This window comes from Streptomyces sp. NPDC001668 (assembly GCF_042893155.1).
Lineage (GTDB): Bacteria > Actinomycetota > Actinomycetes > Streptomycetales > Streptomycetaceae > Streptomyces.
In genome coordinates this window covers 56,355-112,813 of sequence record NZ_JBIAUQ010000009.1, presented here as the reverse complement: position 1 = coordinate 112,813, position 56,459 = coordinate 56,355, and the positions used below count along the sequence as shown (strand labels likewise).

Sequence of the window (56,459 nt, the reverse complement as noted above, 5' to 3'; positions counted from 1 at the left end):
ATGACCACCGCGGAGATCCGGGCAGCCCTGGAGGACTTCGTCACCGCGGCCCGCCGGGCCATCGAGGCGGGTGCGGACGGCGTGGAAATCCACGGCGCCAACGGCTACCTGCTCCAGGAGTTCCTCTCCCCGGCGGCCAACCAGCGCACCGATGGATACGGCGGCTCGCCGCAGAACCGCGCCCGCTTCGTCGTCGAGGTCGTCACGGCGGTCGCCGAGGCCGTCGGTGCCGACCGGGTCGGGCTGCGGATCTCGCCCGAGGTCGACCTCGGGGACGTTTTCGAGACCGACCGGGACGACGTCCTGGCCACCTACGGCACCCTGCTCGACCAACTGCGCCCGCTGGGCCTGGCCTACCTCTCCGTCCTGCACGCCGAGCCTGGCGGGGACCTTGTACAGGAACTGCGGCGGCGCTTCGACGGCAAGCTGATCGTCAACAACGGCCCCTTCGGGGGGCAGACCACCCGCGAGCAGGCGCTCCAGCTGATCGAGGCCGACCACGCCGACGCCGTGGCCGTGGGCCGGGCCCTCATCGCCAACCCCGACCTGGTCGCGCGCTGGCAGGGTGGCCACCCGGAGAACGAGCCACGGCCCGAACTGTTCTACGGCCCGGGCGCCGAGGGCTACACCGACTACCCCTTCCTCGAAGCGGCTTGAGGCCCCCGGTCACGCCACGCCTGTCCATGCGCCAGCCCCACTCGGAGGCGATTCCCGAGTTACCTGGCACCTGATTGACCGCTCGTCAACGGCTCCCCAACCAACACCACCACTGGTCCAGGGTCCTTCACACCGGAGGACCCTGAGCCATGCCCGCAGGGGACAACGGACAAAACGAAACCCCATTCACAACTCGCGAGGGCGACGTCCACGGGGCCATTCCACCTCACCAGCCTGCGCCTTTGGGACACTGGCCGCCTGCTGGCGTACTCCCGTGCTGTGGTGCTCCGCACCCAGACCGCCAACCACCATTCGACCCGCCTCGCGGCGAAGCTGGGCTTCACCGAGGTGGAACGGTTCGAGGGGTGGGGTGCCGAGCAGTGGTTCGGCGTCTGGTCCCCGGTCATGGTTCCCTCCGGCTGAGCTTGGACTGGCGGCTTCGTCGCACCGCCACCGGGCCTGGGGCCTGCGCAGTGCGCAGGACCGCGCGGAAGGAACGCCCGGTGAGTGACGGGGCCAGAGCCGCGAGCCGGTGCGCGAGGTCGCGCAACGCAGCGAGATGACGGTGTGTGGGGCGTCCTCCTGGCTGACGGAAACTGTTCGACGGACCGGGCCGAGACAGGCGATGATGCGCACTCGTGACGACGATGAAGCAGTTCGCGATCCGGGCCGCGGCCCGCAACAACGCCGAGTGGTGCGCGTCGATGAGCCGATCGCACGGTTTGGCGGGCGAGTTCGGGTTGCAGGCGTGGGCCGTCCCGTCCCGGCCGCCGCTGTACTACCCCGATGCGGTGACGCTCGTGCCGGGGGCCGATGCCGCCGCGCTGGTGGACCGGATCGATACCGCCGCTCCCGGCGCCTGCGTCAAGGACAGTTTCGCCGACCTCGATCTGGAGGGGGCCGGCTTCAAGGTGCTGTTCGACGCGCAGTGGATCCACCGTCCGGCGAGCGCGCCGACCACCTCTCCGGATCTCACCTGGGATGTGGTCAGCAGCCCGGACATGCTGCGGGCCTGGGCCCTTGCCTGGGATGACGGGGACGGCAACGCGGACCTCTTCCGGCACCAATTGCTCGATGACCCGGCCACGTCCGTGCTCGTCGGACACTCCGCTGACGGCTTGGTGGCCGCTGGGGCGGTGGCGAGCCGCAACGACCATGTGGTCGGAATCTCCAATGTCTTCGCGGTGGAGGGCGGCGCTGACCGGGCCTGGCCGGTGGTGCTGGACGCAGTGCACCGGCTGTTCCCGACCCTGCCCCTGGTGGGCTATGAGCACGGCGCGGACCTGGATGCCGCCGTCCGCCATGGCTTCGAGGCGGTGGGCCCGCTGCGGGTCTGGCTGCGTGGCTAGGTGATCCGTGGATCAAGTCCCGTCGGCGATAGGGTTCTTCGGTCGCTTGTGGGGGCGGTAGCTGGGGGCCGTTCGTGATGGTCTGGTGGCCGGCGTTGATCAGTCGGTCCAGCAGCGACTCGGCGACGACCGGGTTGGGGAAGAGGGGTTACCAGTCGCTGGGTGCCCGGTTGCTGTGATGATCAGGGACCGGCCATGCGGTTCGGAGACCAGTTCGTAGAGGTCGTCGGCCTGTGGTGCGGTCATCTGGCGCATGGCGAAGTCGTCGAGGATGAGCAGGTCGGGGCGGATGAGTTCGGGCATGCGGTTGTCCCAGGTGCGGTCCGCGTGGCCGCCGGCGAGCTCGGCGAGGATGCTGCTGGTCTGGGTGAAGGGGGCGTTCGCGCCTTGGCGGACGGCTTGGTGGCCGAGGGCCTGGGCGACGTGTGTCTCTTTCCGACGCCGACCGGGCCCAACAAAATGACGGACTCGACGCGCCGGAGTGGAGCCGGCGCAGGGCCGCGACGTCTCGGATCTGGGCGGCGGGCAGTTTCGAAGAGGCGTTGAAGGCGAGGTCCGCCAGGGTGGCTTGCCGCTCGAACTCCGCCTTGCGCAGGCGTCGTTCGAGAGCGACGGTCTCGCGGCGGCTGACTCGGCCGCGAGGGGCAGCTTCATCCGGCCGGGCCGCGTAGGGCTGACCGGAGGCCGCCTTGTCCGCTGTCACCACTGGGCGGAAAGATCGGAACAGATCATGGAGGTCACCACCGAGGGGGAAGAACGCGGTGAGCAACACCCTGCTGCATCCGGACGGCTGGCTCGTGCTGGGGCTGCCCTGGCCGGAGCAGACCCAAGACGGCTGGGGAGAGTGCGCCCTGGCCATCGCCCCGCAGACCATCCCCCGAAGCCTCGTCAGCAAGGGAGCCGGCACCGCGCTCGACCTCGCGACCGGCCTGGCCCGCGACCCCGCCGACGGGCCGGGCAAGGCCGTCTTCTTCTCCGACCTCACCCTCTGGCTCGACAAGCAGGGCAAGGCCTGGGGCGATCTCGGCATCGACTACGAGACGGTCATCGACGAACTCGTGAAAGCGAGGTGGTACTGCAGGTTTCCCTCCTCCTGCCGGGTGGGTTCCACGAAAGAGGTGAGGATCTGCCTGACCTCCTCGGCACGCTCCGGCCTGGGCCGCAGGAAACCGTAGAGGGAGATCAGCGTCATGTAGAGCTGTGGGACCGGCTGTGCTGGACTACCTCGAAGAAGCCCCGGAGGGCTACTTCAACACCATGCTGAGCACCTATCCGACAATCGACCCTGATTAGGTCGCGTTCGCTGCGGACCTTGCCGCGTTCACGTCGTTGGGCGGCCAGGACTCCGGGATGGCGGGCGTTGGCGTTGCGCCACCGCAGGTAGTCCTGGAGTCTGCGGGCGAGCACGGTGTGGTTGGGGTGGTTAGAACTGCCCATGTCGGGGCGGGCTGCCCGGATCGACTCCAGCGCCGCCAGGCTGTGGTCGCCGCCCTTGCGATGGTGGGCTCGGCCGCGGCGAGTTCGTCGAACGCCTCGGCCATCGTGACGTGGACGTCTGCCCACCGCCGCCGGGCGGCCCGTATGGCCATCCGTGCCGATGGCTTCGAACGATGCTGAGTATGCCGTGGTGCTCTTTTGCCGTAGCTCGTCCAGACGCCGGTAGAGGCTCTGGGCGGTGGATCGCGACTTGTCCGCGGCTCGCCGTTCGACAACGTTGCATGGGTCGGTCGCTGCGAGGCCGGCGGTGATCACGTAGTCGGCGGTCGGATACCTCTCGTTCGCCGTGGTCAGATCCGCATACCACTCATCCCTGGCGTGGGCGTCGGCGAGCGGTCCGAGCATGCGGCGCCGTCGGCGGCCGTGCAGAGTCCACAAGTGGCCGGCGTCGGCCCACCGTTCGTGTGCACTCTGCTTGGTGCTGTCCGCGGCCTGGCCGATCGATCTCCAGCTGGCGCCCCTCTCCCGTTCCACGATGACGGCGCTCTCCGCCACAGCGTCGGCGAGAAGCCTAGGATCCAGTGCATCGCGCGGAGTCGCCCCGACGTCGTGCGGGGCTTGAGCGGAAAGTCGGCGATCACCTGGCAGACCACAGAGTAAAAAGCATCGGCAGGCGCGATATACGCCTCGTCCAGTGGAGTCAGCGGTGTTGCCGGTCGCCGCCTCGTCCAGTTCCGCTTCGAGGAACTTATGTCCTGTCCCAGACAACTGTGGGCAGGGCGCGGTTCTGACCTGCGATGCCCACGGTTGAGTGGGACAGGTCGGCGGTCGATGTCCCGCTCAACCGTAGGCAGCCGCCTAAAGCGTGCGCATCGCGGAATCCACTGGTCGGCGCGGAGATGCCGGGCCGCCGAGGCCCGGCGCAAGAAGGCGGGGAACCTTCCCCGGCTGCAAGTCGTGGTCAGGGCGTGTTGGAGCGGGTCGAGGTGATCACGACGGATGTGCAGGGCACGGTGGCGTGGCCGCCGAGCCTGTCGATCGCGGTCCCGGCGCTGTCCAGGACCTTCGCCAACTTGTCCGCGGGGAGTTGGGTGAGGCCGCCGAAGGTGGGGAGCTGGTCGAGCCACTCCTCTCGGGAGTAGGTGCGCTCCCAGGCGAAGCGCCACTGTTCCGGCTCGCTGAAGCTGCCGGTCTGGCGGATTCCGTCGGCGATTTTCGCGAACAGTGGCTGGTATGCGTCCACGGCCGAGCCTCTCAGCAGGCCGGGGTTGAACGGGGAATCGGGGGCGACGCGTTGGAGTGTTTCGGCGAGGGCGTCGACCACCTCGGCCGGGAGTTGGGGGACGTGGTGGAAGGGGGCGAGTCGGCCGCCGGGCCGGAGCACCTGTGCCGCCTTGGCCGCGCCGGCGACGGGGTCGACCCAGTGCCAGGCGGTGCCGGCGATGACCGCGTCGAACTGCCGCCCGGCCGGCTGCCAGTCCTCGAACCTGGCGACCTCGACCTCGACACAGCTGCGTCGCGCGAAGGCGGCCATCCGCTCGTCGGGCTCCACACCGAGCACCGTGCAGCCGGCGGCCTGGAACTGCCGGGCCTCGATACCGGTCCCGGCTCCGACGTCGAGGACGTGCCGACCGGGGCTTGCCGCGATGATTCTGTCCACCAGGGCCTGGGGATACGGCGGTCGGGCGCGGTCGTAGCGTTCGGCATCCACACCGAACGACTCGGCCGTCTGCCGGTGGCGGTGGGGCTCGGGGCCGGACTTGTCCGGCTGGCCCTGCGATAAAGTGGGCATGCGCCCACAGTAATGGGCGGTTGCCCACTTGTTAAGGCGGGGCGGCGCGGAAAGGGGAGACAATGCCGTCAGGGGTGCACATCCACAACGTGCGCGGCCAGTTGTTCGAAGCCGCCGAGCGTGTCCTGCTTCGGGACGGGCCGGACGCGTTGACCAGCCGGGCGGTCACGGAGGAGGCGAATTGCGCCAAGGGTGTGCTGCACCGGCACTTCACCGACTTCGACGCTTTTTTGGCAGAACTGGTCCTCGACCGCGTCCGCGACATCGAGGTCCGGACCACGACTCTGCGCGCGGCCGCCGGTACCGGGAGTGTGGTGGACAACATCGCCGACGCGCTGCAGGACTTGTTCGGGCCGGTCACGGTGGCGATCGTCGCGCTCATCACCTTCCGCGACGGCCTTCGCGCCCGGTTGCGTGAGGCCGGTCTGACCGGCATCCCTCTGGCCATGCAGGGCACCGCCATGATCACCGCATACCTCACTGCCGAGCGGGAGTTGGGGCGTCTGGCCGGCGACGCCGACATCGACACACTCGCCCCCACCCTCGTCGGGGCGGGGCACCTGCTGTTCGCCGACCGGACGAGCGCCCCACCGCAGACCACCGCCATCCGTAAGATGGTGACCACCGTCCTCGTCGGCGCCTTGCAACCGCCCCAGTCGTGACCTGAGCGCCCAGGTCGTAAGTATCCGGCCGTTGGAGCAGGGTGCGGGCAAGCAGTGCTGCGGGTCTCGACTGTCTGAAGTCTTGCCGCGAGAGATCATTTCCTGTTGTCCAAGGCCCACCTGCACACCCACCTGGAAAGCACCATCCGTCGCGCTACGATCCGCGCGATGGGAGGCGAATCGCCCGTCCAGCACCGGCCGTTCACCAGCTTCAGGGAGTTCGCCGACCAGCGGGCCAGGGTACGTGCGCTGCTCCGAGACCGTCGGCACTTCCGCCGTATCGCAGAGGAATTTTGCCAGGACGAGGCGGCCCAGGGTGTCCGCTACGCGGAGGTCACCTTCACCGCGGCGGCTCACGGCGAGCGCCTCGGTGATCCAGACATGCCGCTGGAAGCGGTGCTGGAGGGACTGGCTGTCGGTGCGGAGCGGTACGGTGTCCAAACGCCGGTGACCCTGGACCACTCGCGGCGTCACTCCGTCGACCAGCTGTGGCGCAGCCTCGAACTGGCTATCCGGCACCGGCGGCGCCGTTCGCCGAGGTGCTCCAGGCCGCCCGCGAGGCAGGGCTGCATCTGGTGCACCAGGCGGGGGAGACGGCCGGGCCAGCCAGCATCTGGGAAGCCCTGATGGTGGGGAACGTGGAGCAGATAGGCCACGGCATTCGGGCGCTGGAGGACCCGGCTCTGGTGGCCGAGTTGCGGACACGTCGTGTGCCGCTGGAGTGAGCACCCGCTGCCGCGCCTGGTTGAGGCCGGTCTGACGGTCACCGTGAACACTAACGTGGCCCGTGCCTCGGTCGAGGGCAGCTTCGCTCCAGCAGAGTTGAAACCGCAGGTCAGCGCAGAAATCGATCAATGGCTGAGCAGCTGAGAGGTAAGACGCTGTACTGGTTTGCCGGTTGGACTCGGGTGATCAACTGTCGCGCATTGGTCCGCCAGCAGCTTTGAACAATGACTTGGGGCGACCCGGCGCGGGAGCGTTGAGTCCGGGCGAGCGGTGGTGGCTGAGGGGTGATGGCAGGCCTGTGCGGCAATGTGCGCAGCGGCTCGCTGTGTGGCGCTCTATTGGCTGATCTTCCGATTCGACGAGGGGGCTCGGGGTGGATCAGCCGTTGAGCATCGCGGCGGCACAGCCGAGCTGCACGGCTTTCCCCATGTGCCACCGCGTTCGCCTTCACGTCGGGGTCCGGTGGTATGGAGGAGAGCAGATTCAACTGCCCGCCGGGCCCCAGCTGTGAGGGCCAAGTTCCCGGAAGGTAGCCGTTACACCGTTTTACGGGAGAGATGTCCCGATCCGGGACATGCCTGTGGCTCCGGATACGTCCGGAGCCACAGGCATGCTGCTGCTTGGCGGGTTACCAGCGATACCAGCGGCCCTTGCGCCCGCCCGCGTCTGCGGAGCGCATGACGAAGCCCAGCAGCCAGACGACCAGCACGATGACGGCGAGCCACCACAGTGCCTTCAGCGCGAAACCCGCGCCGAAGAGAAGCAGAGCCAGCAGAAGAACCACAAGCAGGGGAACCATAGTTATCAACCTCCGCCGCTCCTTGTGCCCGGCGAATGTAAGAACACACGGTCGATTTCCCTGGTTTTTTCACTGCTCCTGCGGGAACTGGACTCAGTTCCTCCACGGCGTTTATCTCACCGCGGGCTGGTGGCCGGCAGCCGGTCTGCCTGCACGGTCGTATCCCGGCGGTGTTCCGTCGCCAGGACGATTCCGGTGGTCGGCGTCGCGTGCCGGCCTTCAGTTGGAGGCCTCTGCAGGAAACGCAGTCGCGGAACCCTCCACCCGCTGCGGCAATGGCATGTGTGTGGAGCTGGGCTGCTTCCGCCTGGGCCGGCGCGGCGGGCAGATCGACGCAATGGTGAGTTCCCGTGGCAGTCGGGCCTTGCCCCCTTCGTCGCGGTCGTTGTGACCGTGGCGTTCTGTCTGGACCGTGTCAGATGTTGCTGGGTGCGGGTGGGGTCCAGCGGTGGGTGCGGGGCACGGCGCCGGTGATGCCGTAGTCGTTCTTCAGTTGTTGGGGGATGGCGTAGTGCATGACGCGTCCGCGGGTGAGGGAGGACAGTTCGAGGATGGTAGTGAGGTGACCGAGGCGGTCCAGGGCCCAGGCCCCGAGCGGTGAGCGGTCCTCGATGGTCTCGAGGATCCCGAGCAGGTGGGGGACTGCTTTCACGGCGGTGTCCCAGGGGGTGCGGGCCACTTGAAGCCAGTCGGCGCAGGTGTCGCCGATCAGGTGGCGGATCAGCGCGGAGACGATCGGGTCGAAGAACGTGCCGGGAACGACGTCCTCGTACAGGTCGATCAGCTGCCGGGTCAGATGCGCGCCCTCCTCGGACGGCCCCATGTGCCGGATCATGTACAGGTCCAGGAACGCGCGGGCCTCCTCCAGGGTCGTGGGCACGGTGTCCTGGTCGACGCCGAGCATCGCGCCGACGACTCGCCAGGCGTAGAAGTAGGCCTCGGCGCCCTCGGTGGACATGTGGATGCCGAGGCGGTGCAGCGAGTCAAGGACGAGCAGGGAGAAGAACATCTGCCCGCCGATCATGTCCTCCTGGCAGATCGGCATGCCCTGTGTGGTGGTGTCCCAGCGGTTCTCACGCTTGAGGTGTTGGCGGATGGAGGCGTGCAGGAGGCGGACCTTCTGGGCGGCCGGAATGAAGCGGCTGCCGCCCTCGAACGCGCCGGGCTGCATGAGGTAGACGGTGAACTGCCCCGTCTCCGCCATCCTCCTGGAGGGGTATTTCAGTCCGTGGGTGGCCGACAGCAGGCGTGCCACGTGCGGGACGACGTAGCAGGCCGGCATGGAGGCGAACGACAGCGCGGTGGAGATGTGCACGTTGTTGTCGATGAAGAACAGGCGGGCCCGCTCCATCTCACCCCAGTCCACCCAGGCCGGCGGGGCGCTGGTGACCTGGAGGTACTCCCGGGCCACGTCGGGCAGCCCGTCGGGCAGGGGAGCACCGGCGGTGGACACGTACCGCATGAGGGTGTTGAACGTTCCGACCTCGCCGCGTTCGAACAGGGCGGCGACGGTGGCATCGGCGAGTTCGTCGCCGGCCTGGCGCAGGGCATCCATCGACGCCTCGGTGTAGCTCATCGCAGGGCTCCTTGATCTGTGGGGCGAGCGGGTGCCTTCGCGGGCACGAGGTGGCGCGGGGCCGCTGCCGTTGTGCGAGCGCGTCAGTGGTGACGTACCGCCGCCGACTGAGCCAGCGCGGTCAGGGCAATGGCGGCATGCCCGGGAAGGTTCAGGTCGTGCAGGCAGCGCGTGGCCTCTTCGACCCGCGCGGTGATCATTTCTTCGATACGGTCCGGCGCCTTCAACCGCAGCATCAGCGCGCGTACGGCCTCCAGACCGTCTCCGTCCAGGTCGCGTCGGCCCAGCAGGGCACCCAACTGCTCACGCTCCTCGCCACCGGCGATACGCCAGGTCTCCGCCAGCAAGGCGGTGGGCCGGTGGCCGCGCACATCGTCCAGGTTGGCCTTGCCGGTGCGTTCCGGATCCCCGAACAGGCCCAGCAGATCGTCCCTGAGCTGAAATGCCTCGCCCAGCGGCAACCCGTACGCGGAATACCCCTCGCGCAGCCGCTCACCGGCGCCGGCCAGCGCGCCGCCGATCAACAGGGGCTGCTCGACGGTGTACTTGGCGGTCTTGTACCGGATCACCTTCAGCGACGCGGAGGTGTCCGGCATTGCTCCGGTGTGCAGGATCTCCAGGCACTCACCGGCGATCAGCTCGCGGGCCAGCGCCGCCCACAGCGGGCGGGCCCGGCCGAGATAGGCGGCGGGCAGGCCGCTGGAGACAAACAGCTGACCGGCCAGCGACATCAGCAGATCCCCGACCAGCATCGCCAGCGAGCGGGCCGCGTTCGCCGCTCGCGGGCGGCACCGTGACGCGCTCCGCAGGGCCATGTGTGCGGTGGGCCGGCCGTGGCGCAGCGCACTGTCGTCGATGAGGTCGTCATGCACGATCGCCGCGGCGTGCACCAGCTCCATGGAAGCCGCGGCCCGCACCAGCGCGGCACTGTCCGGCTGCCCGGCCGCACGCCAGCCCCAGTAGCAGAACGCCGCCCGCAGCCGCTTGCCGTCCGCGACCGCCTGCTCCAGCTGCCGGGCGACGGGATGCAGAGCCGGATCGACCGCCGCGAACTCGTCGGCCTCCCGCCCGACGAAGTCGTACAGCACCTCATCCACGCGAGCCTTGAACGCGGCCGCTTCCCAGCGCTCAGACACCATCGCCGGCCCGCCGGGCCATGGCCTGCCGGGCGAGCACCTCCAGATGGGCCGGGGGCGCGGCTGCGTACCGGTCGAGCACCAGACGCCCGCGCGCGATCAACTCCTGCTCGGCCTCAGCCGCCAACTCCGCCGTGTCCGACCGATGAAACAGCCCTCGCACCGTGCCGAGCGCCGAACCCAAGGTGCTCACCGCCAGATCGGCCAGCCCCGCCACCAACAGCACCACGTGCTGTTCCGGATTTACAGAGCGTTCCGCTCCCCGAGTCATGCCTACCCCCACCCACGGAAGAATGTGAAGGCGCCAGTTGCCCGCCGCGCTCTTCCAGCGTCCTGCCACACCAGGCGGAGAGAAGGGGGAACTCACCAATGAGCGATCACACCGAATGGATGTACGGCCAGCACATCCCCAACCGCCGCCCTTCAAACGCGCGGACGAATCACCGGCGCGAGGCGGATCCGTGTCTTTGACGCCGGCCACGGGCGGTTTTCTCTCCGGTGGTTCTTGAGTACGAGGGGGCCGCCGGTGCCTACCAGACCTGGAAGGTGCGACGCCGGGGGAGGCGGGCAAATCCATTGTTGATGCCCGCCGTGTACCAACGGGTGTCCGGGGACGGTCGGGTGACAGGGTGTTGACGGGGGATGGGCTACGTCCTGCCTGGCCGGAGCCGGCCGACCAGTTCGGCGCTCGCCAGAGTGGCACTCGAAGCCCTGGAGAGCGCGACATCACCTCCCGCACGGGGACAAGCCTCCGCAAGGATGTCGCGCCCCACTGGTCGGCCCATCCACGCCGTGGATGGGCCGGATACGGGATCCGGATCGCGCGGAGGGTGGTGGTGCGGCCCCCGGCGGCCCATAGTCGTCGCTACCCGCGCGCCGCTGTCCGGACCAGCCGCCGACGTGCGGTCGTCCCCAGCATGCCGTGCGCCGTCGGCGCCCGAGAAGGCATGCCCGCCCTCGTACGCCGTCCCTTGGAGTCGCCATGCCCGGTTCCGTGCCCCCGCCCCCGCCCGCCGCCGCGGTCGACGGCGGTGCTCCGTCACCCGTCGCCGTGTCGGGCCCCGCTCATGTGGTGCGCCTGACCTTGCTGATGGCGGGCAGCTGTCTGCCGATCCTGGGTGCGGTGCTGATCGCCCCGGTGCTGCCGAGGATGCAGGATCACTTCACCTCGACGCCGGGGGCCAAGGCGTTGGTGCCCCTCGCGCTGACGGTTCCGGCGCTGTCGCTGGCACTGCTGGCACCCTTCGCCGGGGTGATCGTGGACCGGCTCGGCCGCAAGCGCCTGCTGATCGTGGCGACCGTCCTGTACGCCGTGTTCGGAACGGCTCCGCTCTGGCTGGACTCGCTGGGCGCGATCATCGCCAGCCGCGCCCTGGTCGGTGTCGCCGAGGCCGCCATCATGACCTGCTGCACCACCCTGATCGGCGACTACTACAGCGGCCGGCAGCGGGCGAAGTACCTGGCGCTGCAGGCCGTGTGTACCTCCGCGTCGGCGACCGCCTTCTTCGTGGTCGGCGGAGCCGTCGGCGCGGCGGGCTGGCGCGTGCCCTTCTGGATCTACGCCGTGAGCCTGGTGATCGCGCCGTTGATGGCCGCCGCTCTGCCCAGCCCGGCCGCCCGCGCGTCCACCCACGTGGCCCGTGCGTCCACCCACGTGGCCCGCGCGGCCACCCACAAGGCCCCGGCCGTGGCCATGACCAGTCGTCCGTTCCCCTGGCGGCCGCTGGCGGGGATCTGCGCCCTCACCTTCTTCGGAGCGATGGTCTTCTACACGGTCCCGGTGGAGATGGCGTACCTGCTCGACGACCTCGGTGTGGAGGACCCCGGCACCATCGGTCCGGCCACAGCGATCGCGAGCGCCGCCACCGTGGCCGGAGCGGTGATCTTCGTCCGGCTGAAGCGGGCCCCGGAGCCGATGCTGCCGGTCGTCTTCGCGGTCTGCGCGGCCGGTTTCGGGGTGATGTTCCTCGCGGGCAGCGCCCCGCTGCTGGTCGTCGGGGCGGTGGTCAACTGTCTGGGTACGGGCATGCTGCTGCCCGCCCTCCTCACCAGTGCCATGTCCCGGCTGGCGTTCGAGGACCGCGGCCGGGGCACGGGGCTGTGGACGTCGGCCTTCTTCGGCGGTGCGTTCGTCTGTCCGCTGGTGCTGCTGGGCCTGGAGTCGGCGGTCGGCTCTCTCGCCGGTGCGGTGGGCACGCTGGGGCTGGCCGCAGCGCTTGTCGCGGCGGGACTGTCGGCGGCTCGCCGCCATGCGGACGCCGTCGTGTCCGAACCGCTGCCGGAGCAGGCGGCCTGAGCACAGCAGACGCTGCAGACGCAGCGAACTCCGCCGCGGACCGGCCGCACGCCGCAGAACCCGTCCCCACGGCGGCCCATGGGGACGGGCCGTGCAGGTCCCGGGTCGTGGTCAGAGCCGGCCAGGCGCCGGCCCGGCGCCCTGTCCGGCGGACGGTGCCTCCGCCGTGCCGTGGCCCGTCAGTGTCGCGCCCACCTCCGCGGCCTTCTGCCGCAGCCAGATATGGGCCGCGTCCTGGGTGTGCACCGGATGCCACCACATCGCCTCCTGCACCGGTACGGCGTCGAAGGGACACGGCAGGACGCGCACCGCGGCGGAGCGGACCGCCTTGACTGCCAGGCGCTCCTGGATCATCGCGACCCGCCGGGTGCCCTCCACCATGTGGGGCAGCAGCTGGAAGGTCTGCACGGACACCTCGACCCGGGGACTGATGCCGAGCATGCTGAGCTGGCGGGCGGCCGGAGCGTCGTAGGGGCGCTGGTAGACGGCCCAGGGCAGGCGGGCCAGATGGTCCAGGGTGAGTTCGTCGCCGACCTCGGGGTTGTCGTCGGCGACCAGGCACAGCCATCGGTCCTGATGGAGGTCGACGGAAGGGAAGCCGTCGATGACGCCGTGCGGCATCAGCAGTCCGTCGACGGTGCTCAGCACGGTGGCGGTGTTGTCCACGACGGACGGTGCCGGGTTCTGGAAGGTGAGCCGGATCCCTGACGCCTCCCGGTGCAGGACGCGGGCGAGAGCGGCGCCGAACACGGCCGCGCCGTAGTCGGCGGCGAGCAGGGTGAACTCGCGGACCTCGGCGGCCGGGTCGAACTCGGCCTGGCTGGAGAAGACCCGTTCCAGCAGGTCGCACGCGGTGGCACTGCGGTCGCGCAGGGCGACACCGAGCGGTGTCAGCTCATAGACGTTGCCGGTCCGGGCGAGCAGTTCGTCGTCGAAGTGCCGGCGCAGCCGGGACAGCGCCGCGCTCATCGCGGGCTGGCTCAGCCCGACGCGCTCGCCGGCCCGGGTCACATTGCGCTCCTCCAGCAGCGCGCGCAGCGCGAGGACCAGATTGAGGTCGAGTCGGGACAGGTTCACCGGGCACCACCTACGCCAGCAAGAGGCATCCATGCCATGGATGAAACGCATCCACAGGATTGATTTCCGTGATTCAACGATCAGGTTCAGAGTAGACCGCAACCCAGCGGGAGGAAATCTGATGGCAACGCTCGCGCAACCTGCCGGCCCGTTCGTGCTCGGCACGCTCGCCGCCCAGGGCGGGGAACCGTTCCCCGGACTCGCGGCCCGGGACCGTGTACTCGACCTGAGGCGGACCCTGGACTGGGCACCGTCCGGGACGCGCGCCGTGCTGGAACGCTGGGAGGAGGCCCTTCCCCTCCTGCACACCCTCGTGGACGACGACACCCTGGACTGGCTGCCGATCGACGACCTCCATGTGCACGCTCCCGTCGAGCCGCGCCAGATCTTCCAGTCCGGCGCCAACTACCGCCAGCATGTGATCGACCTGGAGGTCGCCCACCGCTCGCCCGACGACCCGCGCACCGTGGAGGAGGCCCGCGCGGAGATCGCCGCGCTCATGGACCGCCGGGCCGCCGAGGACCTGCCGTACGTGTTCATCGGGCTGCCCAGCACCATCGCGGGCCCGTACGACGACGTCGCACTCCCCTCCTGGGCGAAGAAGCCGGACTGGGAGCTGGAGTTGGCGGCGGTCATCGGCAAGTCCGCCTACCGGGTCTCCGTCGAGGAGGCCCTGGAGTACGTCGCCGGGTACACGATCGCCAACGACCTCACCGACCGCGCGACCGTCTTCCGGCCGGACATGCCCGCGATCGGTACCGACTGGCTGCGCTGCAAGAACGCCCCCGGCTTCACTCCGCTCGGGCCCTGGATCGTGCCGACCGAGTCCGTCACCGACCCCGGTGACCTGCGGGTGACGCTGAAGCTGAACGGCGAGACGATGCAGGACGAGTCCACCAAGGACATGCTCTTCGGCGTCGCGCGGCTGGTGTCGTACATCTCGCAGACCTCCCGGCTCCTGCCCGGCGACCTGGTGCTGACCGGAAGCCCGGCCGGCAACGGCATCCACTGGGGACGGCTGCTGCGCGACGGTGACGTCATGGAGGGGTCCATCACCGGTCTGGGCGTGCAGCGCACCCGCTGCGTGGAGGAGAAGTCATGAGCCTGGACCGCCACGACCCGGAGGGGGCGATCGCCGAGGCCGCCAAGGTGTACTCCAACTGGGGGCGTTGGGGTGAGGACGACGTGCTCGGCACGCTGAACTTCCTCGACGAGGCCAAGCGGCGCGAAGGCGCGGCACTGGTGCGCCGGGGCGTGAGCTTCTCCCTCGCGCAGCGGTTCGACATGGACGGCCCGCAGAAGGGCTGGCGCCGGCGGACCAACCCGGTGCACACCATGCTCGACACCGGCACCGACGCGGCGCTGGGCAACCAGGGCTTCCCGCACGGTATCGGCGGCGCGGACGACGTGATCGCGATGCCGCTGCAGTGCTCCACCCAGTGGGACGGCCTCGGGCACATCTTCGACCACGGCAAGGCATGGAACGGACGTGACGCCGAGAAGGTCGTCACCTCCGCCGGCGACCTGGTCACCGGGATCGAGCACATGGCCCCCCACGTCGCCGGTCGCGGAGTACTGCTGGACGTGGCCCGGGTCGTCGGTGACGACGACGGCACGCCGGAACTGCCCGACGGTTTCGCGATCACCACGGAGCACCTGACCGCGACCGCCGAGGCCCACGGCGTGAGCGTCGGCCGCGGCGACATCGTCCTCGTCCGCACCGGGCGCCTCGCCCGCGCCCGGCGTGACGGCTGGGGCGACTACGCGGGCGGCCCGGCGCCCGGTCTGTCGTTCACCACGGCCGGATGGCTGCACGGCAGCGAGATCGCCGGGATCGCCACCGACACCTGGGGCTTCGAGGTACGGCCCAACGAGTTCGAGGGCGCCTTCCAGCCGCTGCACCAGGTCGTCATCCCCAACATGGGCCTGCTGATCGGCGAGATGTGGGACCTGGACGACCTCGCCGAGGACTGCGCGGCCGACGGCGTGTACGAGTTCTGGCTGACCGCCGCACCGCTGCCCATCACCGGAGCCGTCGGCTCCCCGGTCAACCCCATCGCCGTCAAGTAACCCGCCCGGCCGCCGACGGGCCCGGCCGTCGCCCCGCTCGGACTCCCAGCGCCCAGCCGCCAACCCGGTGCCGGCCGACCACCTCGGCCCCAGCCTCCGACCGCCCCGGCCCCAGCCGCTGACCAGCGGCGCCGATCCGCTCACCCGCCGCGTGCGGCGCCACCTTCCTCCGACCGCCTCGGCCCCAGCCGCAGACCAGCGGCGCCGATCCGCTCACCCGCCGCGTGCGGCGCCACCCTCCTCCGACCGCCTCGGCCCCAGCCTCCGACCGCCTCGGCCCCAGCCGCAGACCAGCGGCGCCGACCCGCTCACCCGCCGCGTGCGGCGCCACCCTCCTCCGACAGCAGCGGCGCACCCGGCCCCGCGCACCGTCCCACCTCGCACCCCGTCCCCTCGCACCCCGTCCCCAGCTCGCACCCCGTCCCCACCCCCGGCCCGCGCTGCCAGCGGGCGAGCCGCACACCGCCGCCCGAAGCCGCGCGGCCCAACCTCGGGAGGTTTCCCCGACATGGCTGACACCCTCACCCACTCTCGACCTCGCTCGAGCGGGGGGAGCCCCACCGTCCTCGTCATCGGCGGGGGCGCCTCCGGCAACGCCGTCACCATCCTGCTGCGCCGTGCCGGTGTCAGCGTGGACCTGATCGAGGCCCAGCCCGACTGGAACGCCACCACCGGCTCCGGTATCACCCTCCAGGGCAACGCCCTGCGCGTCCTGCGCGAACTGGGCGTGTGGGAGCAGGTGAGCGCCTCGGGATTCGCCTTCGGCTCGCTGGGCGTGGCCGCCCCCGACGGCACCGTCCTCTTCGTGGTCGAGGACCTCCAGACCGGCGGCGACGACCTGCCCGCCACCCTCGGCATGCAGCGCCCGCAGCTCCAGCAGATCCTCATCGACGCGGTCCGCGCCTCCGGCGCCACCGTCCGCCTGGGCACCATCGTCGACACCCTGGAGCAGGACGCCGACGGCGTCTCGGTCCGCTTCAGCGACGGCACCGAGGGCCGCTACGACCTGGTGATCGCCGCGGACGGCCTGAACTCCGCCACGCGCACCGCGGTCGGCATCACCGACGCACCCGAGCCCACCGGCATGGCGATCTGGCGCATCGCGGCCCCCCGTCCCGAGGGCCTGGACCGCACCGACCTGGCGTACGGCGGCCCGGCCTACATCGCGGGCTACTGCCCCACCAGCGAGAAGACCATCTACGCGTACGTCGTCGAGGCCGGCCGCGACCGGGCCTCCATCGACCCGGCCACCTACGCGGACGAGATGCGCCGGCTCGCCCAGGCCTACGGCGGTTACTGGCCCGAGATCACGAAACACATCGACGACCCGGCCAAGGTCAACTACACCTGGTTCCACCGCCACCTCGTGGAGGGCCCGTGGCACCGCGGCCGGGTCGTGCTGGTCGGGGACTCCGCCCACTGCTGCCCGCCCACCTTCGCCCAGGGCGCGGCGATGTCCCTGGAGGACGCCTCCGTCCTCGCCGAGCTGCTCACCACCCGAAGCGACTGGGACGACCAGCTCTTCACCGACTACCACGCACGACGCCTGCCCCGCGTACGCATGGTCGTCGACGCCTCCGTCCAGCTCGGCCAGTGGCTGCTCGACGGGGTGCGCGACGCGGACGTGCCCGGACTGGTGGGCCGCACCATGAACGCGCTGAAGGAACGCCCGTGACCGAGCCCCTGCCGACACCGACGATCGACGTCCACGCCCACCTCCTGCTCCCGGAGGTCGAGGAGGCCGTCGCCGGTCACCCCGGCCTCGCCGAGGCACGCGACCTCGACGCCCGTCGCAACGGGTCGGCGGCCCTGGCCGTGAACGGTCCCATGGTCGGCGCACGCGTGCCGAAGCTGACGGACGTCACCGTGCGCCTCGCGGCCATGGACGCGGCCGGCGTGGACGTGCAGTTGGTCAGCCCCTCGCCGTCGCACTACCACTACTGGGCCGAGCCCCGGCTGGCCGAGCGGGTCTGCCGGCTGGCCAACGAGGGGACCGCGGCACACCGCGCCAAGGCCCCCGACCGGCTGCACGGCCTCGGGCTGGTTCCCCTGCAACACCCCGACCTCGCCGTCGCCCTGCTCGACCACGCACTGGACCAGGGACTGAGGGGCGTGGAGCTGTCCTCGCACGCGCCGGGGCCGGGCGGGACACGAGCGGTGGAACTGTCCGACCCGCGGCTCACCCCCTTCTGGGCACGCGCGGAGGAGGCCGGCGCCCTGGTCTTCCTGCACCCGTTCGGCTGCACGCTCGACGAGCGCCTGGACCAGTGGTACCTGTCCAACACGGTCGGCCAGCCCACCGAGAACGCCGTCGCCCTCTCCCACCTGATCTTCTCCGGTGTCCTGGACCGCCATCCGGGTCTGAAGCTGATCGCGGCGCACGGCGGCGGCTACCTTCCCGCCCACATCGGCCGCTCCGACCACGCCTGGCGGGTTCGCCCCGACGCCCGGGACTGTGCCCGTGAGCCGAGCAGCTACCTGAAGCAGCTGTACTTCGACTCCCTCGTCCACGACCCGCACGTGCTGCGGGAGCTGGTCCGGGCCGCCGGTCCGGACCGGGTCCTGCTCGGCTCCGACTTCCCCTTCGACATGGGCACCGACGACCCGCTGGGCGCGCTGCGCGCCGCGGACCTGCCCGACCCCGACCTTCACGCCATCCGCGGCAAAAACGCCGCCACCCTGCTCAACCTCGCCTGAGGAGGCCCCATGAGCAACCGCCTGCTCACCCACCTGCGGCACGTCGACCTCGCCGTGCCCGACTACGACAAGCAGCTCGACTTCTACGCCGGCGTCTGGGGCCTGACCAAGGTCTCCGAGGACTCCGGGATCTCCTTCCTCGCCGCCGAGGGCAGCCCCGAGCAGTACGTCGTACGGCTGCGCCAGGCCGACGAGAAGCGCCTCGACCTGGTCTCCTACGGGGCGGGCAGCCCGGCCGACGTCGACACCCTCGCCGAGCGACTCCTCACCCAGGGCGTGCAGTTGATCTCCCAGCCGGGAAAGGTGGACACCCCCGGCGGTGGCTACGGCTTCCGCTTCTTCGACGTCGACGGTCGCACCATCGAGGTCTCCGCCGACGTCGAGTCCAGGCAGCACCGCAGGGTGGAGGAGAAGGAGGCGATCCCGGTCCGTCTGTCCCACGTGGTGCTCAACTCCCCGGACCTGAACAGGACCCGCGAGTGGTACGAGCGCCACCTCGGCTTCCGTCTCTCCGACACGCTGGGCCATCCGCACATGGGCGAGGTCATGCACTTCATGCGGATCAGCAACCAGCACCACTCGATGGCCATCGCCAAGGGCCCGCACACCTCGCTGCACCACGTCTCCTTCGAGATGCGCGGCCTGGACGAGTACATGCGCGGCTCGGGTCGTGTGATCCGCTCCGGCGCCCGCAAGCTCTGGGGCCCGGGCCGGCACCTGGCGGGCGACAACACCTTCACGTACTTCCTCGACCCGCACGGCAACACCGTCGAGTACACCACCGAGCTGGAGGAACTGGACGAGGACACCTGGCACCCCCACGTCTACGACTTCTCCCAGCCCGAGGTCACCGACCAGTGGGGCACGGCGAACCCGATGAACGAACTCATCGTCAAGGAGTCGTTCAACGACGTCGACCGCGGCGTGTTCGTCGCCCCGCCGGTCTGACCGCCCGGCCGGCAAGATCCTCCGGCCACCGGGGGCGCGGTGATCCGCTGTCCTGTCATGACTGAACTCCGTGTCATGACTGACCTCCGCGCCCCCGGCTCCTTCGTGCCTGCCCGCCCGCCCCACGCCGACTGGACCCTGCCATGCGCTTCGCCACTTACGAACACCGCGATCAACACCATGTGGCCGTCATCGACAAGGACGGCACCCTCCGCCCCCTGTCCGGTGTCCACTGCCTCACCGGACTGCTCACCGAGGCGGGCAGCACGCCGGAACTGCTCGACGCGGGCACCAGGCTGCTCGACGCCCAGGCCGGCCCCCACGTCTCCGAAGTGCGGCTGCTGCCGCCGCTCCAGCCGCCCACCGTGCGGGACTTCGTCACCTTCGAGGAACACGTCGAGGGCGTACGGCGCTCCGTGGACGGGGCCGCCGGGGTGCCGGAGCGGTGGTACGCGGCGCCGACCTTCTACTTCACCAACCCCTACGCCGTGTACGGCCCGCACGACGACATCCCCGTGCCCCCGGGGTCGAGCCTGCTCGACTTCGAGCTGGAGGTCGCCGCCGTGATCGGCAAGGAGGGCCGCGACCTCACCCCCGAGCAGGCCCGCGACCACATCGTCGGCTACACCGTCTTCAACGACTGGACGGCCCGTGACCTGCAGTCCGCCGAGATGAAGGTCGGCCTCGGCCCCTGCAAGGGCAAGGACACCGCCACCACCCTGGGCCCCTACCTGGTCACCGCCGACGAACTGGAGCGGTACCGGGACGCGGACGGCTTCCTGCGCCTGGCACTGACCGCCACGGTGAACGGCGAGGTCGTGGGCAGGGACCTGCTGTCCAACATGAGCTGGACCTTCGAGGAACTGGTCGCCTACGCCTCGCGCGGCACCGTCGTCCGCCCCGGCGACGTCCTCGGCTCCGGCACCTGCGGCAACGGCGGCTGCCTCGCCGAACTGTGGGGTGTCCGGGGCGAGCAGTCCCCGCCCCCGCTGAAGCCGGGAGACACCGTCACCCTCACCGTCGAGGGCATCGGCACCGTCTCCAACACCGTGATCGCGGGCAGGGAGCCCGAGCCGTTGCCGACCGCCCGCCGCCGCACCCGGGAGCGGCCGTGAACGACCTGCACCCCAAGAGACTCCTCGGCAAGGTCGTCGTCGTCACCGGCGCCGCACGCGGTCAGGGCGCCGCCGAGGCCAAGGCCCTGACCCGCGAGGGCGCCCACGTCATCGCCACCGACGTGGCTCGGGCGCCGGGCTGCCGCCGCCTCGACGTCACCGACGAGGAGCACTGGGCACAGCTGGCCGCCGAACTGAGGGAGTCGTACGGCCAGGTGCACGGCCTGGTCAACAACGCGGGCATCACCTGGCGCGCCCGCCTCGACGAAGTGACCCCCGACGACTTCGCCCGTGTCCACGCCGTCAACGTCACCGGCCCGCTGCTGGGCATCCAGCACCTGACGCCGCTGATGCCGTCCGGCTCGTCCATTGTCAACGTCGGTTCTGCCGCCGCGCTCAGCGGCCATTACCCGGTCGCCTACACGACCAGCAAATGGGCGCTGCGCGGCCTGTCGAAGACCGCGGCCACGGAGCTCGGCCCGCGCGGCATCCGTGTCAACACGATCCACCCCGGCTTCATCGAGACCGAGATGACCGCCTCCGCCACCCCCGCCTTCCGCGAGGCGAACATCCGGGAGACCCCTCTCGGCCGCACCGGCACGGAGGACGAGGTCGCCCCGCTCGTGGTCTTCCTCCTGTCCGACGATTCCTCCTTCATCACCGGCGCCGAGATCCCGGTCGACGGCGGACTCACCGCGCACGGCGGCGTCAAGTCCATCTCGGACGCTCTGCGTCCGACTGCTGCCGGACCGACTGCTGCGAGTTCAAAGGCGAATTGAATACGGCTGTCAGGGATGCGCGGCGGCGCCGCGGTTCGCGGCCGAGAGCGCGATCGCCGTCGGCGGCGACCTGCGGCACGAGTCCGCGCTCAAAACCCAGCGTCTCGTCACGAAGGTCGTGCTGCGCGTCGGCGGGGGAGAGGCCGGGTCCGGCACGGTGCAGGCGTGCGGGGTGGCGCCACCGGCCGCGGGCGTCGCGGGCGACGCCTACGCCGACTTTTGGAGTCGGCGGGTCACAGAGTGGATCAGCGCGAAGGCCGTGGTCGTGAGTTTGGTGCATCAGGGCGTCCTGCGGGATGGCCACGTCACCGACCCGCGACTACTTCCAGCAGAGGGCCACCGCACGGTGATCTCCCAGCGCGCCCTCCTGGCTCCGGGGGAGATCGCGGCGGTCGTCGCCGACCTCGGCCGGGCCACGGGCACATGCACGCGGCGGCCCTGCCGCCAATCCGCTGAACGGGAGACACCGCCGCCGCCCCGCAGCAGGCGGTGGTCTGGGTGTGGTCGGTGGTGGCGAGCGGTGCTCCTGCGAGTACCGCTGTCAGGGCCTGAACAGGCCGATGACGGCTTTGCGCACTGTCTCCTCCTGCGTTTACCGGAATCCGGTGCCGTGTGAAGCGGTCACGTGCCCGCCGACCGGTCGCCCCGTCTGATCCACCGGTTGACCACCGTCCGAGAAACCCCAGCTCACACGGGGTTTCCCTGCCGACCTCCAAACGGGCAACAGGAAACCCGTCGACCCCGACCGTCCCCCCGGAACAGGCTGCTCCCGTCAAGTCGAAGCTCGGCCTGCGACGACGCAGGCCACCCGCTAGGGGGAACCATGCGCAAGGTGATGAGCGCCACCGCCGCGTTGGCGACCGCCGCCACGGCAGTGCTGTCGATGAGCGGCGCCGCCCAGGCCGCGCCCGCCGGTGACTCCACGGTGTACGGATGCAGGTCCGGCAACGTGTGCATCTGGGCCCAGGGTGTCGAACCCTTCGACGACCCGCACCCGACGGTCCAGTACTCCAGCTACGGCTACCACAACCTGAGCAACCAGTACGGGGAGCATGCGGTCCTCAACAACCAGTACGGCGGCGCCACCGCCCACCTGTGCAAGAACTACGGCGGCACCAACTGCGTCGAGATCCTCTTCCAGGACGATTGGGCGTACGAGAACCTCACGCCGATCAATTCCATCACTCTCGACCGGCCGTAGCGCCCCCTTCGCCACGGAGGAGCGACCGCCGGGCCGGACCACACCGGTCCCGGCGTCCCGTTCTCGCCACCCCGGTCGTGCGGCCGGTATGGATGCTCAGCACACCGTCCGCCCGGGCCTCGCCCGGATCGGAACCGGCTGGAGCACGCTCGACCTAACGGCCCAACACCTTGAAGCGGCGGGCCGGTTCCTGCTCGTGCGCCACGGCCCGCCACCTGGTTGTCCAGACGAGGCCCTTATAGCCCTGCCAGCCGGTGGCGATCCCCACCCGCGCGCCGAAGGATCCCTTGCCGTCGCCGTGTCGGGCCGGTAGAAGGCCGGCCCCTTCCAGTTCCTGATCCTGAGCATCAAGTCGAAGCCCAGCAGGTGCGCCAAGGTGAAGACAGACAGCGACTGGCCCTGGGGCGCACGGGCCCCGTTCGCACAGAACGCGACTGACCGGGCGGCTGAGCGGAGCGCGTTCCTGATCGCCCGGGGCCGGGACGGCCCACGTCTCAGGCCCGCCTGCGGGCCGACCCCCGCGCCGGGGCGTGCAGCAGTGGGTCGTCGGGGCGCCGGGCATCGGATTCTCCATACTTCCGGCAGAAAAACGTGCAACCTTGCGGCCAATCCAGCTGTCTCCCCTAACAGGACATTCACCCTCTTGGGGGACGAGATGGTAAGAAATAGGACAGTCTGGGCTACGGCGGCTCTCATGGCCACTACGCTGGGAGCGGCCACGGTGCCGGCCATGGCCGACACCGCCTCCGCCACGCAGGCGGCGACCGTCTGCCCGGCCGGCTGGGGCAGCGTCGGAAAGACGAACTCGGCCAGCACGGCCGGTCACTACGTCACGAACGCCAGGACCGGCCGCCACGACTGCTATGACCGGTTCGTCATCGACGTCCCCGGTGCGCCCGCCGACCAGCTCGGCTACAGCGTGCGGTACGTCGACCAGCTGATCCAGGACCCGACCGGCCACAGCATCCCCGTCAGCGGCGGCGCCATCCTCGAAGTGATCGTGCGCGCACCCGCCTACGACATCGACTCCGGCACCCCCACCTACCCCGGCCGGGCGGGCAAGCTGCTGCCCGGCGTGAACCTCACCGGCTACCGCACCTTCCGCGACGCCAAGTTCGCCGGCACCTTCGAAGGCCAGTCCCAATTCGGACTCGGACTACGAGCCCGACTGCCCTTCCGCGTACTCCCGCAGGCCGGACACCTCGTCGTGGACGTCGCCCACACCTGGTGAAGCACCCACCACCCCGTACCCGAACCGAGCCGCGCTGCTACGGTCGCTGGCTTCCCGATGACTTCGTCCACCCTGTCCGGGTGCCGCTCCGCCTCGTACGCGACATCCGCCTCCGCTACGGCGTCTTAGCTCGACATCAACCGACGGTGCTGCGCGCGCGGATGGCGTCCAGCCGGTCCCGCCGCGGCGTCGCGTGACGGCTGTGGGAGCGTCAATGCCTGCAGTTGGCCTGGGAGTTGCTGCATTATGTGCTGTCTGGCCGCATTCGCGGCCGGGCTGCCGGGATACATGTAACGGGAGGCTGAGCCGACGTGGGTGTTCCTGCCCAGCAGGGGCGGGGCGAGGATCTGGTCCCTTTGTGGGGGCGCAAGCCGACGGTAACGTGTCCGCGCTGCACCCTGGCGACGCAGCGTCACCGCACCGTGGACTTCGACGGTGTGAACATCTACCGGTCCCAGTCCGGCCCTGATCCGGCTGGTGTGGTGTAGGGCGAGGATCCGTCGCTGGAGCGGGTGTGGATCGCGCTGATGCCGGGGGACTATCCGGCGAGGCTCTTCGCGGACACCGAGCTCTACCACCTGGTCGGCGGGATTGCCTGGCCAGGCCCGCATCACGGTGACTACGGCAGTGCCAAGGTCGACCACAACGCGTGCTGTCTGGGGCGGCATGCGAGTCGGCCCACGACCAGTCGGGGGGCGGGGGAGCTGCGGCAGGCCATGCGAGTGCGGCTCACCCGCAGCACCGCCGGATGACGGGCAAGGGCGACCAGCCGTACGAGACGCCCAGGATCAAGTCCGATCTCGCGAGGATCACATTGCGTGCGGAGAAGGAGGCGGCCCGTCGCCGTGCCGCGCGGGAAGGCCGGCCGCCGGTCCACCGCAGGGAGACGGTCGCGCCGCGCTCGAGCATCAGTTCCTCGACCTCGCGGAACGACAGCGGAAAGCGGTGGTGAAGCCACACGCAGTGGGAGATGACCTCGACCGGGTACCGGTGGCCCTTGTATGACAGCTCCTATGAGACGGTGCGGCGGTGGTGTGGCAAGCTCGGGCAGCAGTACGCCAACGCCCTGCGGCGCCGGCAGCCCCGGCCTGGGGACAAGTGGCACCTGGACGCAGTCTTCATCAAGATCAACGGCGAGCAGCGGTACCTGTGGCGGGCCGTCGACCAGGACGGCAACGTGCTGGACATCCTGGTGCAGAACCGTCGGGGCAAGGCCGCGGCCAGACGTTTCTTCCGCGGACTCCTGAAGAAGACCGGCGCGGTGCCGCGGGTGATCGTCACCGACAAGCTCCGCTCCTACGGCGCGGCCCACCGCGAGGTCATGCCCTGCGTCGAGCACCGCCAGTCGAAGTACCTCAACAACCGGGCGGAGAACAGCCACCAGCCCACCAGGCAGCGCGAACGGGCGATGAAAGGCTTCCGCTCAGTGGGCGGGGGCACAGCGGTTCCTCTCCGCGTTCAGCGGCGTCTCACCCCACTTCCGACCCCGCCGACACCTGATGCCTGCACACGACTACCGCGCCGAGATGACCGTCCGCTTCGCAATCTGGGAGCAGATCACCGGCGTCGCCGACGTCGCTGCCACGGCCTGAGCACAGCCCGGACCCGGGTTCCACCAGGCCCGACGCACCATCAGACACCTACTCACCCAATAACGTCACAGCGCCGCCACGAGACATGCTCGACCAGCTCGTGCGGGACGTCGAGCGTGGAGGATACGGAACCAACGAGCCCCCCGGCCGTCGGCGTGTTGAGTGAGATCACCACACCAACGACGAGGGGCTTCGCCACGTCACCCCATCTGACCAGCCTGTTTCACTCCTCAGACCCCAGGATGTTCACTGAACCGGGCCTCCCACGAACCGGTCGGCGGGTCCGTATTGTGTGCCGGTCCGATCTTCTGTGTCACCCTCCGGCCTCGACGTACCGGAATTCCGGACCGAAGGTCATCTCGCTGCCATCCGACAGTGGGATCTGCATCAGCTGCCGCGCCGGAGTCTCCATTTTGCGCATCTCCTTGACGGCTTGGTTCAGGAATTGTGCCGATGTTGGCGTACTTGACGGATCAGCGCCCCAGGCGTTTTCGAGGGACCGAAGCATCGCACTGTAGTGCTGATTGAAGGTGTCAAGGAGTCCACGCACCTCACTGGAGATCGGAATCCCTCCCTGCTCCCAGCCGCCGGTGGGGACTGTCCCCATGCGGGAGGTGCGTGGCATGGGAATCTCGTCGCCTTGGAAGTCGAACCGCTGCGGGTCGCTTGACACCAAGACCAGTTTTCGGCCGTGGAAAATCTCCCGGAAGGAGTAGAAGTGGGCCAGTTCCCCCGGCTGCCCCGGGAAGGGGTTGTCCGGCGACGAGGTAGTTCCTTCCCCCTGTTCCTTGATGATCGTGATGGCAGCATCTACGTCATCCAGCGATGTGAGGGCGACGACATCGTTCCCCATGCCGTGGAACGACATGTCCCTGGTGACCTGCTTGGTTCCCTTGATGAGCTGCGGCTGGTTCCGGAACGCTTCAAGGATTTGCGTGTAGAAGGCCCCGATGGACGTGTGGACTTCCGCGTCCTCGACGACAGGGTCGTCGGGCCTCTCGATCTGGGAGTACATGTTGACCGCCTCCCTCGTCAGGCCGGTGAGGGAAACGGACAGCTCGGGCCGTACGCCGCCGGGCAGTGGGCCGGGATATTTCGGCACCAGTGCCGCGTCGGCGATCCGGGGGGTGCCGCCGATGGTGGTGAGCATGTTGCAGACCAGGCCCATGTGGGACATCTCGTCGAAGATGATTTCCTTGATCGTTTCGGAGACGTCGCCGTCACGGTCCGGATCTTCGATCGACCAGAGACCGCACAAGTAAGGGGGAAGCGTCGCCAGCTCCAGCAGGACTGCCTGCTGCAGTGCGTTTTTCAGCCACAGCTCGTCGTGTTCCTCGGCGGGCATCCGCATCAGTTCGACGATCATATTGCTTCGATAGTTGAGAACCGTGGACACAGTGGTCTCCTTCTCGCTCACGGGGGATTTTGATTCATTGTGAAATACGGCGGGTGTGCGTCACTGGAGGTGCGAGACCGCGCTGGCAGAGTTCATCCGTACGGTGGTCGTGGGTTGCGATACGTCGAAGCGGTGCTCGGGGAGGAATTCCTATCGCCCGGTAGGGATTCCCGTGTCGACTGCTGTCACATTCACCTGTTTGGCCGCGGCTCGTCGGAGTGCAATCCGGCACGACAGGCCTCCCCGGAGGTGACCGTAGAAGAGGAACGGTGCTCCTGGAGCCCGCCTTCACTCGCGAAGCTGTCGAGCAACCTCGTGCTCAGGTGAACGCAAGTCGGCAGTCGGGAGCAACTGAGGACGTGATGGCCAAGTCGCGTATCACTGAATGATCCACCAGGCTGGACATCAGGTCCTGCACCGCCCACGACAGCCTTCTGCTGCCTCCGACTGATCCAGGTCAGACGGACCCATCCACGGGGCGGGCTTCTGTTCCGGCACCGGCCACCCTGTAGGCCAGCCCGGAAGACCTCACGTTCCAGGCTCGATGAAAGGGGCCCGCATGCCCGTCGATCTCAACAACCCCCTGTCGTGGAAGAACGCCACCGGTGAAGCCGACACGATGCTGCAGAATCTGCAGGCCAATATTCTGAAGGGCCACGTACGCGAACACCTTCAAATCCGGCTGCTGCAGTTCGGCCAGGGCGCGGAAGCCATTGCGGAGGCGCGGGCGTTCCTGACCGGGCTGGCCCCGCTGGTGAAGTCGGCCAAGACGCAACTTCAGGAAGTGAAGGCCTTCAAGGAGAACGGGCCGAAGGACGTGTCGGACGTGCCATACGTCGGTGTGGGACTGACATTCGCGGGCTACGAACAGCTGGAACTGGCGGACCGGGCTCCCTCCGATGAGGCGTTCAGGAGGGGGATGCGGGACGAGGGGACCCGGGAAAAACTGGGAGACCCGGAGGTCGCGCAGTGGGAAGCCGGCTTTCAGGAGACGATCCACGCCGTCGTTCTGGTCGGCGGCGCCGAAGCCGGCCCGGTAAACAGCAAGTGCCAGGAGATTGAGGGCCTGCTGACGGGCTCGATCCGTGTGCTCGGCAAGGAGACGGGACGCGGCATGCACAATGCGAACGGTGATGGGATCGAGCACTTCGGCTATGTCGACGGCCGCAGCCAGCCCCTGTTCCTTACCGAGGACCTGGAGGAAGAGCTCCGCCGGACCGACGGAGTCTCCGTATGGGACCCGGCCCAGCCACTGGAACGCGTACTGGTCGCGGATCCGGCCGCACCCGACCCAGCGACGGACTTCGGCAGCTACTTCGTGCTGCGCAAGCTGGAGCAGAACGTCCTGGCGTTCAGGCAGGCGGAGGAAGCCCTCGCCGATGCGTTGAAGCTTGAGAACAACGACCGCGAGCGAGCCGGTGCCATGCTCGTCGGCCGCTTCAAGGACGGCACTCCGCTCACGCTGCAGGCCACGCCCGGAGCACACAGCCCGGTGATGAACAACTTCAACTACGCGAGCGACGGCGCCGCCGACAAGTGTCCGTACCAGGCACACATCCGCAAGACCAATCCGCGCGGCTCCGGCGGCTTCGGGCAGCCACCGGAAGCCGAACGCCGCCACCTGATGGCGCGGCGCGGGCAGACCTATGGCGAGCGGTCCGAGGGCGACCTTCCCGAGACCGGCGTCGGCCTGCTGTTCATGGCATTCAACTCCGATCTGAACAAACAGTTCGAGTTCACGCAGCACACCTGGGCCAACAATCCCGGCTTCCCAGAGCCCGGTGAAGGTGAGTCGGCCCCCGGTCTCGACCAGGTCATCGGGCAAGGCGATCGCCCCCCGGCGACCTGGCCGCGGGTGTGGGGCGAGGCGGAGGGCCAGGAAGTCCCTGCAACTGCAATGGTGCAGGCCGTGACCATGAAGGGCGGCGAGTACTTCTTCATGCCCTCGCTCTCCTTCCTGCGCGGTCTGTGACCGGCACGCACCGACCACCACGAGTCCTCAGCCCCGCCCTCGACAGCACCGTCACCGCCGACACCCACCTCACCGACGACGACGCCGCGCCGGTGATGGCGCACCCGCCTGGAGCAGAGCCCGCCTCGTCGCGCTCAGCTGCGATCCCCCGGGGTGCACTCCGCACAAGCACTGACCCCGAAGGCCGCCTCGTGAACTGCACGAGGCGGCCTTCGCCGTGCGCGGCGCTACTGGTCTCCGACCGGCGTACGTGCCCTGCGGAACTCGGCGCGGGCCAGCAGGGAGAAGACGGCCGTGGCGCACAGGGCGACGACGGCGATGGCCCATTCGAGGGCGCCGCTGTGCTGGTCGGGATCGACCCCGAAGACCTCCTCGATCCAGTCGGGCCAGAACAGGGTGAGGAGGCACAGCAGGCCGCTCACGACGGCCAGGACAGCCTCGATCCGGCCGCGCAGGCGCACGTTCCGCATCATCGTCGTCACCTTCGCCTTCGGTCGGCCGCGTCACACCGCGGACAGGTCGATCTCGAACATTCCGCGGCCGTGGGTGACACAGACCAGGGTCTCGTCCATCCAGAACAGGTCGTCGACCGAGCAGTTGGTCGGGCCCTCGTTGGTCGGCGACCAGGTCGCCCCCTTGTCCTCGCTGGCGAAGAGACCGACCTCGGTGCCGCAGTAGAGGAGAACGTCGCGCCGTGGATGCACGGTCACCGCGCGGATGGGGGCGTCGGGCAGCGTGCCGGAGAGGTCGGCCCACCGCGCGCCGCCGTCGTGGGTCACCCACAGGTTGTCCGGTTCGAAGCCGCCGAAGGAGACGTAGGCGGTGTCCACGTCGGTCGGGTGGGCGGTGATGCAGGCGCAATAGCGCTTCGGACGCAGCGGGTTCGGGCCACCCACCCCGACGCGCCGCCAGGCCGGAGCGGCCGTGGTTGCGTCGGTGGAGTGGAAGACCTGGCCGTCGTCGTGGCCCACCCAGACCACATCGGAGTCGGCAGGCGAGATCGCCAGGGCGCTGATCGGGGCGCTGCTCTTGGCGTCGGGGCCGGTCCTGGGTTTGATCGAGTGCCAGGCGGGCCCCGAGGTGGGGGTGTTGGGCGCCTTGGCGTTGTCGGTCCGCCACAGGTCCAGGCCGCCGGCGAGCAGCCGCTCGGGCTCGCCCGGGTCCAGCACGAAGGGCGCGATGAAGAGCGCCGTGCCGTCCTTGGCGTCGGGGATCCGGAACGGCTCCGGCTTCCAGTCCCATTTGCGCTTCTGCTCGTTGAAGAACATTCCGCTGATGTAGCGGTGCGGGTCGTCCTCGGTGGCGCCGCCGTCGGTGTTGCGGTGGATGTTCAGGTTGACGTACTCGCCGTAGAAGACGCCTGGGTCGGCGGGTTCGCAGGCGCACCAGCCGCCGTCCCCGCCGGAGAACTCCTGCCACCCCTCGGTGCCGGCCTCCGGGTCGAGGACGAGGGAGCCGTTGTCCTGGGCGCCGCCGATGATCCTTCCGGTGACGGGGTTCCCGGCGCCGCCGAAGAACTGGGTGACACCGTAGTTGTTGACCAGTTCGGTCCAGCCCCGCACGAACGGCGCCTTCGGCTCGGTCCCCACCTTGGCCAGGTCCGCCATGAACACCCCGCCGTCGGTGCCGAAGAACACGGTTCTGTCGTGCACCCCGTCGTAGGCGGGATGCGACACGATGACGTGCTGGTCCGCGTGCGCCGACTCCGGCGCGACCTGCCAGGTGCTGATCTCGGCCAGGTGGTCGCCGCCGTCCGTGCTGCGCCACAGGTTGATGCCGCCCACCACGAGCAGGTCCTCGTCCGTGGGGTCCCCGGCCCAGACGGCGTTGCCGTACCAGCCCTGGCCGCCCAGGTAGTCGGCCCGCTTGCCGTCCGGGCCGCGGCCGGGCCGGGGCTGGTAGGTTCGCCCGCCGTCGTCGGAGCGCCAGATGCCGCCGAGGCCGTCCAGTTCCACCGAGGCGTACACGACCGCCGGGTCCTTCGCCGCGTACGCCACCGACACCCTGCCCCGCCAGGTGCTGTGGGCCGCCTCCTGCCAGGTTTTGCCGCCGTCTTCGCTGAACCAGGCCTTGGCGCCGCGCAGCGCTCCGGCGACCGCCCGGCCGCTGTCCGAAGGGTCGAAGACGACCGTGCCGACGGGGACGCCGAGGACCCGTGTCCAGTCGCTGTGCGCCGGGTCCGAGCTGCGGAAGAGGCCGGTGGAGGTGGCCGCGAGGACGACCTCGCCGGACGCGGACACCGCGATCCCGGACACGGCGCGGAAGTCGTTCGTCTGCGTGGCCGGCAGGGGTTTCCAGGTGGCGCCGTCGCTGGTGCGGAAGACTCCGTTGCCGCGCAGCGCGTCGATGTTGAGGAGCTCCCCGGTGCCGGCGTACAGGGTGTCCGGGTCGGAGGGGTCCATCGCGAGGGCCCCGCAGGCCAGGTTGGCGAGGAAGTCGTCCACGGGCCTCCAGGCCTTGCCTGCGTCCCCGGTGTGCCAGACCCCGCCGCCCGCGCTCGCGGCCCACATCCGCTCCGGGTGGTCCGGGTGGATCACGATGCCGAGGGTGCGGCCTCCGATGTTCCCGGGGCCGAGCCACTTCCAGCGGGCGAGCGCCAGCCCCGCCGTGGGCGTCACGCCGTGCTCGCCGGGCGCGGGATGGGGGCCGGTCGGCACACCGGCCGTCTCCGGCTGCGTGGCGGCGTGGAGACGGGTCCGGGCCTGCTCGCGGGCCGTGCCCCTGGGGTGAGCGGGGACCCGCCCGTCGTCACCCCGTTCCTGTTGAAGTCTGAACAGCCCGCGCGCGTTGGGCAAGTCGGGGAAGTCCAGCCGGCGCAGCGCTTTGCGTATCGCCCCGGTGGACAGGCTCTCGAGGGTCTCGTTGGTGGTTCCCCGCGTCTCGCGGAGCAACTTCACCTGCTCGACGCTGATGTTCTTGGCCCGGGCGACTTCTTCGTCGGAGATGCCCATGATGCGCCTCTGCGTGTGCGATGAGACAGTGTGGCGGGAACCCACTGACCATCGTCTCTCGGTGCCGGGTGAGCGGCAACACCAGGACGCCGTCATCGACACGCCACAGCTCTACGTCGCGAAGCCCTGCTGCCCCGGCCGCGCTGCCGAGAGTCGTGCGGCCTGCGGAGACAGAGTCGGAATCACAGAACCTCCCAGCCACTAGGGTCTGGGCATGATCAAGCATGTGCCGTTCACCGGCGAGAAGGAAAGCCTGCACACCGCCCTGGACCGACACCGCGACGCGGTCCTATGGAAACTCGAGGGCCTCGACGACGACCAACTACGCCGCCCGGTAACTCCATCGGGCATGAGCCTGATCGGGCTGCTCAAGCACCTGGCCGGCGCCGAACTCGGCTGGTTCTGCCTGACGTTCGGCCGCGAGTGCCATCCTCTTCCCTTCGAAGTCGAAGGCGACGAGGCGTCCGACTGGCACGTGGCTGCTGACGAGCCGACCAAAGACATCATGGACTTCTATGCCCGCGCCCGGGCTGCCGCCGACGAGGCGATCGGGAGCCTCGACATCGACGCCACCGGCACCGCCTTCGCGTTCTTCGACGGCGCCACCGTTTCACTGCGCTGGGCACTGATCCACATGCTCGAAGAAGTCGCCCGGCACGCCGGTCATGCCGACATCCTGCGCGAGTCCATCGACGGCTTCACCGGAGATCACAACTGGGGCTGACGCAAACTGCCAACCGGGGCTTCCCCCCCGATCGGCTTCCGACTCAAGACGTCCGGAGGGCCCGCTCCCTCAATGACACATCCGCTGCCACGGTCGCTCGGCCGTTCCAGCGTTGTCAGTTCGCATCGACATTTCTGAGCCACTTGATCACTAACACTGCAACGGTCTTTGCCGTGAGGTTGTGGGCAGGTGAACTGGGTGCTCTGCATGAGCGGTTCGTGCACCGGTTCAACCGGGAGGAGCCGCGTCAGTCGGCGCTGGCTCATATGCGTGGGCTGGTTGCGCCGCTGCAGCGCAAGAACGGCTGGACGCTGGCGGAGGAGGCCGGGCACGCGGGGCCCGATCGCATCCACCGGCTGCTGAACCGGATCGAGTGGGACGCCGACGAGGTCCTGGACGACGTGGCGACTACGTGGTGGAACAACTCGGAGACAGCGATGCCGTCCTGATCGTCGATGACACCGGGTTTCTGAAGAAGGGCATCCGTTCGGCTGGGGTGCATAGGCAGTACTCCGGGACCGCCGGCCGCACGGAGAACTGCCAGATCGGCGTGTTCCTCGCCTACGCCACCGGCCGCGGAGGCACGCTGATCGACCGCCGTCTGTATCTGCTCGATGTCGTCGGAGTACTGGCGCAGTTGGGGGCCGGTGGTGGCGGGGATGGGGGTGCCGGCGTCGGGGTCGACGGAGAGCACGACCAGGGGCGCGGTCCAGGGCGTGAAGCTCCGCCTCGCCGGAGATGGTCTCCAGTTGCTTGGCGGCGGCGTCAGAGAAGGCGATGCGGGCCCGGCGGGGGCCATACTGGCCGGGCATCAGGCGACGGCCGACCGCTGCGCCCGCTGCAGGAGTGGGGCTTACCCGCCTCTCTGAGCCAGCCGATCTGGATGCACGAGAGCGCGGGGGAGCGATGCCCCGTAGCGGGCCGAATAGGCACCAGCGCTTTTGCGGTCTCTGGAGGCCGGCGTGATGAGGGCACGTGACAGATGCTACGAGGAGAGGGAAGGTGATGCGCCCAGGTGCCGAGGACCTCCATGAACGGTAGAACGTAAGGGTGAGGGATGAGACCAGCCCTGCTGAGGATGCCCGGCCACCCCGTATGGCGAGGCCGGGGATCGACTACCAGGCGCTGTTCACGGTCACCCCCAGCCCCTGCATGGTGCTGGGCCCGGATCTGGTGCTCCTCGACGTCAATGAGGCGGCCTGCCGGGTGACCGGCCGCACTCGGGAGGACCTGCTCGGGCGGTACCTCTTCGATGCCTTCCCTGACAATCCGGCGGACCCGGATGCTGACGGGGTGCGGAATCTGCACGCTTCCCTGCACGGGGTCCTGCGCTCGAAGGTGCCGGACATGATGGCGCCGATGAAGTACGACATTCCCGTGGCCGACCGGCCCGGGGTGTTCGAGGAACGGTGGTGGTCCGCGATCAACACACCGGTGCTCGGGCCGGACGGGCAGGTGGAGTGGATCCTCCACCGGGGGGAGGACGTGACCTCGTTCATCCTCTCCCACCCTCGTCGACGAGGAGGCGGGGCGCTCAGCGACGTGGAGGCGATGGAGGTCGAGCTGTACGCGCGGGCGCGTCAGCTCCATCGACTGAACGAGGAGCTGCGCCAGGCCCACGCCCGGGAACGCCAGGTCGCGGTCACTCTGCAGGAGGCCATGCTCCACTCACCCCACCTGGCCCGGCACCGGGACACCGCGGTGCGCTACCTGCCCGCCGCCGGATCACTGAACGTGTGCGGCGACTGGTACGAAGTGGTCGACCTGCCCGAGAACAGATTCGCCGTCGCGGTCGGTGACGTCGTCGGCCACGGTTTGGAGGCCGCCGCCGTCATGGGCATGCTGCGCAGCGCGTTGTCCGCCGTCGTCCGGGCAGTCGACGGGCCCGCGAGAGCCCTGGACGTCCTGGGCCGGTATGCACGCTATGTGGAGGGTGCGCTGGCCACCACCGTCGTCCAAGCCGTCATCGACACCCGCGCTCGCCGCATTGTGTACAGCAGCGCCGGCCACCCGCCTCCCGTCCTGCTCCACCCGGACGGCACCTGCGAGCTTCTGGACCAGGCCACCGACCCTCCGCTGGGGGCCCGCCCCGAACCCGTCCCCCGCCTCCAGGCCGACCTGCCCTACACCCCTGGCGACACCTTCGTGCTCTACACCGACGGTCTCATCGAACGCCGCGGCGAGGACATCGATGCCGGCCTGCAACGCCTCACCGACGCGCTCGCCCGCCATGCCCGCCACAGCCCCGAACGACTCGCCGACGCTCTGCTCGCGCACCTCGGCGTCAGCAGCGGCGCCCGCGACGACATCGCCCTGATCGTCCTCCGCCTGTGACCCGCGCCCCGCCACCAGCACGACACAGGTGACGAACGTCGTCCACTGAAACACTCATTCACACCTGCGCTGTTGAACAGCGTGGTCGACCCCTCCCACTATGCCGCCGTGGCCGAAGGGCTGTGGCGACCATGTCCTTGCACAGCTTCTGATAGGAGTCGTACTCCTCGCCGTTGAGGGCGATGCCGACAGCCGGCGCCTGCGACCCGGCGGGCGTGGCCCGCTTCAGGGACTCGGCCAGGCTGTAGGGGGCCTTGAGTTCGACGTCATCCAGCCCGACCGTGGCAACGTTCAGTCCGCTGATCGCGGGGTATGCGCGGGTCTCTCTTGGAAGACAACTCCCCATCCCCGCGGCACGGATTCGGGCACCTTCACGGGTCCGCTACGGTACGAGCCTGACTCCGCAGGCCGGCCCAGACGGGATCTCTTTCGTGAACAGTGCTCACGCCGCCGCGCCTGATGTCTTGCGATTGGTTGTGACCGGCGGCGGGACCGGCGGACACACCTACCCGGCCTTGACGGCTGTCCGCACGCTTCAGCACCGGCTGGTGGCGTCCGGCCGAGCGCTGGAGACCCTGTGGATCGAGAACGGCGTCCCGGTCGAGCGGCAGGAGCAGGCCGCATGAACCACCACGACCACCACGACACAGCGCGAGAGGAGCCGGCAGAGCACCTCCGCTTCGCGGCCTACCTGAGCGCGCTGGAGCAGGTCACCAACGCCGACGAGGCCGACATGGTCAGCGAAGGGTGTTGTCACGTTGTTGGCTGTGTGACTGCCTGACGGCGCGTCGGGGCAGGGCGGACTTGGGCACCGGGCCTGTGCTCAGGCAGCGGTGGCAAGACCGCCGACGCCGGTGATCTGCTCCCAGATTGCGAAGGGGATGCTCATCTCGGCGCGGTAGTGGTGTGCGGGCATCAGGTGTCGGCGGGGCCGGAAGCGGGGCGAGATGCCGCTGAACGCGGACAGGAACCGCTGGGCCGCACCAACGCCGCGGAGGCCCCTTCATCGCGCGTTCGCGCTGCCTGGTGGGCTGGTGGCTGTTCTCCGCTCTGTTGTTCATACCCTTGTGTGAGCGGTGCTCGATGCAGGGCATGACCTCGCGGTGGGCAGCGCCGTAGGAGCGGAGCTTGTCGGTGACGACCACCCGCGGCACCATTCGGCTCTTCTTCATCAGCCTGTGGAAGAAACGCCTGGCCGCGGCCTTGTCCCGCCGGTTCTGCACCATGATGTCCAGGACGTTGCCGCCTTGGTCGACGTCCCGTCACAGGTACTTCTGTTCCCCGTTGATCTTGATAAAGACCTCGTCAGGTGCCATTTGTCCCCAGGCCGAGGCTGCCGGCGGCGCAGCGCGCTCGCGTACCGCTGTCCGAACTTGGCGCACCAGCGACGCACCGTCTCGTAGGAGACGGTCACGCCGCGCTCGAGCATCAGCTCCTCGACCTCGCGAAAGCTGAGCGGGAAGCGGTGATACAGCCACACGCAGTGGGAGATGACCTCGACCGGGTACCGGTGCCCCTTGTGCGACAGCGACACGGCGCCACCGACAGCCACCTCCAGCGCGATCAACCGGAAGATCATCCCACTTGTCAGCCAACGTGACAGCGCCCGTCGTAGCGCTGCCGGTCACACTGCCGACCATCCCGGTCATCCGGACACCACCCCCACGAGCCCCGGGTGCGACACCCGTATGTGCCGCCAACTCGCCCTGGAATCACGTCGCTTCGCACCATCCGACCGCCTCGCCGCGCAGAGAAGGAGGCCGCGCGCATCGAGGGACAGCGGCTGCGCGGCGTGGCCCGGCAGACGATCAACGGTCTGCTGATCACCGTAGGCGACGCCGAGTTGGTCGCCGAAGCCCGCCAGATCCTCGAAGAAGCCAACACCGTGCACCGCGCCGCCGACCGGACGGAGATGAGTGCCCGCGCGGCCGCCGTACGAACGGCCCTCGACACCTTCATCCACCACGCCTCAGCACGAGTTCGCTGACCCACCCACATTCAAAGGGCCCGCCAGCGGCTTCAACCTCGACGTCACCCAGCTTCTGCGAAGGACACGTTCACCGCCCGGACCGGTCAGTTCCCAGCTACAGAGGCTGGTTCGGTGTGCTCACGTCACCGCGGTCAGCGTTGCATAGACCACGACATTGCCCCGGTAACCAGTTTCTTCCACATATTCACCCCCACAGGTGATCACGCGTAGTTCGGGCCGGTGGGAACTGCCGTAGACCTTCTCGTCCGGAAACGCCTCCTTGTCGTAGAGCTCTACGGCGTCGACAGCGAAGACTGCTGTTCGCCGGTCTGCCCGGGCGATCTCGATGGTGTCGCCCTTGGCCAGTGCCCCGAGCCGGTAGAAAACCCCGGGACCTTCGTGCGTGTCGACATGTCCCGTCGTGACGGCTGTCCCCACTGAGCCGGGGGGCGTGCCGTCGCCGTACCACCCGGCAAAGGCCGGCATATCTGCCGATGGTGGGCGCAGTGCCCCTGTCTCGTCGAGGGTCAATTCCGTCATCGGGGCATTCACGCCGATGGCGGGGATCCGCAGCCGGACTGGCTCGGACGGGGGCAGCGCCGACACGGATGAGTGGTGGGCGGATGCGGTGTTGCTGGGACCGGGCCGTAGGGAGGGGGAGTAGGACTGGGCGGGCGAAGGCTGCGGAGGCTGTCCGAGCGCAGTGATCACCAGCATCAAGCCCGCCAGCATGGTGCAGGCGAGAAATTTGGTGGAGGGGGTGAACGGGGGAGAAGGATCGACGGGTTCGTCGCCGGGTGCCATCGCTCTGGCGCCTCCGCTTCGCGGCCGAAATGAGTGGAAACGGGGTGCGACTCGAGCCCCCGGACCCGACACGGGCCCGGGGGCTGGGCCGACAGAGAGGAGCGTCAGGTGCGGGCACCGGCCGGGCGGCGGCGCATCTTGATCACGCCTCCGGCGGCGGCTCCGGCGATCAGCACCGCCCCTAGGGCAAGCTGTGTGTTTTTGTCGTTGCCCGCCCCGAAACCAGCATTGACCGCTCCGCTGGGGCTGCCGATGCCGACGAGGTACGTGCCTGTGACTTTGACTCGGGGCGGGCACTTCAGAGTGACGGTGTAAGCACCGCGCTCGGTACCACTCGGCACCTGGAATTCGCCGGTCAGTACGCCTTTGCGGTCACCTGGGAAGAGGTGGAACTTGCCTCCTGCCTCAGCCTCGCCCTTCCCATAGGTCTCCGAGCCACAGGCTGTGGTGCTGACGCTGACGGTAGAGCCTGGGGCGGCGTGTCTCGTGCTGATGTGGATACCCGAATCTCCACTGGGGCCGCTCCCGGCTGCTGCGGCTGGGCTCGAGAGACCGACGGCACCGAGAACCAGACCGATTCCGGCGATTGCACACCTGATATTCATGAAGTTCCTCCGGGGAAGCAGTGGCCAGCCGGAATGCGTGGCACCGTGGTTGTGTTCCGCTCATGAGAAAACCGACAGATCGTCAGGGCTGCAACACGACATACGGACGGATGGGTTACTGGCCACACCCAGCGACCGCACTCCTTTGCTCATTTACGCAGGTGAGCGTCCCCGAGGACGAGATGGGAAAATGCACCGCACAGGTGACCGGAATGTGCGGATCTGGGATCCCACGACCGGCAAGGCAGTGACCATGATGCGGACGGGCAGCAGCGTGTCGTCCTGCGTCTACAGCCCCGATGGACGCCTTGTAATTGCAGGAACGACTGCGGGACTGTGTGCCTACGTGCTGCACCCGCAGAGTCCCTGACAGGTCGCAGCCAAAGCAACCAGTACCCTGGGGCACTCTTTCTGACCTCGGCTCCTGCGCCGCAATGGAGGGCGTGGTCAGTACCTTCGTCATGGCCCGCTACCCGGAAACCTCAGGCGAGAGCAACCTGCTGCAGACCCGGTCAAGCCAGCCGAACGACGGCCAGGAACCTAGGCAAGTCCCATCGCCCCGTGTCAGAGGACTCCTCAGCTTGTTGATCACGCTTCGGACAGGCTTGTTCGTGAAAGCGCGAGGTTAGGTAGCCAGGCGGCCCGGCCGCTCGGTGGCTGTCACCCGTTCGGGTGTCCTGGTGCGCGCCGCCGCCAGGCGTCGTACAGGTTCAGGGTAGCTCTTGTCTGACGGCGGTTTCGGAACGAAAGGACTCTTTATGGCGGTCCATGACAAAGTGCGCACTATTGGGCGCAGCGGGCTGGAAGTGCTTGACGTTGCCGTGTCCAAGCAGTGCACAGTCGAGATCAAGGAACCCCGCGATATCCTCGCTCTCACTCGGCGCCTGAATGGGGTGAAGCTGGATGTGGTGGACGACCCCAACTTCGCAGGGCTCAAGTTCGGGCAGACCATTCCTTGGGGCAGCATTCGGGCTTCCGGGCCTGAAGGGTTGCGGATCTCCTACCGGGTGCGGACTGGGCGGGATGTGACGGGAGCCCCGGAGTTCTAAGACGTCATTTCAGTTGGTGTGATCTTGCGGCAGTCTGGGGTGATGACTGCTGCGCTTGTCGAACGGTTGGCGCCGGAAGACCTGTGGGAGTTGTTCCAGCGGGTAGTCCCGCCGGCCCCGGAACGCCCACAGGGCGGAGGGCATCGGCGACGAGGGGACCGTGAAGTGCTGGCCGCGATCATCTTCGTGGCCACCTCGGGCTGCACCTGGAACCAACTGCCGCCGGGTTTCGGCCTGTCGGGTGTGACCGCCTTTCGCCGGTTCACCGAGTGGACCGAGGCCAGGGTGTGGGCCAAGCTCCACCGGCTGGTCCTGGACGAACTTGGTTCCCGCGGCGGACTGGACTGGTCGCGGTGCGCGATCGACTCCGTCAGCGTCCGGGCCCTCAAAGGGGGCAGCTGACGGGACCGAATCCGACCGACCGCGGCAAGAAGGGTTCGAAAATCCACCTGATCGTGGACCGTCGTGGTCTGCCTCTGTCGATCGGGATCTCCGCGGCGAACCTCCACGACAGCCAGGCACTGATACCGCTGGTCCGCGGCATCCCGCCGATCCGTTCACGTCGCGGTCCCCGCCGCCGACGGCCCGGCAAGCTGCACGGGGACAAGGGCTACGACTACCGCCACCTGCGACGATGGCTGGCTTCCCGTGGCATCCGGCACCGCCTGGCCCGTAAAGGCATCGAGTCATCCCAACGCCTGGGCCGGCACCGCTGGGTCGTGGAGCGGACCGTGTCCTGGCTGTCCGGCTGCCGACGCCTGCACCGCCGCTACGAGCGCAAGCCTGAACACTTCCTCGCCTTCACCGCCATCGCCGCGACACTCATATGTCACCGCCGACTCACCAGGCGGCGTATCGGCTGGCGAGGCCCGCCCCCGGATGTCTGCAGTCGGGAGTGTGAGCAGCATCCCGACGCGCAGCCGGCCCGCCCTTGGCGGCGGGAAGATGGGCCACGGCCCGAGGTGTGGACCTGGCCCGCCACCGACCGCCGGCGCTGCGGCTGATGTCGGCGGGGGAGTGGCGGTACACGCCGGTCCGGACGCGGCAGAACTCACGTGCGCCACCTGCGAGACGGCCCTGCTTGACGGCGCCCCCGGCCACCGGGACTCCCTGCTGAACGAGGACGAACGCGCTTCCGGCGGTGCCTTGCTGATCTGCGTCTGCCGTGTCCGCGGCCCAGGCTGGTGCTCGACCTCTGACTCGGCCTGTTCCCATCTGAGTGACGCTTAACTCAGGCCGTCAACTGGGGATGTCCGGTCAGGTACGACGACTACGGGTAAGCCCCTTTGCGGGAAGCGGGGGTCGTTTGGCCAGGTGTCGTGCCGCGGCGCAGCGAGCGGTCGGCGGTGCACAGGACCAGGAACACGGCGGCCACGCCGAGGAGCGACCAGGCCATGGCATGCAGTCCGGGACTGGTGGCGCCGTCGCGGAAGAACACGGCGCTCGCCGCTGCCGCGAACAGCGCGCCGATGTACATGAATGTGCGCAGCAGTCCCGCGGACGAGCCCATGCGGGCCGGGTCGGCCTGTGCGTACAGGGCATTCTGGTTGGCCAGTCCGATCAGCCCGTGCGGGATGCCGACGACCGCGCTGAGCACGACAAGCAGCCACATCGGGCTGTCGGCGTGCAGGAGCAACAACGCGGCGCAGCCGAGGCATTGGAAGAGCGCGCCGAAGACGAGTTTGCCCCGTACCCGGCCGCGGCGTCCCGTGAGTGCGGTGACAACCGATGGCGGTGGCGGACAGCGGCGCCAGAAGTAGACCTGCCTGTGACGCGTTGAGCCCTCGGCCCTCTTGGAGCCACTGGCTGTAGCCGTAGAAGAAGGCGTACGACGTGGTGTAGGCGAGGCACTGACGGGTGAACGTGGCAAGCAGCGGTGCGTTGCCGCCGAGGACCCGAAGATCTATGAACGGCTGGGCCACCCCGTCTTCAGCCGGCCTATGATCATGTAGGCGCATCTCAGGAGCCGGCGCCGCTGACCCCAGGGGCGACGAAGCGCCGGTGCAGGGGGTGAAACTGGGGTTCGGGGTCGCTCTGCACGCCCAGTTCACCCTTGAGCACGGGGGCGATCCTGGCCTCGATGAACCGGTTGAAGTGGTCCTCCGACTCCCAGATGTCCATTACGTTGAGGCCACCGTGGACGAACCAGGCGGCGTGCAGCACGCACCCGTCCGGTGCGTCTTCTTCCCAGCGCACCTTCTTGCGCACCGCGTCGTAGACGTCGGGTGTGATCTCGGGCCAGGAAAAGGTCATCACGACTGCCATGGAGTTCCTTTCGCCGCCGGTAAGCGCCGCGTCCGGACGGCCCGCGGCATAGCACTGCGAAACTAAGCCGCTGGCATCGCCAGTGCACTCCGGGGCGTCCATCCGAGGAGGGGTCGTGTCCGCGGGTGGAACGGGCCACCACTCTGGCGAAACCGACAAGTCGTTTGGCCTGGTCACTTATCTGAACTATTCATCTCCCACAGGCGTCTTCGACGCGGCCGCATCCCCGCTGCTGGGGCGGGGAGAGCGAACGGACTTTGTGATCACGTCTCCCGTAGTACCCGGACATCCCAGGGGCCGAGTGGCACCGGGGTACCCGGTTCGTAACTGGCTCCGTCCAGAACGTCGCTGACCGGGACGGGGACGGTCACCGCCGTCTCCTGCCAGGACCAGTTGTGCAGGAAACGGACCCGACGGCCGTCCTGCGCGGTCGCGCCGGTGGCGGTGACACTGGCGGGGAGCGACCTCCACGGTCCGGTGTCCGGCAGCAGCCACCGGAACAGGCTCTCGCCGAGAGCAGCGTTGGGGACGGTGCCCACGTAGGTGATCCGGCCCTTGCCGTGCGCCTTCGTGGTGATGGCGGCGAACTGCCCGAAGTGCGGGTGGTCGTAGCCGGCGAGCACGGTGGCGGTGTCCGCGTGGAGTCCGTCCGCCCAATGGGTGCCGGCCGCGCCCTCGGGCAGCGGGAAGGGCGAATCGCCCCCCGCCCGGACCGCCAAGTCGGCGTCGAGCGTGGAGAATTCGTCGTACCAGGCTCCGGCCGCATCCGCGAGACGGGCGGGTTGGATGTCGCGCCTGGCACGAGCCTCGTGGTCGGCGTAGCACGAGCGCGGACCGAGGACCAGATGGCCGCCCGCATCGGCGTACGAGTGCAGCCAGTCCAGCGTGGCGTCGTCGGCGATATAGAGCCCGGCGGCCACAAGCACCGGATGCTTCCCGGCCAGCTCAGCCGGATTCTCGGCGGTGGCCTGCCCGGCGTGCAGCACCCGGGTTTGCAGGCCCGCGTCGAACGCGCTCCGGTAGAAGGCGCCGAAGATGGTCTCGTACGAGCGTGGATCCGGATCGCCGTCCGGCGCGGTCACCGCCGGTTGGGCGGCCATGGCCCACTTGCTGGGGTGGGAGTACAGCATCGCGACATCGGCGTCCGGGACGAGATCGGCCACCAGACTCCCTGCGCGCTCCAACTCGGCGCCGATGCGGGCGACCTCTCGATAGGTGCGGCCGGGACGGCCGCTGTGCGGCAGCACACCCGCCCAGTACGTCTCGACGCCGAAGGTCAGCGTCCGCCAGTGCCAGTATTCGATCATCGATGCCCCGCGGGCCACGAGCGCCCAGGCGGCCTGGCGCCACTGGCCGTCGTAGGCGGGCTGGTTGAACCAGGACGGGCCGACGGCCTGGGCGTTGGTCTCGGTGACGAGGAACGGCTCCTGGCGGGAGGAGTACATCCGGTCCGCGGTTCGGTAGAACTCCCAGACATCCTGCGCCGTCCAGGTCTGCCCCTCGCCGCGCCGGGGCCGCGCCGGCAGGGACAGACCGTCCTGCATCACGTAGTACGCGTTGCCGGCGGTGACGTCGAGACGCCGGGTCAGGTCGTCGTCGGCCACAGCAGGCCGGCCGTAGTCGATGCAGGTGGTGACGAACTGGTCGGGGCGGGTGTACTCGCGGACGATGTCGGCCTGCCAGCCGATGAACTCGCCGACCTGGTCGGCCTGGAACCGCCGCCAGGCCTGCTCGTACTGCGGCTGGGCATTGTTGTCCGGGGTCCACAGATCGGCCCACTCCGTGAGCCGGTGCGACCAGTAGACCAGGCCCCACTCCTCGTTGAGCTTCTCGATGTCGCCGTACTGTGCGCGCAGCCGGTTCACGAAGCGCTGGAAGACACCGTGGTTGTGCAGCAGGTGCAGGCCCGGCTCGTTGTCGACCTGGAATCCGATCACGGCCGGGTGGTCGGCGTAGCGTGCGACGACCTTGCGGATGACGCGCTCGGCGTGGAAGCGGAACGCCGCGTGGGTGAAGTCCATCTCCTGGCGGGCGCCCCAGCCCATGCGCCGGCCGCTCTCCAACTCCCCGGCGATCTCCGGATAGAGGCGGACGAGCCACGGCGGTGCCGCGTAGGTGGGGGTGCCGAGGATGACGCCGATTCCGCGCTCGTGGGCACCGTCGAGCGTCGGCTGCAGCCAGTCCAGATCGAAGTGGCCGTCGTCGGGCTCCCAGGTGGACCAGACGGATTCGCCGACCCGGATGACGGAGAAGCGTGCCTCGGCCATCAGGTCGAGATCCGTCTTCCTCAGCTCGGCGGGATGGTATTCGGGGTAGTAGGCCGCGCCGAACAGCACGCGTGCCGAGGCGATTCCCTGCCCGGGTGTCATCGGCCCTCCACTACACGCAGGCGGATAGCGAGGTACGGCCGACCGGGCAGGGACACGGTGCATGTGCCCTCGTAGAGGTCGGGAAGTTCGGTGACGGTCATGTTCCAGGTGTCGATGATGTCGGCCCGGAAGCGGCTTCCCCGGGGAAGATGGAAGGTGCGCAGGCGGGGCTGCATGATGCCGCAGTAGGCCAGGTAGTAGCGCCCCTCCACACCGCCCACCGGGACGTCGAAGTCGGACGGCAGCGGATCGATGCCCGCCGCGTCCGACGGGATGTCCTCCATGATGGTCCGCAGGAACTCAAGCCGGGCCGTGCTCTCGCCCTTGAGGACTCCGCCCTTCGCCCACCACAGCACGTCGTCGTCCGCCAGGAAGCACTCGCCGTGGGTGACGTATCCGCCGCGGACGACGCCCTCCCAGCAGCGGCGCACCATCTCCTGAGGGGCGAGGTTGCCCCAGCCCCACTCGATGTCCCCCTCGTAGCCCAGCTCGTCGACGGCGACGGGCTTGCCCCAGCGCTCGCGCCATTCGCGGGTGCCCTCGGGCGTGCGCTGGATGCTGGCGTGCGTGACCCAGTCGGCGTCGTTGTCCCACAGCTCCACCCAGTTGTGCACGCTGATCAGGTGGCCGTGCGGGTCGTGGTCGCCGATCACCGCGGCGATCCGGTGCCAGTCGTCGGTGGACTTGGACCACAGCAGGTCGTATTCGTTGGCCAGGGACCACCACACGTTGGGGTAGGCGGCGAGCCGGGCGACCACATAGCGCAGGTAGCGGTCGTCCTCGGCCGGGGACATGGTGGAGAAGCCCCAGCGGTCGTACGGGTGCAAGAGAATGAGGTCGGCCTGGATGCCGAGGGCGTCGAGCTGGGCGATCTGCTGCTCCAGGTGCTGGAAGTACGCGGGGTTGGGCCGCTGGAAGTCCCAGCCCTCCTCGACGGAACCCGCGAAGGGGTAGCGGGGCGGCTCGGTCTCGTTGTGGACGAACCACTTCGGGAAGACGCACATCCGGACCTTGTTGAACGGGCTGCCCGCGAGCGTGGCGAGGGTCTGCTTCTCCAGCTCCGCACCCTGGTGGGTCCAGGCGTACAGGGTGGTGCCCAGCGGGAGGAAGCGGGTGCCGTCGGCGTGCTGGAAGTGGGCGCGCGCGTGGACGCGGACCGGGCCGTGGTCGCCGGGGCCGGCCGGGCCGCAGGGGAAGGTGCCGGTGACCGAGTCCAGGGAACGGGCGTTGCTGGTCGTCCGGAACGACCAGTCACCCTCCGCGTCCGGCAGGAACCGGACGCGGTACATGCCCTCGCCGTCGTAGAAGCCGTGCGCCGTCACCGAGCGGTCGCCGTTGCGGAACTCGGCCCGCAGCGTGACGTCGGTGAAGGGGTTGCCGTGCGCCGGGCCGTGCAGTTCCAGCTCGAAGGTCCGCCACAAGGTGCCGTGCGAGGCGGCGACCAGCCGGGCGCTGCCGGAGGGCACGTCTTCTGACTCGTAGTCCGCGGCCGGGATGATCTCCTCGTCGCGGGGCGACGCCGGCTGATCGTCCGGCTCTTCGAGGGTGGCCAGCTCGGCGTAGAGGGCGTCGCGGGCCGCGGGGTCGGTCCGTACCCCCTGCAGCATCGTGGTCACCTGCGCGAGCGTGCCGTACCGCATCTGGGCGCTCTCGATCTCCTTGTCGAGATGGGGCGCGTACTTGCGGACCACCGCCTCGGCCTGTTTGTTGCGCAGTACCTCACCTAGAACGGACGAGGGGCCGTAAGGCATGACAGACTCCATTGATCGATCGGACATGGGGGTACGAGCGGGCCACGGCTCGCAGACGAGCGCGGCGAGAAGAGCGGCCGCACATGCCACCGCCAGCGAGGCACGGGCGCCGAACTCGGTGATCAGGAGACCGCTGAGCGCGGTCCCGAGACCGTTGCCGGCGGCGACCGCACTGTTCATCCAGCCGAACGCCTCCGTCGCGGACTCGCGCGGGGTGAGCGTCGACAGCCGGTCGAACAGCCCGGACATCGCAGGAGCGAGGGTCAGCCCCCAGCAGAACACCAGCACAGACAGCAGCCCTTGGCCGGGCGCCAGGGGAAGCAGGGCCAGACCGGCCGCCACGTACAGCATCAGACGCCGCAGCCCGGCCCGGTGACGCGGTAGTGAACCGTAGACCAGGCCGCCGCACAGCGACCCGAGGCTTCCGCACGCCACGACCAGTCCGGCGTCCGCGGACACCCGCGAGCCGCTCACCATGGCGATGACGCCGAGCGCCTGGCACCCCAGCGCGGCGAAGAGCAGGGTGCCGGCCAGGATGACTCGGGGTACGCCCGTCACACGCAGGACACGGCGATCCTTCTTACGAAGGCCAGGCTCGCGGCCGGCGTCGACATTGCGGTCGCGTGCGTAGGCGAGGGTTCCGACGAGTACGAGCGCCCCGCACACGCCCAGGGCGAGGCGAGGACCGCCGAACGCGGCCAGCAGTGCGGCGATCGGCGGGCCGAGGACGAAGATGACTTCCTGAAGCGCGGCTTCCAGGGCGAACACGCTGCGACGTCGGTCCGAACCGACCAGGGCAGGCAGCGTCGCCCGGACCGACGCCGTCATCGGAGGTGTGCACAGCCCACACAGGAACGAGAGACCGGTCAGCAGGGCCGGTTGCGGCGGTGCCAGGACCAGCGCGCCCATGGTGAACGCGTTGAGAACCGCGGTGACAGTGAGCACTCGGCGGCGGCCACGGGCATCGGCCCACCGGCTGAGGACCGGCCCGGCGATGAAGCCTCCCACCACACCGGCCGTCGACACCACGCCGGCCACGGCGTAGGTCGCATGCTCGGTCGTGAGCATCAGCAGAGCCAGACCGGTCATGCCCTGGTTGAGGCGGCCGATGACCGAGGTCGCGAGCAGCCAGGGCACCGACGGCGTGCGCAGCAGGTCCCGGTAGGCGGATGTCGGCATCGTCAACCGCCCGTGACTTCGAGCAAGCCCCTGGGTGCCAAGTCCATCCAGGTGAACGTCACTTGGTGTCCTCGATACGCCACTCGTCGTGCCATTCGATCACTGGCATCTCACCGTCGAACCGGATGGGGAGCCACACATGGTCCGCGACCGATGTATCGGCCTCGGGCAGTACGAGGGAAGGAGCCTCGCGCCCCTCCGCCTTCGCCGAGTAGTGCCGTTGGAAGGCTTCGCCCCAGTTCGACTCCTCCTCCGAAAGCTGGGGCAGCCACCGGTCCGCGATCGCGATGTAGAGGTCGTCGTGGTCCGGGTGCTGGAAGACGGAGCTGATCTGCGACCGGAACGAGGTGCCGCTCGGGTCCGTGGGGTGCGGGTCGCCGAGCACGGTGAAGGGGCCGTGGTACGTGTCGGCCACGGCCGCTTCCGATGGGTTCGGGAAGTACCACGTCGTACCCGAAGTGATCAGGTAGTGCTTGTCCCCGCGCCGGAAGTAGGCGGGCGCTTCACGTACCAGTGGGGGGTGCGGGCGGGGGAGGTGAGTCGAGTGCGCTCCCGTCAGATCCGTGTAGTCATCGTTGAGTTCGGCACAGATCAGCTCGCTGTGCACCCGCTCGAAGTAGTAGTACGCCTTGCCGTCAGCCGGATCGACGACCAGGTCGAAATCGCCTGCGGACATGCCGAGCGGGCTGAGCCCCGTACGGACGATCTCGTAAGGACCGAGGAGCGAGTCCGCCGTCAGAACCGTGCAGAGCTGTTCGCCGCCGACACCCATGATCTTGAGCCAGCAGACGTACGTTCCCGTGCGCGGGTTGTGGATGATGTGCGGGCGGTCGATCATCTGGGACGGGTGCAGGGGCGACATGCGGTCGTCGAGGACCGGCGGGATGATCAACCCGCGGTCCTGCCAGTTGTAGAGGTCGGTGGACGAGTAGCAGCGGATGCCCCAGGTCCAGATGCCGCTCCCCGGCTTCGAGTGCTCCTTGTTCTCGCCGTACCAGTAGTAGACGCCGCCCTCGAACAGCACGGACCCGCCGTGTGCGTGGATGCGGTGGCCGTTCGTGTCCAGCCACGTCCGGCCGGGCCGGAAGGAGTCGTACATGGTGGTTCCCTTGGGTGTGCCCGTGGATCCGGTGGTCATGAGCCGCCCTCGCCGCGATAGCGGAAGTCGGCGAAGTGGACGGTGCCTTCCTCGGCGAACATGCCGGTGACACGGCCGGTGAAGGTCGCGGAGGTCTCGACCGACCAGAACCGCCCGTCCACTTCGGCCAGTTGGGTCTCGGCGCCGGTGTCGTCAACGACGATCAGCCGGATGCGGTCACCGGGGGGAAACCACGAGGCTCGCCCTCGCGGAGGTACCTGCGTGGTGAGGCGGAGCGTGACCTGGTCGCCCGCGACCTCGGTGCTCCAGGACTGGCTGAGGGTCGGGATGCTCGCCCGTGCCGTGATCTTCGTACCGGCTCCCGAAGGGGCACGCTCGGCGACGAGGCAGAGGGTGAAGTCCTCGACGAAGCGCAGGCCGAGGCCGCCGCGACCGTCTCCCGGGTCGATCCGGGTCTCGAAGGCGCTGGTCATATGGCGCTGGCGGCGCCCGACGAAGGCGGGGCGGAAGGCGTCGAGGCCGCCGTCGGCGGCGGCGCGGATCGTGAGCCGACCGGGCTGCTCGCCGACAGAGGCGAGCTCGGCGGGCGGCCGACCGACGGCGAGCCAGCCGGGGTCGGTCAGGGCGGAGCCGTCCGCGAAGTCGAAGTACTCCTCCACCGGTTCCGGACGCGGGTTGAGGTCAACGTGCGCGGGCTGCGGCCAGCCGTCGCGCCACTCCACGGCGGTGACATAGGTCTCCCTGCCCAGTGGCGAGCCGTGGCCGGCGCGGCGTGTGCCCAGCAGGACGAGGAGATCGTCGCCGTCCGGGCCTGGGACGAGGTCTGCGTGGCCCGTGCATTCGACCGGGTGGTTCCAACCCGCCTCGCGCAGCACGGGGTTGTGCGGCGCACCTTCGAACGGGCCCTCGATGGAGCGGCTGCGCGCGACGCTCACGGCGTGGCCCTGGCTGGTGCCGCCTTCCGCGATGAGCAGGTACCAGTAGCCGTCGCGCTGGTAGAGGTGAGGGGCCTCCGGGGCGATCAGGCCGGTGCCGGACCACATCGGCCGCGGCTCTTCCAGGATCTTGCCCGTTTCGAGGTCGACCCGTGCCTGCTGGATGCCGTTGAAGGCCACGTGCTCGCTGCCGTCGAGGTGCAGGGCGCTGTAGGTGACGTAGGCAGCGCCGGACTCGTCCCAGGCGAGGTCGGGGTCGATTCCGGTGATGCCGGCGAGGGTGATGCCGTCGCTCCAGGGCCCGGCCGGGTCTTCGGCGGTGAACACGACGCATCCGCGCGGACTGTCGGTCACCGAGACGATGACGTGGAACAGTCCGTCGTGGTGACGGATCGTCGGGGCCCATACGCCGGCGGCCGAGGTGACCTGAGCGACGCCGACCTGTTGCTCCCTGGTCGCGACGTTGCCGATGTGCTCCCAGGTGACGAAGTCCGTGCTCCGGTAGACGGGGAGGGCGGGCAGGTACTCGAATGTGGACGTCACCAGGTAGTACGTCCCGTCGACGAGGATGCAGCTCGGGTCGGGGTTGAAGCCGGGGATCAGCGGGTTGGGCAGCTCAGACATTCTCGATCTCCACGTCGGAAAGGAAGGCGCGGTCGGCGCTCGTGAGGACACGGGGCTTGCCCGCCAGGTCGAAGGCTCCTTCGACCCGCCGGTCGTCGGAGTCGAAGCCGAGGAAGAAGTCCACGCGCGCGGGCTCGACCGCGAAGTCACGGGCGAGGTTGGTGTAGCCGAGCTGGGCCGCGGCGAGGCGGAAGGTGACCCGGCGGGATTCGCCTCGGGGCAGTTCGATGCGGCTGAAGCCGGCCAGTTGCTGCGCGGGCCGGGTGAGGCCCTTGGTGTTGACCCGGACGTAGAGCTGGACGACGGCCGCGCCCTTCACCGGGCCGGTGTTGGTGACGGTGACGGCGATCCGTGCGGTCCCGTCGGTGTCGATCCGGGGGTCGTGGGACAGGCCGCCGAGTTCGAAGTCGGTGTAGCTCAGACCGTGCGCGAATGGGAGGAGCGGTGTGGCCTCCAGGTCGAGATAGTGCTGGGTGACGTTCGGGGGCAGCGGGTTGCGGTAGCCGGAGCCGGCCTTCTGGTGGTGGTAGACGGGGACCTGCCCGGAGTGGCGGGGGATGCTGTAGGGCAGCTTGCCGCTGGGGTTGGTGACGCCGAAGAGGACCTCTGCGATCGCCTTCGGACCGAACGGTCCGCCGTAGGGCGCCATCACGATCGCCGAGGCGTTCTGCACCACCTCGGGCAGTGCGTACGCACGTCCCTGCACGAGCACGACGACCAGGGGCCTGCCGGTGGCGGCCACCGCCTCGGCGATACGGGTCTGTGCGGCCGGCAGGGAGATGTCGGCGGTGTCGCTGGCCTCGCCCTCGGTGCGTTCTCCGGTGAACCACAGGCTTCCGCCGCCGAGGGCGAGCACCACCACGTCGGATTCCCGTGCGATGTCCACAGCCCGGTCGATGGCCTCCTGCTCCAACGGACGGGTCAGCGTGGATCCCTGTTCGCTGCGCACCTGCTGGGCGAATCCGGCGATCTCCTCCGAGATCGAGCGGGCCCCGAACCGTTCGTGGACGAATGCCTCCGGGTCGACGGGTTCGAACATCGCCTTGTACCAGGAGGTCGTGACGTCTTCCGCGCCGAGCATGTTGCCGAGTTCGCCGCGTGTGACGGCGTCGGTCGCTTCCCGCCATGAGGCGTAGGTGTATGTGGGGAACTGGAGTTTGGCCGCATGGGCGTGCGGGCCGATCACGGCGACGTTCAGCGTCCCAGGGGTCAGGGGGAGGATTCCGTCGTTCTTGGCGAGCACCACGGAGCGCCGGGCCAGCTCGTGCGAGAGCTCCGTGCCCTCGGCCGCGACCGCGGACACGTCGATGTGCTCGGCCGGATAGGGATTCTCGAACAGGCCCAGCTCGAACTTGGCCTTCAGAACGCGCAGGACGCTCGTGTCGACGTCGCGGACGTCCGCCTTGCCCTGCTCGACCTGTCGCGCGAGCACCTGGCCGTAGGCGTACGGCTTGGGCATCTCCACGTCGAGGCCGGCGGAGATCGCGAGGCACGCCGCCTCTCCTGCGTCGGCCGCAACGCGCTGGCGGTCGACCACCTGCTCCAGGGTCGTGTAGTCCGACGAGATGAACCCGTCGAACCCGAGGACCCCGCGCAGCAGGTCGGTGAGCACCTCCCGGGAGACGCCCACGGGGATGCCGTCCACGTCGGCGTACGAGTTCATCACCGAGCGCAGGCCGGCGAGCTGGATGGCGGCCTCGAACGGGTAGGCGAACAGGTCCCGGGTCCAGCGCGCGCCTCCCTCGTACGCCGAGGTGTTGGAACCGCCGATCGGCAGGGCGTACCCGAGGAAGTGCTTGCCGGTCGCGATGACGCCCCGGGCGAGGTCGTCGCCCTGCAGGCCGCGCGTGAAGGCGACGCTGAGCGCGGCGGACAGGTAGGGGTCCTCTCCGTAGGTCTCGTGTACCCGGCCCCACCTCGGGTCGAGCGCGACGTCCATGACGGGCGACAGCGCGTGGCGGACACCCGTGCGGATCATCTGGGCGCGGATCAGCTCGGTCATGTCCTGGACGAGGTCAGGACTCCAGGTGGCCGCGAGCCCGGTACCGGTGGGGAAGGCCATGTGGCCGCCGGCCAGGAAGCCGCTGAGCGCCTCCTGGTGGAACAGCACGGGGATGCCGAGCCGGGTGCGTTCGACTGCCTGGCGTTGGATGCTGCCGACCAGGTGCGCCAGCTTGGCCGGGGTGTCGACGATCAGTCCGGCCACATGGCCCGGCGGGTGCCCGAGCCATTCCTCGAGCTCGCCGGAGTCCGACCCGTCGGCGCGGACCAGGGTCCAGGGCATGACGGAGACGAGCTGGTGGCACTTCTCCTCAAGGGTCATCTCCCGCAGCAGCAGCTCGGCGCGCGTGGCGGCGGGCAGGCGGCGGTCACGGTGGTTGTCGGTCGGCTTGCTCAACGTTCGTTCCTCGCGGTGGGGTGCCCGGAAGCTGCCGGGAGTCCGGCCGGGATGTCGCGGCGCACCTGGCCGGGCCTGAACGAGCTGCTGCCCTGCTGGCTGCCGTGTTTCATGACCGGCTGCTTTCCTGGTCGTCGGGTGATTCGGGGGCGGGGCTCGCGCAGGAGCGCCGTCAGGCAGGGCGCAGACCGAGGATCGCCTCCAGCCGTCGCTCCAGGGAGGCCAAGCCCGCCGGCGACTCCTGCGGTGTCAGCGCCAGGACCAGTTCGGCGGCGGGTGCGTCGAGATACGCGGCGAGCCGGCCGGCGACCTGCGCCTCCCCTCCGGGAACGACGCCTGTCTCGACGGCGGCTGCAACGACGGCGGCCCAGGTGTCCGGGTCGTCGAGCACATCGCGGACGGTGGCCGTCGCGTGCTGGGTGGCACCGTCTGCCATCGGGTCGGGAACCTCCCAGTGGTGCTCACCGTGACCGACGGCCTTCGGCTCGGCCGTCCCGGGCAGGTGCACCAGCGCGGTGGCCCCCACCGGAACGCGGACATCGAGCCGGAACGTCCCGCCGGCCCGCTCCCAGGCGACACGGGCCTCGCCGTAGGGGGTGAGGTGGCGCGCCGAGGCGGAGGTGAGGTCGGCGGACGGTCGCGGGTGGACGAGGATCTCGCGGTAGCCGGGGGCGGCGGGTGCGAGGCCGGCGACGGTGCGGTGCAGCCAGTCCGCGACGGCGCCGAGCGCGTAGTGGTTGAACGACGTCATGTCACCGGGGTTGATACTGCCGTCGGGGAGCATGCTGTCCCAGCGCTCCCAGATGGTGGTCGCCCCCATGGTGACCGGGTACAGCCAGGACGGGCAGCCGGTCTGCAGCAGCAGCCGGTAGGCGACCTGGGGGTGTCCGGTCGAGGTCAGGGCGTCGGTCACCAGGGGCGTACCGACGAACCCGGTGCTGATGCGGAAGCCGCTCGCGCGGACGAGGTCCGCCAGGCGCCGGCCGGCCCGCTCGCGCTGTTCGGCGCCGGGCAGCAGCGCCCACTCGATGGCCAGGGCGTAGACCGTCTGCGCGTCGGAGAGGACCCGGCCGGCCGGGGTGACGTAGGCGCGGGCGAACGCCGCACGCACCTCGGCCGCCAGGGCGCCGTACCGCTTAGCCTCGTTCTCGCGCCCCAGCACTCGCGCGGCCTCGGCCACGATCTCCGCGGAGCGTGCGAAGTGCGCGGTGGCCACCACGTCGGGGTCGGCCTTGGCCCGGGAGGGGGCCTCCGGCGGAGCCGTGGGGTCGAGCCAGTCGCCGAACTGGAATCCGCCCGACCACAGCCGGTCCGGGCCAGCGAGGTCCGCGAGCCGGTCGACCCAGGCGCGCATGCTCGGCCACTGCCGCTCCAGGACTTGACGGTCGCCTGTGCGCTGATACAGCGCCCAGGGCACGATCGTTGCGGCGTCGCCCCAGGCTGCCGCGGTCGGCGCGCGGTCGCGCAGCACGTCCGGCACGACGTAGGGCACCGATCCGTCGGGGTGCTGTTCGGCCGCCAGGTCCGCCAGCCACGACCTGAGGAACCCCGCGCTGTCGAAGAGGAAGGTCGCCGTCGGGGCGAACACCTGGATGTCGCCGGTCCAGCCGAGGCGTTCGTCACGCTGCGGGCAGTCGGTGGGTACGTCGACGAAGTTGCCGCGCATGCCCCACACCACGTTCTCGTGGAAGCGGTTGAGCAGTGTGTGGGAGGAGGTGAACCAGCCGGTGCGGCGCAGGTCCGACCCGATCACCACGGTCTCGACGTCCTCGGCACGCAGGCCCGGCACGCCCGAGATCTCCGCGTAGCGGAAGCCGTGGAAGGTGAGGGACGGTTCGAGGATCTCCTCGCCCGTGCCCGCGACGAGGTACGTGTCGGTGGCTTCGGCCGCGCGCAGCGGACGGGTGCCGAGCTCGCCGTCCTCCAGGACTTCGGCATGGCGGACGACGACCTCGGCGCCGGATGCCAGGCCGCGCACCCGCAGCCGTACCCATCCCACGGCGTTCTGTCCGAAGTCGACCAGAGTCCGGCCCGACGGTGACATCCACACCTTCTCGGCCGGAAGGACGCAACTGACCCGGACGGGCGGTCCTTCCGGGGCGACGAGGCGGGTGACGTCGCCCGCCACCACCTCGACCGCGCCGGCTGCCGGGCGCCAGCCGGGGCCGCGGCGACGCAGGTCGGTGCGCTGGCCGTCGTAGAGGTCGTCGGCGAGGACCTCGCTCTCCCGAGCCGTCCATGTGCCGTCCGTGGCGAGCACATGGACCTGTCCGTCGGTGGTGGTGACCTCCAGCTGGGCCAGCAGGGCCAGCCGGTCGCCGTACAGGGCACGCTCGCCGTTGAAGCCCAGTCGGCCGCGATACCAGCCGTTGCCGAGAAGGACCTCCAGCACGTTCTCCCCGCTGCGGACCAGTTCCGTCACGTCGTACGTCTGGTAGCGCAGCCGGTGCTCGTAGGCCGTCCAGCCCGGGGCGAGCACCAGGTCGCCGACGCGCCGGCCGTTGAGCGTGGCGAGGTACAGGCCGTGCGCGGTGGCGTAGAGGCGGGCTGTGCGCACCTCGCCCGGCACCTCGAACGATCCGCTCAGCACCGGAGCGGGCATACGCGTGCCGGCGATGCCGACCGGACTGATGAAATCCGCTGTCCAGTCGGCCGCGTCAAGGAGGCCGGCCTCCACGACAGCTCGTTCACTCCATTCGCTCCACCGGTCCCGGCAGGCGACGCGGACCCGCACGGCGGCGTACTCCCGGGAGGCCAGCGGCCGCGCCGGCCAGGGCACCAGGATCTGCTCGGCGCTGTCGGCCCGGAACGTCTCGGTGGTGCCGCCCCGCAGGACCTCGATCTCGTAGGCCGTCTGGCGGTAGTCCGCGTCCGCCTGCGGGACCGACCACGACAGACGGGGAGAGCCCGTGCCGACACCGCGGACCGGTGAGGGATCGGTGAGGTGCTCGAACCGGGGGGCGCAGGGAGCGGCAGCCACGACCATGTAAGTCTCCAGACTCATCGAGCATTGGGTGACCGGGCCCGAGGCGGGCATTGTGTGGCTCCGCTCAGGAACGCCCTCACACACAGGGGAAGGAACCACCTGAGGGGGCCGGTGTTGTGTAACGTTCTACGTCAGGGAGCGTAGGGAGCTGCCTGAATTCATGTCAAGGCAACGGAAGGGACCGATCCATGGGGTACCGATCGGAACGGGCGCTTGTAGCATGGCGCGAATGGACAACAGCGCTGCTGACGCCGATCTGCGGGGCGGCATGACGGCTCCACGCAACGCGGACAAGCGGCCCGTCCGCTCGCGCGGCGATGGCACCGCGCAGTCCTCCGGAGTGCGCCGCGTGACGATCCAGGACGTGGCCCGGGAAGCGCGGGTATCGGTGTCGGCCGTGTCCAAAGTGCTGCGCGACGCCTACGGCGTCAGCCCGGAGATGCGGATCAAGGTCACCGCCGCGATCGAGAAGCTGGGCTACCGGCCGCAGGCCGGCGCGCGCGCCATGCGGGGCCGCTCCTACACCATCGGAGTCATGCTCGTGGCGCTGTCCCATCCCTTCCAGCCCGAGATCGTCGAGGGTGTCACGGACGAACTGGAGCCGACGCCCTACCAGGAGATACTCATCACCGGCGGCCTCGCGGCCGAGCGCCAGCAACGCAGCATCGAGGCCCTCGTCGACCGCCAGGTCGACGGGCTCGTCATCATCGCGCCGGAGATGAGCACGGCCTGGCTCGAACGGCTCGGGGTGAGTCTGCCCACGGTGGTGGTCGCGCGCCATGGTGGCGCCACCTCCTTCGACACCGTTGTCGACGACGACCAGGGGGGTGCGCGCCTCATGGTCGACCACCTGGTGAGTCTCGGCCACCGACGCATCGCGCATACCACCCATCCGACGGGGGTCCTGGAACGCCCGCATGTCCTCGCGCACACCGCACGGTGCGACGGGTACATCAGGGCCATGCAGCGCCACGGCCTCGAGCCTGACGTCATCGAGACGAGCTACACGGAGGAGGGCGGCTACCGGGCCGCCACCGAGGCACTGTCCAGGCCGACACCGCCGACCGCGATCTTCGCGGGCGCCGACATCGCTGCGCTGGGCGCCCTGCGGGCAGCGGAGGAACGCGGTCTGCGGGTACCGGAAGATTTGACGGTGACCGGCTACGACAACGTCAACGCCTCCTCGATCGGCCGGGTCTCGCTCACGACGGTGGACCAGTCGGGCCACCTCACGGGCCAGATGAGCACACGGCTTCTCCTGGAGCGGCTCAACGGCCGCACCCAGCCGGTCCACTACGTCGTGGCGCCCCGGCTCGTGCCCCGCGGGACGAGCGCGGCTCCGGCGCGCGGCCGTGCCGCACGAGCGGCGCGCTCCTCCTAGCGCGTCCCGTGTTCCTGTCCGTGCACCTCCCGTCACCTTGTGCATCGGTGCACTCTTCTCGCCGACCCGGTGGACTGCCGCGACCCGCGACACATCGGCCCACGCCCGCTGCCGCAGGGGCCGGAAAAGTCACCCAGGGCGAGACTTGGCTGGTCATGAGTGGTGTGGCACCGGGGAGTGAAGATCGCGCTACCGGCGCGTTGCGGAACTGTTACACGGCGGGGTTGGCGCGATCCCTTGACTCATTCTGGCCGTCTCCGTAACTTGCCGCGTAGAACGTTGTACACATCACATCGTCCAGTTCGCGCTGTCTCTCACCGAGCGCTGGACAGATCTGCGTCGGCCCGCATGTAAACAGGCCGCAACTTCATTCGCGTCCGAAGGAGTCCATGATGCGGCGCACCACCCGACCTGCCGCCACGGCAGTCACGATGACCACGGCCCTGGCCGCCCTGGTTGCCCTGAGCGGCTGTACCGACGCGAGTTCCACCTCGGGGAACGCCGGCGGCAAGGACACACTCACGCTCG

Annotated in this window: 44 protein-coding genes and 11 pseudogenes (2 of these 55 cut by a window edge); 28 read left to right on the top strand and 27 right to left on the bottom strand. The window is 69.3% G+C overall.

Annotation, left to right across the window (positions count from 1 at the left end):
- From ACFYZ8_RS26570 to ACFYZ8_RS26560, 3 genes and pseudogenes are all read left to right on the top strand, one after another.
- Positions 1 to 657 carry the 3' portion of an alkene reductase gene (locus ACFYZ8_RS26570; RefSeq protein ID WP_388539653.1) on the top strand. 456 nt of this gene lie to the left of the window's left edge, so 657 of the gene's 1,113 nt are visible here — the last part of the coding sequence; the start codon falls outside the window, past its left edge; it ends in the stop codon at positions 655 to 657.
- 279 nt (positions 658 to 936) lie between these two features.
- Positions 937 to 1,080: pseudogene (locus ACFYZ8_RS26565) on the top strand (GNAT family N-acetyltransferase); the annotation flags it as partial.
- Positions 1,081 to 1,295: 215 nt separating this feature from the next.
- The gene (locus ACFYZ8_RS26560) at positions 1,296 to 2,006 is read left to right on the top strand and encodes a hypothetical protein (protein WP_388539656.1); all 711 of its coding nucleotides are present in this window, start codon (positions 1,296 to 1,298) and stop codon (positions 2,004 to 2,006) included.
- A 99-nt stretch (positions 2,007 to 2,105) separates the two neighbouring features.
- Here ACFYZ8_RS26560 and ACFYZ8_RS26555 read toward each other — a convergent pair whose 3' ends face one another.
- From ACFYZ8_RS26555 to ACFYZ8_RS26540, 4 genes and pseudogenes are all read right to left on the bottom strand, one after another.
- Positions 2,106 to 2,660, bottom strand: a complete 555-nt coding sequence (locus ACFYZ8_RS26555) for an ATP-binding protein (RefSeq protein ID WP_388539658.1) — start codon at positions 2,658 to 2,660, stop codon at positions 2,106 to 2,108.
- Positions 2,661 to 3,039: 379 nt separating this feature from the next.
- Complete coding sequence (locus ACFYZ8_RS26550) at positions 3,040 to 3,198, bottom strand: antibiotic biosynthesis monooxygenase (RefSeq protein WP_359040142.1); 159 nt, start codon at positions 3,196 to 3,198, stop codon at positions 3,040 to 3,042.
- A gap of 98 nt (positions 3,199 to 3,296) precedes the next feature.
- Positions 3,297 to 3,518: pseudogene (locus ACFYZ8_RS26545) on the bottom strand (hypothetical protein); the annotation flags it as partial.
- Positions 3,519 to 4,404: 886 nt separating this feature from the next.
- A complete protein-coding gene (locus ACFYZ8_RS26540; RefSeq protein WP_388539661.1) occupies positions 4,405 to 5,235 on the bottom strand; it encodes a class I SAM-dependent methyltransferase in 831 nt (276 codons plus the stop codon).
- Between the two features lie 74 nt (positions 5,236 to 5,309).
- Between ACFYZ8_RS26540 and ACFYZ8_RS26535 the strand changes: the two genes are divergently transcribed.
- Positions 5,310 to 5,897: a helix-turn-helix domain-containing protein gene (locus ACFYZ8_RS26535; RefSeq protein WP_359040176.1), complete on the top strand. Its 588-nt coding sequence runs from the start codon at positions 5,310 to 5,312 to the stop codon at positions 5,895 to 5,897.
- A gap of 168 nt (positions 5,898 to 6,065) precedes the next feature.
- Positions 6,066 to 6,622 (top strand): annotated as a pseudogene (locus tag ACFYZ8_RS26530) (adenosine deaminase).
- A 629-nt stretch (positions 6,623 to 7,251) separates the two neighbouring features.
- Here ACFYZ8_RS26530 and ACFYZ8_RS26525 read toward each other — a convergent pair.
- The 4 genes from ACFYZ8_RS26525 to ACFYZ8_RS26510 form a co-directional block, all read right to left on the bottom strand.
- Entirely contained in the window at positions 7,252 to 7,422 is a 171-nt protein-coding gene (locus tag ACFYZ8_RS26525) for a hypothetical protein (protein ID WP_037706792.1), read from the bottom strand.
- A gap of 415 nt (positions 7,423 to 7,837) precedes the next feature.
- Entirely contained in the window at positions 7,838 to 8,998 is a 1,161-nt protein-coding gene (locus ACFYZ8_RS26520; RefSeq protein ID WP_388539664.1) for an oxygenase MpaB family protein, read from the bottom strand.
- 83 nt (positions 8,999 to 9,081) lie between these two features.
- The gene (locus tag ACFYZ8_RS26515; protein ID WP_388539667.1) at positions 9,082 to 10,137 is read right to left on the bottom strand and encodes a polyprenyl synthetase family protein; all 1,056 of its coding nucleotides are present in this window, start codon (positions 10,135 to 10,137) and stop codon (positions 9,082 to 9,084) included.
- Positions 10,127 to 10,405: a polyprenyl synthetase gene (locus ACFYZ8_RS26510; protein ID WP_359040042.1), complete on the bottom strand. Its 279-nt coding sequence runs from the start codon at positions 10,403 to 10,405 to the stop codon at positions 10,127 to 10,129. Before ACFYZ8_RS26510 ends, ACFYZ8_RS26515 begins: the two co-directional genes overlap by 11 nt.
- Positions 10,406 to 11,116: 711 nt before the next feature.
- Between ACFYZ8_RS26510 and ACFYZ8_RS26505 the strand changes: the two genes are divergently transcribed.
- Entirely contained in the window at positions 11,117 to 12,430 is a 1,314-nt protein-coding gene (locus ACFYZ8_RS26505; RefSeq protein ID WP_388539670.1) for an MFS transporter, read from the top strand.
- A 111-nt stretch (positions 12,431 to 12,541) separates the two neighbouring features.
- On the opposite strand, the gene ACFYZ8_RS26500 is transcribed toward ACFYZ8_RS26505, so the two are convergent.
- Positions 12,542 to 13,507, bottom strand: coding sequence for a LysR family transcriptional regulator (locus ACFYZ8_RS26500; RefSeq protein ID WP_359040038.1), 966 nt, complete (start codon positions 13,505 to 13,507; stop codon positions 12,542 to 12,544).
- 121 nt (positions 13,508 to 13,628) lie between these two features.
- On the opposite strand from ACFYZ8_RS26500, the gene ACFYZ8_RS26495 reads away from it, so the two are divergent.
- From ACFYZ8_RS26495 to ACFYZ8_RS26460, 8 genes are all read left to right on the top strand, one after another.
- Positions 13,629 to 14,609: a fumarylacetoacetate hydrolase family protein gene (locus tag ACFYZ8_RS26495; RefSeq protein ID WP_388539673.1), complete on the top strand. Its 981-nt coding sequence runs from the start codon at positions 13,629 to 13,631 to the stop codon at positions 14,607 to 14,609.
- Positions 14,606 to 15,577 (top strand): cyclase family protein, encoded by a 972-nt coding sequence (locus tag ACFYZ8_RS26490; protein ID WP_359040034.1) that lies wholly within the window; start codon positions 14,606 to 14,608, stop codon positions 15,575 to 15,577. The genes ACFYZ8_RS26495 and ACFYZ8_RS26490 overlap by 4 nt, the downstream gene beginning before the upstream one ends.
- A gap of 508 nt (positions 15,578 to 16,085) precedes the next feature.
- Positions 16,086 to 17,252 carry an FAD-dependent oxidoreductase gene (locus tag ACFYZ8_RS26485; protein WP_388539675.1) on the top strand — a complete coding sequence of 389 codons (1,167 nt, stop codon included), beginning with the start codon at positions 16,086 to 16,088 and terminating at the stop codon, positions 17,250 to 17,252.
- The gene (locus ACFYZ8_RS26480) at positions 17,249 to 18,274 is read left to right on the top strand and encodes an amidohydrolase family protein (protein WP_388539678.1); all 1,026 of its coding nucleotides are present in this window, start codon (positions 17,249 to 17,251) and stop codon (positions 18,272 to 18,274) included. Before ACFYZ8_RS26485 ends, ACFYZ8_RS26480 begins: the two co-directional genes overlap by 4 nt.
- A gap of 9 nt (positions 18,275 to 18,283) precedes the next feature.
- Positions 18,284 to 19,222 (top strand): VOC family protein, encoded by a 939-nt coding sequence (locus tag ACFYZ8_RS26475; RefSeq protein WP_388539681.1) that lies wholly within the window; start codon positions 18,284 to 18,286, stop codon positions 19,220 to 19,222.
- A gap of 143 nt (positions 19,223 to 19,365) precedes the next feature.
- Positions 19,366 to 20,337: a fumarylacetoacetate hydrolase family protein gene (locus tag ACFYZ8_RS26470; RefSeq protein ID WP_388539684.1), complete on the top strand. Its 972-nt coding sequence runs from the start codon at positions 19,366 to 19,368 to the stop codon at positions 20,335 to 20,337.
- Positions 20,334 to 21,116: an SDR family NAD(P)-dependent oxidoreductase gene (locus ACFYZ8_RS26465; RefSeq protein ID WP_388539687.1), complete on the top strand. Its 783-nt coding sequence runs from the start codon at positions 20,334 to 20,336 to the stop codon at positions 21,114 to 21,116. Before ACFYZ8_RS26470 ends, ACFYZ8_RS26465 begins: the two co-directional genes overlap by 4 nt.
- Before the next feature lie 823 nt (positions 21,117 to 21,939).
- Entirely contained in the window at positions 21,940 to 22,317 is a 378-nt protein-coding gene (locus ACFYZ8_RS26460) for a hypothetical protein (RefSeq protein WP_388539690.1), read from the top strand.
- A gap of 96 nt (positions 22,318 to 22,413) precedes the next feature.
- On the opposite strand, the gene ACFYZ8_RS26455 is transcribed toward ACFYZ8_RS26460, so the two are convergent.
- Positions 22,414 to 22,665: a hypothetical protein gene (locus tag ACFYZ8_RS26455; protein ID WP_389050131.1), complete on the bottom strand. Its 252-nt coding sequence runs from the start codon at positions 22,663 to 22,665 to the stop codon at positions 22,414 to 22,416.
- 346 nt (positions 22,666 to 23,011) lie between these two features.
- Here ACFYZ8_RS26455 and ACFYZ8_RS26450 point away from each other — a divergent pair, with 346 nt between their 5' ends.
- The gene (locus tag ACFYZ8_RS26450) at positions 23,012 to 23,548 is read left to right on the top strand and encodes a hypothetical protein (RefSeq protein WP_388539695.1); all 537 of its coding nucleotides are present in this window, start codon (positions 23,012 to 23,014) and stop codon (positions 23,546 to 23,548) included.
- Between the two features lie 882 nt (positions 23,549 to 24,430).
- Here the strand turns inward: ACFYZ8_RS26450 and ACFYZ8_RS26445 are convergent.
- Positions 24,431 to 24,556, bottom strand: a pseudogene (locus ACFYZ8_RS26445) (IS6 family transposase); the annotation flags it as partial.
- A 1-nt stretch (position 24,557) separates the two neighbouring features.
- On the opposite strand from ACFYZ8_RS26445, the pseudogene ACFYZ8_RS26440 reads away from it, so the two are divergent.
- Positions 24,558 to 25,140: pseudogene (locus ACFYZ8_RS26440) on the top strand (IS6 family transposase); the annotation flags it as partial.
- A 76-nt stretch (positions 25,141 to 25,216) separates the two neighbouring features.
- On the opposite strand, the pseudogene ACFYZ8_RS26435 reads toward ACFYZ8_RS26440, so the two are convergent.
- Positions 25,217 to 25,315 (bottom strand): annotated as a pseudogene (locus tag ACFYZ8_RS26435) (IS5/IS1182 family transposase); the annotation flags it as partial.
- 138 nt (positions 25,316 to 25,453) lie between these two features.
- Entirely contained in the window at positions 25,454 to 26,506 is a 1,053-nt protein-coding gene (locus ACFYZ8_RS26430; RefSeq protein ID WP_388539697.1) for a ferritin-like protein, read from the bottom strand.
- 589 nt (positions 26,507 to 27,095) lie between these two features.
- Between ACFYZ8_RS26430 and ACFYZ8_RS26425 the strand changes: the two genes are divergently transcribed.
- Complete coding sequence (locus ACFYZ8_RS26425; protein ID WP_388539700.1) at positions 27,096 to 28,508, top strand: Dyp-type peroxidase; 1,413 nt, start codon at positions 27,096 to 27,098, stop codon at positions 28,506 to 28,508.
- 227 nt (positions 28,509 to 28,735) lie between these two features.
- Here the strand turns inward: ACFYZ8_RS26425 and ACFYZ8_RS26420 are convergent, their stop codons facing one another.
- Complete coding sequence (locus ACFYZ8_RS26420) at positions 28,736 to 28,981, bottom strand: ABC transporter permease (RefSeq protein WP_351992622.1); 246 nt, start codon at positions 28,979 to 28,981, stop codon at positions 28,736 to 28,738.
- Positions 28,982 to 29,011: 30 nt separating this feature from the next.
- Positions 29,012 to 31,459 carry a WD40/YVTN/BNR-like repeat-containing protein gene (locus tag ACFYZ8_RS26415; protein ID WP_388539702.1) on the bottom strand — a complete coding sequence of 816 codons (2,448 nt, stop codon included), beginning with the start codon at positions 31,457 to 31,459 and terminating at the stop codon, positions 29,012 to 29,014.
- A gap of 214 nt (positions 31,460 to 31,673) precedes the next feature.
- Between ACFYZ8_RS26415 and ACFYZ8_RS26410 the strand changes: the two genes are divergently transcribed.
- Both ACFYZ8_RS26410 and ACFYZ8_RS26405 read left to right on the top strand, forming a co-directional pair.
- Entirely contained in the window at positions 31,674 to 32,183 is a 510-nt protein-coding gene (locus tag ACFYZ8_RS26410) for a DinB family protein (RefSeq protein WP_388539704.1), read from the top strand.
- 173 nt (positions 32,184 to 32,356) lie between these two features.
- Positions 32,357 to 32,793: pseudogene (locus ACFYZ8_RS26405) on the top strand (transposase); the annotation flags it as partial.
- Here the strand turns inward: ACFYZ8_RS26405 and ACFYZ8_RS26400 are convergent.
- A pseudogene (locus tag ACFYZ8_RS26400) lies at positions 32,785 to 32,995 on the bottom strand (hypothetical protein); the annotation flags it as partial. The pseudogenes ACFYZ8_RS26405 and ACFYZ8_RS26400 sit on opposite strands and share 9 nt — an antisense overlap.
- Before the next feature lie 283 nt (positions 32,996 to 33,278).
- Here ACFYZ8_RS26400 and ACFYZ8_RS26395 point away from each other — a divergent pair.
- The 3 genes and pseudogenes from ACFYZ8_RS26395 (at position 33,279) to ACFYZ8_RS26385 (ending at position 35,298) form a co-directional block, all read left to right on the top strand.
- The gene (locus ACFYZ8_RS26395; protein ID WP_388539707.1) at positions 33,279 to 34,517 is read left to right on the top strand and encodes a PP2C family protein-serine/threonine phosphatase; all 1,239 of its coding nucleotides are present in this window, start codon (positions 33,279 to 33,281) and stop codon (positions 34,515 to 34,517) included.
- 431 nt (positions 34,518 to 34,948) lie between these two features.
- A pseudogene (locus ACFYZ8_RS26390) lies at positions 34,949 to 35,101 on the top strand (UDP-N-acetylglucosamine--N-acetylmuramyl-(pentapeptide) pyrophosphoryl-undecaprenol N-acetylglucosamine transferase); the annotation flags it as partial.
- A gap of 38 nt (positions 35,102 to 35,139) precedes the next feature.
- Complete coding sequence (locus tag ACFYZ8_RS26385; protein ID WP_388539710.1) at positions 35,140 to 35,298, top strand: hypothetical protein; 159 nt, start codon at positions 35,140 to 35,142, stop codon at positions 35,296 to 35,298.
- A 42-nt stretch (positions 35,299 to 35,340) separates the two neighbouring features.
- Here ACFYZ8_RS26385 and ACFYZ8_RS26380 read toward each other — a convergent pair.
- A pseudogene (locus tag ACFYZ8_RS26380) lies at positions 35,341 to 36,096 on the bottom strand (IS6 family transposase).
- 213 nt (positions 36,097 to 36,309) lie between these two features.
- Between ACFYZ8_RS26380 and ACFYZ8_RS26375 the strand changes: the two are divergent.
- Positions 36,310 to 36,504, top strand: a complete 195-nt coding sequence (locus ACFYZ8_RS26375) for a hypothetical protein (protein WP_388539713.1) — start codon at positions 36,310 to 36,312, stop codon at positions 36,502 to 36,504.
- A 120-nt stretch (positions 36,505 to 36,624) separates the two neighbouring features.
- Here ACFYZ8_RS26375 and ACFYZ8_RS26370 read toward each other — a convergent pair whose 3' ends face one another.
- Positions 36,625 to 37,218 (bottom strand): class F sortase, encoded by a 594-nt coding sequence (locus ACFYZ8_RS26370; protein ID WP_388539886.1) that lies wholly within the window; start codon positions 37,216 to 37,218, stop codon positions 36,625 to 36,627.
- Positions 37,219 to 37,394: 176 nt separating this feature from the next.
- Positions 37,395 to 37,895, bottom strand: coding sequence for a sortase (locus ACFYZ8_RS26365; protein ID WP_388539715.1), 501 nt, complete (start codon positions 37,893 to 37,895; stop codon positions 37,395 to 37,397).
- 758 nt (positions 37,896 to 38,653) lie between these two features.
- Between ACFYZ8_RS26365 and ACFYZ8_RS26360 the strand changes: the two genes are divergently transcribed.
- From ACFYZ8_RS26360 to ACFYZ8_RS26350, 3 genes and pseudogenes are all read left to right on the top strand, one after another.
- The gene (locus ACFYZ8_RS26360) at positions 38,654 to 38,944 is read left to right on the top strand and encodes a hypothetical protein (RefSeq protein ID WP_388539718.1); all 291 of its coding nucleotides are present in this window, start codon (positions 38,654 to 38,656) and stop codon (positions 38,942 to 38,944) included.
- Positions 38,945 to 38,986: 42 nt separating this feature from the next.
- Positions 38,987 to 39,789: pseudogene (locus ACFYZ8_RS26355) on the top strand (IS5 family transposase); the annotation flags it as partial.
- Between the two features lie 34 nt (positions 39,790 to 39,823).
- Positions 39,824 to 40,174 carry a 2Fe-2S iron-sulfur cluster-binding protein gene (locus ACFYZ8_RS26350; protein WP_389050115.1) on the top strand — a complete coding sequence of 117 codons (351 nt, stop codon included), beginning with the start codon at positions 39,824 to 39,826 and terminating at the stop codon, positions 40,172 to 40,174.
- Between the two features lie 40 nt (positions 40,175 to 40,214).
- Here ACFYZ8_RS26350 and ACFYZ8_RS26345 read toward each other — a convergent pair whose 3' ends face one another.
- From ACFYZ8_RS26345 to ACFYZ8_RS26310, 8 genes are all read right to left on the bottom strand, one after another.
- On the bottom strand, positions 40,215 to 40,583 hold the full coding sequence (locus ACFYZ8_RS26345; protein ID WP_388539724.1) for a hypothetical protein: 369 nt from the start codon (positions 40,581 to 40,583) through the stop codon (positions 40,215 to 40,217).
- 320 nt (positions 40,584 to 40,903) lie between these two features.
- Positions 40,904 to 41,209, bottom strand: coding sequence for a hypothetical protein (locus tag ACFYZ8_RS26340; protein WP_388539726.1), 306 nt, complete (start codon positions 41,207 to 41,209; stop codon positions 40,904 to 40,906).
- Positions 41,210 to 41,472: 263 nt separating this feature from the next.
- A complete protein-coding gene (locus ACFYZ8_RS26335) occupies positions 41,473 to 43,578 on the bottom strand; it encodes a beta-galactosidase (protein WP_388539729.1) in 2,106 nt (701 codons plus the stop codon).
- A complete protein-coding gene (locus ACFYZ8_RS26330) occupies positions 43,575 to 46,508 on the bottom strand; it encodes an MFS transporter (protein ID WP_388539732.1) in 2,934 nt (977 codons plus the stop codon). Before ACFYZ8_RS26330 ends, ACFYZ8_RS26335 begins: the two co-directional genes overlap by 4 nt.
- Before the next feature lie 58 nt (positions 46,509 to 46,566).
- Positions 46,567 to 47,646 carry a family 43 glycosylhydrolase gene (locus tag ACFYZ8_RS26325; protein ID WP_388539735.1) on the bottom strand — a complete coding sequence of 360 codons (1,080 nt, stop codon included), beginning with the start codon at positions 47,644 to 47,646 and terminating at the stop codon, positions 46,567 to 46,569.
- On the bottom strand, positions 47,643 to 49,166 hold the full coding sequence (locus ACFYZ8_RS26320; RefSeq protein ID WP_388539738.1) for a family 43 glycosylhydrolase: 1,524 nt from the start codon (positions 49,164 to 49,166) through the stop codon (positions 47,643 to 47,645). The genes ACFYZ8_RS26325 and ACFYZ8_RS26320 overlap by 4 nt, the downstream gene beginning before the upstream one ends.
- The gene (locus ACFYZ8_RS26315; protein WP_388539741.1) at positions 49,159 to 51,564 is read right to left on the bottom strand and encodes a glycoside hydrolase family 3 N-terminal domain-containing protein; all 2,406 of its coding nucleotides are present in this window, start codon (positions 51,562 to 51,564) and stop codon (positions 49,159 to 49,161) included. The genes ACFYZ8_RS26320 and ACFYZ8_RS26315 overlap by 8 nt, the downstream gene beginning before the upstream one ends.
- 172 nt (positions 51,565 to 51,736) lie before the next feature.
- Entirely contained in the window at positions 51,737 to 54,568 is a 2,832-nt protein-coding gene (locus ACFYZ8_RS26310; protein ID WP_388539744.1) for a family 78 glycoside hydrolase catalytic domain, read from the bottom strand.
- A 211-nt stretch (positions 54,569 to 54,779) separates the two neighbouring features.
- Between ACFYZ8_RS26310 and ACFYZ8_RS26305 the strand changes: the two genes are divergently transcribed.
- Entirely contained in the window at positions 54,780 to 55,931 is a 1,152-nt protein-coding gene (locus ACFYZ8_RS26305) for a LacI family DNA-binding transcriptional regulator (RefSeq protein WP_388539747.1), read from the top strand.
- A gap of 392 nt (positions 55,932 to 56,323) precedes the next feature.
- Positions 56,324 to 56,459: the start of an ABC transporter substrate-binding protein gene (locus ACFYZ8_RS26300; RefSeq protein ID WP_388539750.1), read on the top strand. It continues 1,391 nt past the right edge of the window; the window shows 136 of its 1,527 coding nt (coding positions 1-136); it begins with the start codon at positions 56,324 to 56,326; its stop codon lies beyond the right edge, outside the window.

Coding starts and splice junctions, on each gene's coding strand:
- ACFYZ8_RS26555 (WP_388539658.1), bottom strand. CDS start 2,660: ATGAAGCTGCCCCTCGCGGCCGAGTCAGCCGCCGCGAGACCGTCGCTC.
- ACFYZ8_RS26550 (WP_359040142.1), bottom strand. CDS start 3,198: ATGACGCTGATCTCCCTCTACGGTTTCCTGCGGCCCAGGCCGGAGCGT.
- ACFYZ8_RS26540 (WP_388539661.1), bottom strand. CDS start 5,235: ATGCCCACTTTATCGCAGGGCCAGCCGGACAAGTCCGGCCCCGAGCCC.
- ACFYZ8_RS26525 (WP_037706792.1), bottom strand. CDS start 7,422: ATGGTTCCCCTGCTTGTGGTTCTTCTGCTGGCTCTGCTTCTCTTCGGC.
- ACFYZ8_RS26520 (WP_388539664.1), bottom strand. CDS start 8,998: ATGAGCTACACCGAGGCGTCGATGGATGCCCTGCGCCAGGCCGGCGAC.
- ACFYZ8_RS26515 (WP_388539667.1), bottom strand. CDS start 10,137: ATGGTGTCTGAGCGCTGGGAAGCGGCCGCGTTCAAGGCTCGCGTGGAT.
- ACFYZ8_RS26510 (WP_359040042.1), bottom strand. CDS start 10,405: ATGACTCGGGGAGCGGAACGCTCTGTAAATCCGGAACAGCACGTGGTG.
- ACFYZ8_RS26505 (WP_388539670.1), top strand. CDS start 11,117: ATGCCCGGTTCCGTGCCCCCGCCCCCGCCCGCCGCCGCGGTCGACGGC.
- ACFYZ8_RS26495 (WP_388539673.1), top strand. CDS start 13,629: ATGGCAACGCTCGCGCAACCTGCCGGCCCGTTCGTGCTCGGCACGCTC.
- ACFYZ8_RS26490 (WP_359040034.1), top strand. CDS start 14,606: ATGAGCCTGGACCGCCACGACCCGGAGGGGGCGATCGCCGAGGCCGCC.
- ACFYZ8_RS26485 (WP_388539675.1), top strand. CDS start 16,086: ATGGCTGACACCCTCACCCACTCTCGACCTCGCTCGAGCGGGGGGAGC.
- ACFYZ8_RS26475 (WP_388539681.1), top strand. CDS start 18,284: ATGAGCAACCGCCTGCTCACCCACCTGCGGCACGTCGACCTCGCCGTG.
- ACFYZ8_RS26470 (WP_388539684.1), top strand. CDS start 19,366: ATGCGCTTCGCCACTTACGAACACCGCGATCAACACCATGTGGCCGTC.
- ACFYZ8_RS26460 (WP_388539690.1), top strand. CDS start 21,940: ATGCGCAAGGTGATGAGCGCCACCGCCGCGTTGGCGACCGCCGCCACG.
- ACFYZ8_RS26455 (WP_389050131.1), bottom strand. CDS start 22,665: ATGCTCAGGATCAGGAACTGGAAGGGGCCGGCCTTCTACCGGCCCGAC.
- ACFYZ8_RS26450 (WP_388539695.1), top strand. CDS start 23,012: ATGGCCACTACGCTGGGAGCGGCCACGGTGCCGGCCATGGCCGACACC.
- ACFYZ8_RS26430 (WP_388539697.1), bottom strand. CDS start 26,506: ATGATCGTCGAACTGATGCGGATGCCCGCCGAGGAACACGACGAGCTG.
- ACFYZ8_RS26425 (WP_388539700.1), top strand. CDS start 27,096: ATGCCCGTCGATCTCAACAACCCCCTGTCGTGGAAGAACGCCACCGGT.
- ACFYZ8_RS26420 (WP_351992622.1), bottom strand. CDS start 28,981: ATGATGCGGAACGTGCGCCTGCGCGGCCGGATCGAGGCTGTCCTGGCC.
- ACFYZ8_RS26415 (WP_388539702.1), bottom strand. CDS start 31,459: ATGGGCATCTCCGACGAAGAAGTCGCCCGGGCCAAGAACATCAGCGTC.
- ACFYZ8_RS26410 (WP_388539704.1), top strand. CDS start 31,674: ATGATCAAGCATGTGCCGTTCACCGGCGAGAAGGAAAGCCTGCACACC.
- ACFYZ8_RS26395 (WP_388539707.1), top strand. CDS start 33,279: ATGGCGAGGCCGGGGATCGACTACCAGGCGCTGTTCACGGTCACCCCC.
- ACFYZ8_RS26385 (WP_388539710.1), top strand. CDS start 35,140: ATGAACCACCACGACCACCACGACACAGCGCGAGAGGAGCCGGCAGAG.
- ACFYZ8_RS26370 (WP_388539886.1), bottom strand. CDS start 37,218: ATGCTGGCGGGCTTGATGCTGGTGATCACTGCGCTCGGACAGCCTCCG.
- ACFYZ8_RS26365 (WP_388539715.1), bottom strand. CDS start 37,895: ATGAATATCAGGTGTGCAATCGCCGGAATCGGTCTGGTTCTCGGTGCC.
- ACFYZ8_RS26360 (WP_388539718.1), top strand. CDS start 38,654: ATGGCGGTCCATGACAAAGTGCGCACTATTGGGCGCAGCGGGCTGGAA.
- ACFYZ8_RS26350 (WP_389050115.1), top strand. CDS start 39,824: ATGTCTGCAGTCGGGAGTGTGAGCAGCATCCCGACGCGCAGCCGGCCC.
- ACFYZ8_RS26340 (WP_388539726.1), bottom strand. CDS start 41,209: ATGGCAGTCGTGATGACCTTTTCCTGGCCCGAGATCACACCCGACGTC.
- ACFYZ8_RS26335 (WP_388539729.1), bottom strand. CDS start 43,578: ATGACACCCGGGCAGGGAATCGCCTCGGCACGCGTGCTGTTCGGCGCG.
- ACFYZ8_RS26330 (WP_388539732.1), bottom strand. CDS start 46,508: ATGCCGACATCCGCCTACCGGGACCTGCTGCGCACGCCGTCGGTGCCC.
- ACFYZ8_RS26325 (WP_388539735.1), bottom strand. CDS start 47,646: ATGACCACCGGATCCACGGGCACACCCAAGGGAACCACCATGTACGAC.
- ACFYZ8_RS26320 (WP_388539738.1), bottom strand. CDS start 49,166: ATGTCTGAGCTGCCCAACCCGCTGATCCCCGGCTTCAACCCCGACCCG.
- ACFYZ8_RS26310 (WP_388539744.1), bottom strand. CDS start 54,568: ATGAGTCTGGAGACTTACATGGTCGTGGCTGCCGCTCCCTGCGCCCCC.
- ACFYZ8_RS26305 (WP_388539747.1), top strand. CDS start 54,780: ATGGACAACAGCGCTGCTGACGCCGATCTGCGGGGCGGCATGACGGCT.